Origin of the sequence: Weissella viridescens (genome assembly GCF_003862435.1) — a bacterium.
Lineage (GTDB): Bacteria > Bacillota > Bacilli > Lactobacillales > Lactobacillaceae > Weissella > Weissella viridescens_A.
Window position 1 is genome coordinate 113,184 of the sequence record NZ_RHGY01000002.1, and the last position, 57,671, is coordinate 170,854.

The following is a 57,671-nucleotide window of genomic DNA, read 5'->3' on the forward strand; positions in this document are numbered from 1 at the left end:
AAGCACATTGTATACTTCTTGAAGTAAATCTTGACGCTTAGCTTCAATTTCATTAGCTGAGGCATGCTCGGCAACGAGCGTACGTAGGATGAGGGCATGCTTACGCAATAACTTATTTAAATATTCGTTCAATTGGGTTGAATCTGAGCTACTAGCAGTTTCAGGCATCGCAGATTTTGGAACGATACCATACTTATCAAAGATTGAAACCATCATGTCCCATTGACCACCATCTTGTTGTGGGGTTTGAAGAAGGAATGAAACTTCACGACTCGTACGATCCAAATCTGCAGTGGCCAAAATGTTCTCATAGAAGTAATTGGCCTTTTCATACTTATCCCAGAAGAAAGTATAATTTTGTGAAAGTTCAAAATTTGCCAAGTTGAAATCACTTGAAAGCTTATGACGCATTGTATTTAACGCCGCAAACATCCAACAACGACCTGACTTCTTTTGATTAGCGACCTTACCAGTATTAAGATCAATCGAAAAGGTTGGTGTATTTTCAACAAAAGTACTTTGGTTTTGGGCCGAATTGTTAATACCATTCTTCCAAACACTGCGTTGACCAACGCGTTGGGCCGGGTTAGCTAAGAATGCTTCCCGAAACTTATTTGTTTCTGATTGTGTAATTTCTGACATGTGGTGCCTCCTCTTTCTAATATTTCTCATTTTACGCCGAAAAGGGGGTGATTACAATTGATGATAATAAGTTAAACGTTTAATGAGAAAAAAGTAAATTTATTGATTGACATACATCTGGGAATTGGTTAATCTAATGGTGTTGACGAAGATAAGATGAAGTAGACATTGAAAGATTCTCAGAGAGCTAATGGGTGGTGTGAATTAGTAATTGGCAAATGTTGAAAATGGTCTTTGAGTCATTTGTAGCGGTGAGCCACCAATTATGGTGAGTAAGCCGGTGCCGGAAGTGCCCGTTATCGCACAGCGTATATCCGAACGTTGTTGACTAGTCCAACGGAAGTGGCGTACGTCTGAGCTCAGACCAGTGATGGAATGAGAAAACTAGGTGGTAACACGATCCAGATCGTCCTAGGATGCCCAAGCATGGGTGTCTTAGGGCGTTTTTATTTTGGCCAAATAACTGGTTTCGGGTTAGCTGAACACATTTATCGTGAGGAAAACAACCATGAGTAAACTTTTGAAGCAAATCGCATTAGGTTCAGCCGTATTTGGCGTGACAGCAGTAGTAGGTACGACCGTTTCAAACGCAGATAGTAAAGACAAAGATTTAAAGACAATCAAAGTGGGAATCAACTCACCTTCAAAGACTGATGATGGGGTGTGGCAACGCGTGAAAGCTAACGGGAAAAAGAATGGTATCAACATTAAGTTGGTGACGTTCACTGACTTTAATCAACCTAATCAAGCTTTACAAGATGGACAAATTGATGCAAATGCCTTCCAACACTATGCCTTTCTAAAAGATTGGAACCAGCATCACCATAGTGATTTAAAGGCGGTGGGACAAACTGTTTCAGGGCCTGGACGTCTCTATTCTGATAAACATAAGAGTGTTAAAGCAATCCCTGATGGTGGGACAATTGCGATTGCAAATGATCCAACCAATGAGGCGCGGGCATTATTCTTACTACAATCAGCTGGTTTAATTAAATTAAAGCCAGGCGTTGAAAATCCAACGGCTAAGGATGTCGTATCAAGCCCCAAACATATTAAGATTAGGGAACTCGCAGCTGATCAGACCCTTGCGAGTTTGAAATCAGTCGATGCCGCAGTGATTTCAGCAACTTTCGTTGAAGCTGCCGGTCGTAATCCAGAATCTGCAATATATGTATGGAATGTGGATAATAAGCATACGCATCAATACATTAATATTATTGCCAGTTCAAAGGCAAATCAAAACAAATGGTACACAAAGGCATTAGTGAAGTCATATCAAGCTGATAATGTTGCCAACTATATTAATAAAACCAGTCATGGTACGGAGGTCCCCGCTTGGAAGGGTGCCCCACAACCAAAGCTGAAGACGGCTGAACAAAAATAATTTAGCATAATATGAGAAAAATGCTTTTAATTCTCATTTAACTAGGATATAATCTCAGATACAAACACAACGATAGCGTTTGATGTTCCTTTCCAAATTTTAGTGACGTGAATATACAACCATACAACTTAAAAATACATCTTCATTATCTGCTGTGTTCTGTATAAAAGCCTTTCCGGGGAGACCTGGAAAGGCTTTTTATGTGAATATGGCATTTTTTTAATAAAGTACTTGCAATTATGTTTATTATATTAGAAAATACTAATAATTTAATTTTAAGGATGAGGAGAGCAAATGTATGGTTGGTGATGATTTACTGAATGCAAAAAAAGTGACGGTTTCTTTTTTAATCAACGGTGAATGGCAAACAGGTATTTACGATGTCGATTTAGATATTGCCCATGGAGAGGTGCTCGCATTAGTTGGTGAGTCGGGCTCAGGTAAGAGTACGTTTGCGACATCGGTGATTGGGTTACATAATAAAAAACAAACTCGGGTGACTGGCAGTATCACGTTAGATGGTCAAGAACTCGTTGATCTACCGGATGCGGAAGAAAATGACATTCGTGGTGAAAAGATTGGGATGATTTTTCAGGATCCGTTGGCAGCTTTGAATCCATTAATGAAAATTGGGCAACAAATTCAAGAAACCCTTGATATCCATGATGTGTATCAAAAAGACCAATATCATGATCGTGTCATCCAGTTATTGGATGAAGTCGGTATTGTTAATCCAGAACGGACCGCCAAACAGTATCCACATGAGTTATCGGGTGGGATGCGACAACGTGTCATGATTGCCTTAGCCATTGCCAATGATCCTGATTTAATCATTGCGGATGAGCCGACGACAGCCTTGGATACAACGATTCAAGCGCAGATTTTAGACGTGTTGCTTGAAATTCGTGACCGAAAAGAAACTGGGATTCTATTAATTACCCATGATTTGGGTGTTGTGGCAGAGGTCGCTGACTCTGTCGCAGTGATGTATGCGGGGCAGATTGTTGAAAAAGCATCTGTACAAGAACTATTTGAACATCCCTTACATCCATATACACGTTCATTGTTACGTTCGAATCCCGAAGTTGATCGCGAAGACGATGAACTTTATGTGATTCCGGGTACAGTTCCCGCACTTTCAGAAATGGACCACCATAAAGATTTGTTCTTACAACGCGTTCCTTGGATGCAAAAGGAAGCAGAAGAAGATATTCCGGATGAACTTGTTGAAGCGCGACCCAATCATTTTGTACGTGGAAACGCATGGCGCACATTTGAATTTCCAGATCAAAAAGGATAATAAACATTATGGCAGATGAAATTTTAAAATTAGAAGGTTTAAAGGTACATTATCCCATCCGTTCCGGCTTTTGGAATCGTGTCACTGATAATGTTAAAGCGGTTAATGGAGTTGATTTAACCATTAAGCAAGGTGAGACGTTGGGGCTAGTTGGTGAATCTGGTTCAGGTAAGTCAACATTGGGCAAAGTGATTGTCGGTTTAGAAGATATGACCGAAGGGAACCTGGTCTATGAAAATGAGCATGTGAATACAGCGGCTGAGCGTAAGCGGGTGCAATATAATAAGGACGTCCAAATGATTTTTCAGGACTCACTTTCTTCGTTAAACCCACGCAAAACGATTTATGATATTATTGCCGAACCGATTCGCAACTTTAGTCCGATGGATCCGGTTGCTGAAAACGATCGCATTCGAAAGCTTTTGGATATTGTGGGATTGCCACAACGCACGCTTTTCCAATATCCATTCCAATTCTCTGGAGGTCAACGCCAGCGGATTGGGATTGCACGTGCCTTGGCCACTGACCCTAAATTAATTATTGCTGATGAGCCAGTTTCGGCGTTGGACTTGTCTGTGCAAGCACAGGTATTGAACTTCATGAAGAAAATCCAAAAAGAATTAGGCATTTCATACCTGTTCATTTCCCATGACTTGGGTGTTGTTCGGCATATGACTGATAACATTGCAGTCATGCATCATGGTCGCTTAGTTGAAAAGGGAACACGTGAAGATATTTTCGAAAACCCACAACATATTTATACGCAACGTTTATTAGCGGCAATTCCATCTGTGAACGTGGCAGAACGAGCCGAAAACCGCGCGCACCGTCGGGAAATCGAAAAGAATTTTGATGACCGCTTTAACGAATTTTATGATGATGAGGGGATGCCATTACCACTCGTTCAATTATCAGAAACACATTTTGCGGCATTGCCACAGCAAGACCAGAAGGAGACAGACCATGTGGAAAGTAATAATTAGACGCATTTTAATCATGATTCCACAACTTTTTATTTTAAGTTTGTTGGTATTTCTATTAGCAAAAATGATGCCCGGTGATCCATTCAGTGGGTTGATTGGACCAAATACTGATCCAAAACAGATTGCGGCCTTGCGCCAAGCTGCCGGATTGAATGATCCTTGGTGGCAACAATATATTCACTGGATTGGTAATGCCATGCACGGTGACTTAGGCATGTCATATACCATGAAGCAACCTGTATCAACATTGATTGGTAGTCGTATGGTTAACACATTCTGGCTCTCATTATTGGCGATGATTTTGACTTATGCACTTGCTATTCCAATGGCTATTTCAGCCGCACGCCATGAAGGCTCACTTTGGGATCGCATTCTGTTGATCTATAACTCAGTGACTTTTGGTATTCCAGCTTACGTTGTCTATTTGTTATTCATCTTCATCTTCGGATTTACATTGGGTATTTTCCCAACCGGTGGAACCGTGGATCCCAATGTTTCTGGGTTCTTCCCAACCCTAATTAATAAGATTTATCATATGATTTTGCCAGCGATTACGATGGCTTTGTTGGGAACAACCGCTATCTTTACTTATCTACGTTCAGGTATTTTGGATGAACAAAATCAAGACTACGTTAAAACAGCCCGTGCAAAGGGTGTGAGTGAAGATCGTGTCTTCACCCGTCATATTTTACGAAATGCTTTGCTCCCAATTGCAGCTAATTTTGGGTTTGTCATTACCGGCTTGCTCGGTGGGGCCATCTTCGCTGAAACGATTTTCGGGTATCCTGGATTAGGTAAGTTATTCATTACTGCTATTACAGGACGTGATTACTCAGTGATTACAGCTTTAATTTTGTTGAACGGGTTCTTAGCCCTATTGGGAGCTTTGCTTTCAGATATTATTATGGCGATTGTTGACCCACGAATTCGGATTGAGTAGGAGTAAGAAGATGAGTCGAAAATTAAAAATCAAAGAAAATGCTGGAAACGGCGGACTTCTCAAGCGGACGTTAATCCGTGAGTTTAAAAAGGATGATCTGGCCCGATATTCACTTTATATATTAGTCGCATTACTATTAATTGTTTTCATTGGGGCATTGTTTATCCCTAAGTCACATTACTTAGATGTAAATATTATCGATCAATATTTAGCCCCTATGACAGATGGACATATTCTGGGTACTGACAATGGTGGTCATGACATTATTACCATGTTGATTGTGAGTTCGCGTAATTCCCTTACCATCGCATTAGCCGTGACAATCATCACTTTCGTCTTTGGAACCGTCGTTGGAACAGTTACTGGTTACTATGGCGGAAAGGTCGATATGATTGTCATGCGTATGACTGACTTTATTATGATTTTGCCAGTGTTAATGATTATTATCGTGTTGGTAACCATTGTTCCAAAGTACAATGCAACGACCTTGATTCTATTGATGAGTGCATTCTACTGGATTGGAACGATGCGTCTTGTACGCTCACGTGTTCTGACTGAATCACAACGGGACTACGTTAAGGCTTCAAAAACGTCAGGAACGTCAAATTTCAAGATTATGTTCCGTGAGATCTTACCAAACATTGCTTCACTCTTAATTGCGGAAGCAACACTTAGTTTTGCGGGAAACATTGGATTAGAAACTGGGTTGAGTTTCTTAGGATTTGGATTACCAGCAGGTACGCCTTCATTAGGAACAATGATTAATGAAGCAACGAATCCTGAAACCATGACACAAATGCCATGGACGTGGGTTCCAGCGGCCGTTGTCATCCTCATTGTGGTTTTGACAATTATCTTCATTGGACAGGCCTTACGTCGTGTCGCTGATCAACGTCAAACAAATTAATGGCAATTAAATTAAATATTTATTAGAAAACACTTGCTATGTTAAATAAGTAATGTATAATAACTTTATTAGTTAATTTTAATCAAACAGGAGTAGAGGCTATGAGTAAAGGAAAATGGATTGCAGGTGTGACTGTAGCCGCCGTTGTATTAGGTGGTGGTGGATATTTGTATTATGCCTCACAGCATAATGATAATGCCACTGGTGGTAAAGTTGGTAATTTGAACGTTGAATACAAAAATGATAAGTCTGTAAAAAAGGGTGGCAACTTGAATGTCGCTTATGAATCAGACGTTCCATTTAAAGCTCAGTTCGAAGCTGGATTGATGGATGACGCCACAATGCAACAAATGGCTGCTCCAGCGACTGGTGGAAGCGTCAACGGTGGTGGAGGTATCTTCAACGCAGATAACAACTTCAACATTCAAAAGGGTGGTGCCGCCGACATTTCCTTTGACAAGAGTGCTAAAACAGCCACTGTCACTTTACGAGATAACTTGAAGTGGTCTGATGGTAAGCCTGTTACCGCAAAGGATTATGAATTTGCATACGAAATTGTTGCTAACCCCGCTTATGGATCTTCTCGTTGGACCGATTCATTGGCCAATATCGAAGGCTTGAGTGAATATCATGAAGGTAAAGCTAAGTCGATTTCTGGGATTACTTTCCCAGATGGTGAAGGTGGGAAAACGATTAAGATTCAGTTCAAGGAAAACAAGCCTGGCTTTAAGCACACTGGAAATGGCTACTTCCTAGAAAGTGTTTCACCATATCACTATTTGAAGGATGTTGAACCTAAGAGTCTGGCTTCTGATCCCAAGACGACAACTAAGCCATTGGTCATTGGACCATTTAAGCCTGAAAAGATTGTTTCAGGTGAATCAATTTACTATACCCAAAATAAGTACTATTACGGTAAGAAGCCAAACTTGAAGTCAATTACGTATACAACGGTTGATCCTTCAAAGACAGTTGCTTCGGTTAAGGCTGGAAAGTACGATGTCGTTAAGGAAGCTTCACCAAGTGTCTATCCACAGATTAAGAAGTTGAGTAATGTGGCAGTTACTGGGCAACAACAATTATATATCTCAATGTTGAACTTTAACTTGGGACATTATGATACAAAGAAGTCTGAAAACGTCCAAGATCGAAAGACGCCATTGCAAGATAAGCGTGTGCGTCAAGCCATTGGATATGCACGTAATGTTGACGAGGTCGATAAGAAGTTTGGTAATGGACTACAAACACGTGCCAATACTTTGATTCCACCAATCTTTAAGGATTACTCAGACACAAAGTTAAAGGGTTACCCTGAAGACATCAAGAAGGCGAATAAGCTTTTGGATGAAGCCGGTTGGAAGTGGGATAAGAAGCACGAATACCGTGAGAAGGACGGAAAGCGTTTGAACTTGACTTACATGGCTCGCCAATCTAACGGAAATTCCGAAGCCATTGCCAAAAACTACATCCAACAATGGAAGAAGATTGGGGCTAACGTTACCCTTTATAAGGGTCGCTTAACTGACTTCAACACTTATTTGCAGATTACAACTTCACCTGAATCTGGTGCTTGGGATTTGACTGATGCAGCTTGGTCACTTTCATCTGATCCTTCACAAAATGATTTGTTCAGTAAGGGTGCACAATACAATACTGGTCACTTTACAAGTCCAGAATTGACAAAGAAATTGAACAAGATTGATTCTTCATCAATCAAGAATGATAAGCAACGTGCGAAAGCATTTAAGGATTATCAGAAGTACATGAATGATGAAGCATATGTCATTCCAACATCATTCCAAACGGACTACACACCTGTTAATAAGCGTGTGGCCAACTGGTCAATGGCTTATGGTGACAATAATGCTTGGTCCGATTTGGGAGTTACTTCAAACTCACCATCAAAGAACTAAACTCATTTGAAGAAACAATAATCCAGTTACTGGGTTATTGTTTTTTTCTTACAAAGAAAGGGGGGAATATTATGTATATCAAACCACCACATTTGAAAAAAGGAAATACACTTGCCTTAGTAACGTTATCCAACGGTGCGCTATTTGAGAATGATGTTGCTTTAAAAATAGGCGAGGAGCGCCTGGCAGATTTTGGATTAAATCTCAAAGTAATGCCTCATGCGGCAGATGCACCAGAATATTTATGGGAACACCCAGAAGTACGTGCTGCTGATTTAAAGGCGGCCTTTATGGATGAGGATGTGCAAGGAATTGTCTGTACGATTGGTGGTTGCGACACCTATCGTTTAGCCCCATATTTACTCGATGATCCGGAATTTGTGCAGGCTGTCCAGGAACATTCGAAAGTCTTTATGGGCTTTTCAGACACGACATTAAATCATTTGGTTTTCCACAAACTTGGTTTGAACACATTTTATGGTCCAAGTTTCTTGAATGATTTTGCTGACTTAGGGCCGGAAATGTTACCATTTGCCCGTGATAATTTCGCACGTTTCTTCATTCCTGAGCCATATTACCTTGAATCAAGTCCAGTTTGGTATGATGAACGACAAGATTTTTCCAGTAACAGTGTTGGCGTGCAACGCATGGCGCACAAAGAGCGGTATGGTTATGAAACACTATTTGGTTCAGGGACGCGAACTGGCCAATTACTTGGGGGTTGCATTGAAAGTTTATTTGACTTATTGACCGGTCACAATTTTCCAGATGAATTGGCTGTGGATGCGCAGTATCAACTTTGGCCAGCAGACTGGCAGGGAAAGATGATGTTCTTGGAAACAAGTCAAGAAAACCCAGATCCAAAAAAATTAGCGATTTACTTACATCGGATTGCCCAAACCGGCGTCTTCAATCAAGTTTCAGGTTTATTGGTGGGAAAGTCGCAGAACCAGAAGTATTTTCATGAATATCGAAAACTGTATCAGCAACTAGGTGAACGATATCATTTACCAGTTCTATATAATGTTAATTTTGGTCATGGTTTCCCACGACTTTCGATGCCCTACGGGGTTGAAACGAAAGTTGATTTTGATGCCCAGACCATTAAATTACTAGAATTACCTTGGATATAAATAAATAAAAAGGAGCAGCCTAGAAGTTGCTCCTTTTTTTTGCGCATTTTCAAAAATAACTTTTATCCGTTGTGAATTTTATCTCTTAAACGTTTAAAACACGAACAATATAGATTAGTTTAACTATTTTAAAAGCTAAATGTTTACATTAAACAATAATGGTGGTTAAATGTATGTAAATAAGACGTAAATCAATGTTCGTGGAGGAAGATATGCCAAAAGTAGCTGTCATTATGGGGTCACAATCAGATTGGCCTACCATGCAAGAAACAACCACCATTTTAGATGATCTAAATATTGAATATGAAGTTCATATTGTTTCAGCCCATCGAACACCCGAAAGAATGATTTCATTTGCGCAACATGCACGTGAAAATGGGTTCGGCATTATTATTGCAGGAGCAGGTGGTGCCGCCCACTTGCCTGGCATGGTTGCTGCTTCAACAACATTACCCGTTATTGGCGTACCCATCCAATCAAAGGCATTGAATGGGATGGATTCATTGTTAAGTATCGTTCAAATGCCAAGTGGTGTCCCTGTCGCAACAGTTGCGATTGGAACTGCTGGTGCAAAGAACGCAGCTTACCTAGCAGCACAAATGCTTGGCATTACAGATCCTGACATTGCCGAAGCCGTTACGGATTTTCGTAATCATCAAGCTGATGCCGTCATTGAAAGCGAGGCACATTTAAATGACTAAGCCAATCTTACCCCCCGCAACTATTGGCATTATTGGTGGGGGACAATTAGGACAAATGATGGCCTTGGCTGCTAAGCCAATGGGATATCGCGTGATTGTTTTGGATCCAACGCCAAATGCACCTGCTGGACAGGTTGCCGATGAACAAGTGATTGCTTCATATAATGACGCTGCCGCGTTAACTGATTTGGCACGTCGCGTGGACGTTCTCACTTATGAATTTGAAAATGTTGATTTAGAGACACTCGAAACGTTGGGGGCATTAACACCGTTACCACAAGGAACTGAGTTACTTGCAACGACTAAAAATCGTTTATCTGAAAAAAGATTCTTACAAAGTTTGCATTTACCAGTGACTGAATTTGCTGAAGTCCAAAATGTTGCTGATTTAGATGCAGCCGTGCAACAGGTTAAGTTACCAGCAATTCTGAAGACAGTTGAAGGTGGCTATGATGGTCATGGTCAATGGGATATTCCCGACCGCGAGGCTTTGGCAGAATTGGTTGCCCATTGGGATAATGACGTTCAAGAGACCTTAATCTTGGAACACCGGATTGATTTTGATTATGAAGTCAGTGTCATGGTAACAACAGACGGGAATGATACCACACGGGTTTGGCCAATGACGGTAAATGAACATCACGAACATATCTTACGTAGTTCATTAGCTGATGGTTTACAAACTGAACAATTACAAGCAAATGTAGCTGATATTGCCCAGAAAATTGCTCAGGCTTTTAACTTAAAGGGTATCCTAGGAATTGAGATGTTTGTAAAGGGCGATGAAATTTATATCAACGAGCTAGCACCGCGACCACATAACTCAGGACACTATAGCATTGAGGGCACGCATGTTTCCCAATTCGAAGGACATATTCGCAGTATCACGGGTCTGCCAATTCCAGAGATTACCTTAGAAGCGCCAAGCATGATGTTGAATTTATTGGGTGAAACGCTCGTTAAGGCACGCGAAGCACTTGTTGATCATCCAGATTGGCATTTCCACGACTATGGTAAGACTGATATTAAACCCTTACGAAAGATGGGACACATCACGGTTACTGGAACTGAAGCAATTGAGGCATTAAAAGCATGGGGGATTTCAAATGACGCATACTGAGATTGAACAAGGGAACCTTATTACGACAGGTAAGGCTAAGGCTTTATATGAAACAGACAATCCTGAATATATCTGGGTCCACAATTTAGATCAAGCCACAGCTTTAAATGGTAAACGCAAAGAAGCGGTCGCTGATAAGGCTTACTATACAAATCAAATTAGCCGTTATTTATTTGAATATTTAAACGGTAAAGGGATTCCAACACATTATGTTGAAGCGTTAAATGAAACCGATAGCTTGGTCCATCGTTTGACCATGCTACCAATTGAAGTGGTGACGCGTAATTATGCCTCAGGTCATTTTGTGAGTCGTTTCGATGTTGAACCCATGTTCCCACTTGAACCAACCGTCTTAGAGTTCTATTACAAATCAGATGCTTTAGATGATCCATTCATGAATGAATCGCAAATGTTGGCCCTAAACATTGCCACTTTGGAAGGCATCGCTCGCATTAAGGCGTTAACGTATCAAATCAATCCACTGTTGAACCAACTCTTTGACGAAATTGGTATTACTTTAGTCGACTTCAAACTAGAATTTGGTCGAAATATAGACGATGAAATTGTCTTGGGTGATGAATTATCACCAGATAATATGCGTTTGATTGATCAAGCCACTGGCGATTCACTGGATAAGGATGTTTTCCGTCAGCAAACAGGAGATTTAACCACCGGATACGCGCAAGTCCTTACTCGTTTACAAGCAAAATTAGGAGAATAAGATGACCATGTATTTAGCAAAAATCAAAGTAACTTATAAGCCTTCAGTTTTGGATCCACAAGGTGAGGTCATTAAGTCTGCCTTACACCGTTTAGACTATGAAACAGTAAATCAAGTGATTCAAGGTAAGTACTTTGAAGTTAAGCTTGCTGCTGATTCAATTGAGGCTGCCAATGGTTTAGTAGAATCAATGACGGAAGCGCTATTGATTAATCAAAATACTGAAACTTACAACTACACCGTTGAGGAGGTTGAAGCCTAGTCATGAAATCAGTTGTGGTACGTTTCCCAGGCTCTAATTGTGATGAAGATATGTATTATGCCTTACAAGATCTGGGTCTAAATCCAAGTTTTGTTTCAGCACAAAGTGATGTGTCTTTAGACGAATTTGATGCGATTTTCCTTCCCGGTGGGTTTTCATATGGTGATTATTTACGGACAGGTGCCATTGCACGTTTCTCACCAATTATGCAGGCTGTGCAAGCAGCTGCTAACGATGGCAAATTAGTCGTTGGTATTTGTAACGGTTTCCAGATTTTAACTGAGAGTGGACTGTTGCCGGGTCAGTTGATGATGAACGAAGTGCCTGGATTCATTTGTGATGAGACACTACTACATATCGAACAACCTGAATCAGCCTTCACTAATGCCTATACGACAGATGAGGTACTTATTCCAGTCGCACATGCTGATGGTCGTTACTATGCTGATGCGCAAACATTGGCTGACTTAGAAGCAAATGGGCAAATTATTTTCAAGTACACCTCTAATTTGAACGGTTCTGAGGATATGATTGCCGGTATTACCAATAAGCAAGGTAATGTCTTGGGCATGATGCCGCATCCAGAACGAGCGGTTGATCCATTAATTGGCAATAGAGATGGTCAAAACTTCTTCAAGAGTATTTTAGCAACGTTTGCAACACAAGGAGTGAACTAACATGGTCGAGATGGTTTCTAATCCAATGGCAAATGAGCCAAATCCAACTGATATTCAAAAAACTAAATTGTATGAAGCTTGGGGCTTAACTGAGCATGAATATGATCTGATTGTCGATGAATTAGGACGTTTACCTAACTACACTGAAACAGGTTTATTTTCAGCCATGTGGTCAGAACATTGTTCTTACAAGAAATCAAAGCCAGTTCTACGCACGTTCTGGTCAAAGAATGAACGCGTGCTTCAAGGACCAGGTGAAGGTGCCGGGATTTTAGACATCGGCGATAATCAAGCGGTTGTGTTCAAAGCTGAATCGCACAATCATCCTTCAGCAGTTGAGCCCTACGAGGGTGCTGCTACAGGTGTTGGCGGAATCCTACGTGATATCTTCTCAATGGGTGCCCAACCAATTGCAGTGCTTGATAGTCTTCAATTTGGTGATGTCACATCAAAGCAAACGCAACGTTTAATTGATGGTGTCGTTGCTGGAATTGCGGGATATGGTAATGCCATTGGTATTCCAACCGTTGGTGGGGCAATGAACTTTGATGCCACTTATCAACATAATCCCTTAGTAAATGTAATGGCTGTTGGGTTACTTAATCAAGATTTGCTTCACGTTGGAAAAGCTGAAGGTGCTGGAAACGTTGTCCTATACGTTGGGGCAACAACCGGACGTGACGGTATTCAAGGGGCTACCTTTGCTTCTGCTGAATTTGATTCTTCCGAAGATCAAAATCGTTCAGCCGTTCAAGTTGGTGATCCCTTTATGGAAAAGCTTGTCATGGACGCCACGATTAAAGCCATTCAACAATATGGTGATGTCATTGTGGGGGTTCAAGATATGGGTGCCGCTGGATTAGTATCTTCAACGGCCGAAATGGCTGATAAAGCAGGCATGGGGATGGTCTTAGATCTTGATCAAGTGCCACAACGCGAACAAAATATGACGCCCTATGAGTTAATGCTTTCTGAATCACAAGAACGGATGATTCTCGTCGTTAAAAAAGGACATGAAGATGCCGTAAAGCAAATCTTCACAGATGCTGACTTAAACGCGGTCGTGATTGGTGAAGTGACCGACGATAAAAAGTATCAACTTACATTTGATGGGGCAACGGTAGCCGATGTTCCAGTTGATTTCTTAACTTCAGCCCCAAAGGTTGAATTGCCACAAACTGAACCTGCTCGTTTAGTTACAGCAACAACAGCGCAGTACCAACCCGAAGTTAACGATGCCAACGCCGTTTTGAAGCAATTATTAGCACAACCAACGATTGCCTCAAAGGCAGCCTTATATCGTCACTTTGATTGTAGTGTGCGTGCAGACACCGTCATCAAGCCAGGTGGGGATGCCGCGGTCGTCCGTGTCCGTGGGACAAAAAAGGCGTTGGCAATGACGACAGATATTAACAGTCGTTATACTTACTTAAATCCATTCATCGGTGGCCAATGGGCAATTCTGGAAGCTGCACAAAACATTGTCGCAACTGGGGCAGAGCCAATTGGAATCACGGATTGTTTGAACTTTGGAAACCCTGATGATCCTGAAATTTATTATGAATTGGCGCAATCTGTTGCTGGAATCAATGAAGTTGCTCAGGTCATTAACACACCTGTTATTTCTGGAAATGTCTCACTTTATAACGAAACTGATGGGACGGCGATTTACCCAACGCCAATGGTTGGTATGGTCGGCTTGCACATGTCAACTGATGACATTACGACGATTCAAGCCAAACAAGCTGGCGATATCGTTTATCTTGTTGGTGAATTAAAAGCACAATTCAATGGTAGTGAGATTCAACACATGCAAACTGGTTCAGTCTCAGGCGATTTATTCCCAATCAATGTTGATCATGCACAAGCCGTTCAAGCCAAAGTGCTTGAAGCAGCGCAAAGTCACTATGTTCGAAGCATGCACGACGTTGCCGAAGGTGGTCTTGGAGTCGCCTTAGCAGAAATCTTGTTTGGCACACCATTTGGTGCCGATGTTACGGTAGCCACCGACATGGTAAACATTTTCGCTGAGGCACCAAGCATGATTATCGTGACGGTCGCACCAGAGCAACAAGCCATGTTTGAAGCATTGATGGGGGCTGATGCCACGAAGTTAGGTGAAATTACAGAAGCGCCAATGCTTAAGATTGCCGCACAAAATCAAAAAATGAACTTATCCGTATCTGATGCAGAAAGTGTGTACAAGGACAGCTTATGGCAACAACTACAATAGTAAATGAACGTTCGCTAAATGAAGAATGTGGTATTTTTGGCGTTTGGGATAACCCCGAAGCCGCTGAATTAACCTTTTATGGCTTACATGCACTCCAACATCGTGGCCAAGAAGGTGCCGGAATTGTTTCCAAGAAGGCTGATGGTCGGCTTTGGCAAGAACGTGGTTTAGGTCTACTCAGTGAAGTTTTCGCTGATCCACGTCGCATGATGAATTTGGTCGGTGATTCAGCCATTGGGCATGTCCGTTACGCCACTGCTGGAAGTAACGGAATTGAAAACATTCAACCCTTTATGGTGAATTTTTCAGACATGCAAATCGCTTTAGCCCATAACGGTAATATCACAAATGCCAAGACTTTACGTCAAGAACTAGAAGATGAAGGGGCGATTTTCCAATCTTCATCAGACACCGAAATTCTGTTGCATTTGATTCGTCGTTCCAAGGCCCTGACCTTTGATGAAAAATTACGAGAAGCACTTCTCAAATTACGTGGTGGTTTTGCTTTCTTGCTCTTAACTCCAAATGCCATGTATGCAGCCTTAGATCCACATGGTTTCCGACCGTTTGTCATTGGTCAATTACCTGATGATGGCGCATATGTGGTTGCGAGTGAGACCGCTGCATTGGCTTCTGTGAATGCTGAATTTGTGCAAGACGTGCAGCCGGGTGAATTGATTCGATTTGATAACACTGGTATGCATGTTTCTAAGTATACTGAGCACACGACATTGAACATTGATGCCATGGAGTACATCTATTTTGCCCGACCAGATTCCAATATTTATGGCGTCAATGTGCACAAGGCCCGCAAGCGGATGGGTAAAGCAACCGCTATTGAACATCCAGTTGCTGCTGACATGGTTGTTGGGGTGCCCAATTCATCCTTATCAGCTGCCATGGGATATGCTGAACAAGCTCATTTGCCTAATGAAATGGGCTTGGTGAAGAATCAATATATTGCGCGTAGTTTTATTGAACCCACACAAGAGAAGCGCGAACGTGCTGTGCGCATGAAGTTAAGCGCCGTACCTGCGATTGTTTCAGGTCAACGCGTCATTTTGGTTGATGACTCAATCGTCCGTGGGACGACATCAAAGTACATCATTAAAATGTTGCGTGATGCCGGAGCTAGTGAAGTCCACGTTCGGATTGCGTCACCTGAATTTAAGTACCCATCATTTTATGGTGTGGACATGCAGACAACAGATGAGTTGATGGCTGCGCATCACTCGAAAGCTGAAATGTGTGCCATTATCGGAGCTGATTCATTGGAATTCTTGTCTGTCGATGGCTTAATTGACAGCATTGACTTACCATACTCAGGACCAGGGAACGGATTAACCACCGCTTACTTTGACGGGCACTATCCATCCCCAGTTTATGACTACCAAGCTTCGCTAGCAAAGCTAGCTGAAGCGGGTGTCGTAACTTTTGATCCTGAACCCTAAATCACTTTTAAAGGAGAAGCTGACATGACAGATGAAAGTGCATATGCTGCATCCGGTGTAAGTGTTGAAGCCGGTAAGGAGAGTGTGGCGCAAATGCAGGAGGCCGTCGAAGCAACGTATACCGACCAGGTCCTCTCACCATTGGGGAGTTTTGGTTCCGCATTCGCGCTTGGTCAAGGCCTACAGGATCCAGTTTTAATTAGTGGAACCGATGGTGTTGGAACTAAGCTATTGTTAACGATTGCGGCGCAAAAATATGACACAATCGGACAGGATCTCGTTGCCATGGTCATGAACGATGTGTTAGCGCAAGGCGCAAAACCATTATTCATGCTAGATTACTTAGCCGTCGATAAGATGCGTCCTGAAGTTGTCGCAACTTTGGTTAAAGGCGTTGCTCAAGCAACTAAGACCATCGGCGCATCCCTCATCGGAGGGGAATCAGCCGAGTTGCCTGGTATGTATGCAAAGAATCACTATGATTTAGCTGGATTTGGCGTTGGCATCGTTGAACGTGATGCTTTACTCTCTGCTGAAAATGCGCAAGCTGGTGATGTCTTGATTGGATTACCCTCAAGTGGGCTTCACTCAAATGGATATTCATTAGTACGCCGGGTCTTAGGCATCGAAACTGATGCCGATTTCACGAGTTTACCTGAAGCAATGCAACAAACATTGCTTGAGCCAACCCAGTTGTATCAACCAGCGCTTAATCCCATTTTAGGTATGCCAGGGTTGCATAGTATGGCGCATATTACAGGTGGTGGGATCGTCGAGAACTTACCGCGTGCCTATGATGAAACATTGGCTGCTCATCTTGAATGGGGAAGTTGGCCAATCCTCCCAATTTTTGACATTTTGCAAAAGCAAGGAAATTTGAGCTTAGAGGACATGTTGTTAACCTTCAACAATGGGCTTGGCATGGTCCTCGCTGTTGCACCAGATGCTGTGAACAAGATTATGCAACAGTTTGATATGCAAGACGAAGTCGCCTACATCATTGGAGAACTTAAACCACGGACAACTTCAGCAATTAAATGGAAGGGACAAGCACCATGGCCAATGACGTTAGATTAGCTGTTTTTGCATCCGGTCATGGCACGAACTTTGCTGCGATCCTTGATGCAATTCAGGCACAAGGCCTGTCTTGTCAAATTGTCCGCCTAGTCGTTGATAAAGCAAATGCTGGTGCGTTGGCAATTGCTAATGCCCACCATATTCCTACGTTGGTGGTGAATTATAAAGCAGCTGGAAGTCGCCAAGCAGTTGAACAACAAATTATTGATCAACTAACGGCTGATGGGGCGCAGGGCATTCTGTTAGCAGGTTACATGCGCATTATTACCCCAACGCTCTTACAGGCATTTCCACAAAAAGTGATTAATATTCATCCGGCACTATTACCCAGTTTTCCTGGCACCCATGGGATTGAAGATGCCTTTCATTATGGCGTTAAAATCACGGGTGTTACGGTCCATTTTGTAGATGAAGGGACTGATACAGGTCAAATTATTGATCAGCAAGCAGTCCATATCGCTGATGACGATACACTTGAAAGTTTAGAAGCAAAAATTCATGACGTTGAACATCATTTATATCCCACAGTTTTAGCACAATTATTGAAAGAAGAGGTATTTAACTAATGGCACGAGCATTAATGAGCGTTTCAGATAAGCAAGGTTTAGTTCCTTTTGCACAAGCATTGACTGAATTAGGTTATGAAATTGTATCAACAGGGGGAACATTACGTACCCTCCAAGAGGCTGGTATTGAAGCTATCGCCATTGATGATGTGACGGGATTCCCTGAAATTTTAGACGGTCGTGTTAAGACGTTGCACCCACGTGTACACGCTGGGTTGTTGGCACGTCGCGACTTGCCAGAACACATGGAAACCTTGGCTGAATTGGATATCACACCAATTGATATGGTCGTGGTTAATTTGTATCCATTCAAGCACACGATTCAAAAGCCAGATGTCACCCGTGCCGATGCGATTGAAAACATTGATATTGGTGGACCATCAATGCTTCGTTCAGCTGCCAAAAATGCGCAAGATGTATTACCTATTGTTGATCCTGATGATTACAACGAAGTCATTGAACGTTTGCAAACCGATAATATTGATCAAGTTTATCGTCAAGGGCTTGCTGCGAAGGTATTCCGTCACACTGCTGCTTATGATGCTTTGATTGCTGATTACTTAACTGATGAAGACTTTACCAAGCAAAAGACTGAAACCTACGAACTGGTTGATAACTTGCGCTATGGTGAAAATGCCCACCAAGATGCTGCTGCTTATCGTGATGCCTTGCCAACGGACTACTCAGTTTTGAGTGCGAACATCTTACATGGTAAGAAGCTTTCATATAACAACATCCGCGATGCCGATGCTGCATTACGTATTATTGCTGACTTTGCTGAGCCAACCGTTGTGACAGTCAAGCACATGAACCCAGCTGGGATTGGGCAAGGGGACACCATTGAACAAGCTTGGGATCGTGCGTTCTACGCCGATGACATCTCAATCTTTGGTGGGATTGTTGCCTTGAACCGTGAAGTTGATTTAGCAACCGCCCAAAAGATGCACAAGATTTTCCTTGAAATTATTATTGCGCCAAGTTTCACTGATGATGCTTATGCTGAATTAGCCAAGAAGAAGAACTTGCGCTTATTGACATTACCATTTACAAATGACATTCCACAAGCCGTTGAATTGACATCAATCTTGGGTGGAACAGTTATGCAACACCGTGATCTATTGGAAGAAAAGCGTGAAAACTATAAAGTGGTTTCAAAGGCGCAACCTACCGAAGCACAATTGGCAAAGCTTGAATTCGCTCAAACGGTTGTGAAGCATGTGAAGTCAAACGCGATTGTTGTGGCAACCGATAATCAAACCCTTGGAATTGGTGCAGGACAACCAAATCGTATTGATTCAGTAAAGTTGGCAGTTGATCATGCCTCAAACAAGGAAGGCTTCGACCAAGCAGTGCTTGCATCAGATGCTTACTTCCCAATGGACGACTCTGTTCAATATGCAGCTGACCATGGCATTAAGGCCATTGTTGAGCCTGGTGGTTCAATTAAGGATCAAGCATCTATTGATAAGGCAGATGAACTTGGCATTGTTTTGGTCTTCTCAGGAAACCGTCACTTTAAGCACTAAGATCGGAGTAGGTTGATGGCATCTGTCTTAATTATTGGGTCTGGCGCCCGTGAATTTATCTTTGCAAAAACATTTGCAAATTCTGTTGATCATGTTTTTGTCGCCCCTGGTAATGCCGGGATGCGAGAAGCTGGTTTTGAAACCGTTGATTTAACTGAAATTCCAGATTTAATTACCTTCGCCCAAAGCCAACAAATTGACTTAACTTTTGTCGGGTCTGAGGCATTGTTAACTGAAGGGATTGTCGATGCCTTTCAAGCTGAAGGTTTAGCCATTTTTGGCCCCACGAAAGCCGCTGCACAATTGGAGGGCTCAAAAGCCTTTACGAAATCATTGTTGCACAAATATGATATTCCAACGGCAGCATCCGTCACCGTAACCAGTCATGATGAAGCTGTCCAAATCTTACAGAATCATGCTTACCCAGTTGTCGTTAAACTCGATGGCTTGGCACTAGGTAAGGGCGTCAGCATCTATGAACATCCTGAAACTGCCTTAGCGGGCATTGACATCATTTACCAGCAAGATGAACATGCGCCCTTGGTCATCGAGGAATTCATGCAAGGACCTGAATTTTCAATTTTTTCTTTTGTCGGAAAAGAGCAAGTTGTCCATGCCCCAATTGCTCAAGATCACAAGCGTTTGTTAGATGGTGATCGCGGACCAAATACTGGCGGTATGGGCGCATATAGTCCCGTGCGTTGGATTGGAGACGATGTTGTTCAAACGGCGATTAAGTCACTGGTCGAGCCTGTGTTGACAGCGATGCAAACAGAAGGAACACCCTTTGAAGGGATTTTGTACACTGGGGTGATGTTGACCGCCGCCGGACCTAAAGTCATTGAATATAATGTCCGCTTTGGTGATCCAGAAGCGCAAGTTGTCCTCCCACAATTAACAAGTGATTTATATCAAAATATCATGGCCTTAATTGCAGGAAAGCCAACCAGCATGACGTGGCAGGATGCTGATGCTGATGTTTATCTCGGCGTGACACTAGCAGCGCCAGGGTACCCATTGAATCCTGAAAAAGGTCTGTCATTACCATCATTGCCAAATGATGTTCAAATCGATTATGCTGGTGTTAAGCAGCAAGCAAATCAACTTGTTAGTAATGGGGGCCGCGTGCTAACTGCTGTCATCCATCGTCCAACGATGGTGGCAGCGCAAACTGATTTGTATGCCGCCCTTGATCAGACACACACTGACTTGGTCTACCGTCATGATATCGGACACCAAGCGGTGGCAGCAGAATTAGCAGAGGAGTAATGGCAGATGTTAAGTGATATTGAAATTGCACAGGCCGCAGAAGTTTGGCCAATTGAAAAGATTGCCGATAAGATTGGACTTGAAAAATCCGAATGGCAACCGTATGGCTGGGATAAAGCCAAAATTACGTTGGGGCACGAGCATGATGATGACCCGTTGGGTAAATTAATTTTAGTAACATCAATTAATCCAACCGCCGCTGGTGAAGGAAAATCAACAGTTACGGTGGGATTAGGCGATGCTCTTGCTAAAATTGATGAAAAAACCATGATTGCTTTGCGCGAACCATCTTTGGGCCCTGTCATGGGGATGAAGGGTGGCGCAACTGGTGGTGGTTATTCACAAGTGATTCCAATGGCGGACATTAACCTACACTTCACAGGTGATTTCCATGCGTTAACGAGTGCGCACAACACGTTAGCGGCATTAATTGATAATAGTATTTATCAAGGTAATCCGTTAAATATTGATCCACGTCGTGTGCTGTGGAAGCGCGCCTTAGACGTTAATGACCGGGCGTTACGTCACGCGACAATTGGACTTGGTGGTCCAACAAGTGGTGTGCCTCGTGAAGATGGCTTTGATATTACCGTTGCATCCGAACTCATGGCTATTTTAACGTTATCGACTGACTTGATGGACATGAAGCAACGTATTGAAAAGATTGTCATTGCAGATACGTACGACCGTCAACCGGTCACAGTTGCCGACTTGAGTGTAGCTGGTGCCTTAACGACTTTGTTGAAGGATGCGATTCATCCAAATTTGGTTCAAACATTGGCCCACACGCCAACGTTGATTCACGGTGGACCTTTTGCCAATATTGCGCAAGGAACGAATTCCGTTCAAGCAACCAAGACCGCTCTGCAGTTATCAAACTACGTTGTCACGGAAGCTGGCTTCGGTGCTGACCTTGGTGGTGAGAAGTTCTTAGACTTTAAAGTGCCACTTTTGGGGAAGACACCGGATACCATCGTAATCGTCGCCACAGTGCGAGCTTTGAAGATGCACGGTGGCCTAGCCAAAGATGAACTCAAGCATCCAAACGTGGCTGCGCTGCAAAATGGATTAGCTAATCTGGGACAACACCTATCAAGCATGAAGCGTTATGGGGTGCCTGTTGTGGTCGCCATTAATCAATTTACGGATGACACACCTGAAGAACTTCAAACCATCAAAGATTACGCTGCTGAATTTGATGTACCAGCCTATGTTGCCGATGTCTGGGGACAAGGCGGGGATGGTGCCCAAGAGTTAGCTGCCGGTGTGATTGAAGCAACACAACAGCCATCAGACTTTACGCCACTTTATACGCCTGAAGATGCCGCAATTGATAAGCTAAATAAAATTGCCCAAACGATTTATGGTGCCCAGGGCGTAGAACTTTCTGAAAAGGCACAAAAGCAACTCAAGCGCTTCGCAAAATATGGTTGGGATAAATTGCCAATCATCATGGCCAAAACGCAATACTCACTTTCTGATGATCCTAAGAAATTAGGTGCACCATCAGACTTCACAATTCATGTACGTGAATTTGTTCCAAAACTAGGCGCTGGTTTTTTAGTTGCGATGACTGGTTCAATCTTAACGATGCCAGGCTTGCCTAAGCACCCAGCTGCATATGACATTGATATTGACGAGGACGGTACAATCCGTGGCTTATTCTAGGACCCAATTATTGGATGCGATGGGTATGCCTCCGTAAGGGTGCCCATTGACTCTGTTCTGTTACTGTTGTTTTATTTATATTTAAGGAGCGAATATTTCATGAACACTTCAATCGAAGATGCTGTCCGTTACATGGCCCAAGGTGGGCTGGCCGTTATTGTTGATGATGAGAACCGTGAGAATGAAGGGGATTTGGTTGGCATCGGATCTAAGATGACCCCCGAAAATGTCAACTTTATGGTCACCCATGCCCGCGGTCTCCTTTGTGCCCCAATTACGCAATCAATTGCCGATCGTTTAGGATTGGTACAAATGGTTGAGAACAACACCGAAGTGAACGGAACGCGTTTCACGCTTTCTATCGATGGGAGTCATGCTGCAACTGGTGTCACGACTGGTGTTTCTGCCTTTGATCGTTCAGCAACGTTGCAACATTTAGCTGACCCAAATGCCAAGGCTGAAGATTTTGTTCATCCTGGTCACAGTTTCCCGCTCGTCGGTGAAGATGGTGGGGTGATGGCTCGCGATGGTCATACTGAAGCTGCCATTGATTTAGCACGTTTGGCTGGTGAAACTGAAGTTGGTGCAATTTGTGAGATCTTACTTGAAGATGGTCACATGGCTCGTGAAGCAGATTTACGTCAATTTGCCGAAGACTTTGATTTACCTTTTATTTCAATCGAACAACTAACAGACTATGTTCGTGAACATGGTAACTCCGCCATTGTTTAGTCCTAGAACATAAAGATAATAAAAAAGCTTAACTGATTTGAAATCAGTTAAGCTTTTTTTGATGCTTTAATTAGAGTTCATCATTTTCAATTTTTTCAAGTAAGAGGTGATAACGTTCAGTCACGAAATCATAAGAACCCGTTAGCTTTGATTCTTCTTCGTCCGTTAAGTGTAAATGACCATGGCCTAACACACCATCGCGACCAACAACAGCTGGATATGATAGGGCAACTTCATGGCCATCACGGAACGTTGAAACAGGTAATTCTTCATGGCTATCATTCAAAATCGTTTCTGTCAAACGGAGGGCAGACGCGGCAATCGCATAACTTGTGTAACCCTTACCGTTCAACACACGGTATCCATTATCGCGTGAGATATTAGCAATTTGATTGAGGTCAATGCCTTTTTCTTCGGCAACAGGTTCGATAGATTCATCCAAAATTTTAACAGTTGACCATGCCGTAAATTGTGAATTTCCGTGTTCACCTAAGTTGTACCCTTGAACTGAACGTGGATCAACATCAAAGGTTTCACCAACGGCATTCTTCATACGTGCAGTATCAAGTAGGGTTCCGGTTCCGATTACTTTTTCCTTTGGGAAGCCAGTTAACTTTTGGTAGAGGGTCACAATAACATCATTTGGATTTGTAATAACAACTAGAACACCATTAAACTTAGTTGCCTTCAACTTTTCCGCCACTGACTTCAATTGCTTGGCATTATATTCAGCTTCGATAAAGCGGGCATTGCCACCAGTGGCATTTTTTTGAAGCCCAATGTTACCAAGTGCAGAAATAATGACGTCAGCATCGTCCAGCGCATCCCAATCATTTGAAATAATGTTAGCATGATGCTTCAAATTTGGTTGTGCTTCAATCAAATCTAACACCTCAGAATCTAATTTTTCAGGATTTGAATCAATGAGGACATAGTCATCAGCCAATCCTTGAAAAATAGCGCCTTCAGCGACTGCTCCACCAACGTGCCCAGTTCCAATAATACCAATCTTTCGTGTCATGTGCTTACCTCATTTCGTTGTCTAGTTGCTTGTTTATGGTTGCAATATTAAATCTTTTCTCATTTGTTGTCAATAAATCTCACTAAATTCATAGATAAATGATAAAACATCAATTTATCTGATATTTCCATGTTGTTCTACATACAGGTGAAAGATAGACTTGATTCAACTTATATGCACACAAAATTTTGGCGTTTGCACAATCTTTGTAAGCGCATACATTCGCTTTAGAATGTATGTTAAACTAATTTCAGAAAGTTATATTTCACAAATTTATTTGAGTTGGAGAGAACTTATGGAGTCACTTATTGTATTGTTTTTGGGGATTGCTTTGTTATTGTTCTTAATTATCAAAGTTAAGATGAATACATTCATTGCACTCATTTTCACCTCCGTTGTCGTGGGATTAGGACTGGGTATGAACTTTATCGAAATTCCACTTTCAATCGAGAAGGGGATTGGTAGTTCATTGGGGGAACTAGCCATTGTCTTTGGGTTCGGAGCCATCTTAGGACGCCTCGTTTCTGATGCTGGTGGTGCTTATCGAATTGCCCATACCTTGATCAATATCTTCGGACGCAAGTATGTGCAAATTGCGGTTATGATTGCTTCTTTCATTTTAGGAATTGCGTTGTTTTTCGAAGTTGGTATGGTTATTCTAATTCCAATTGTCTTCGCAATTGCGCTTGAAGTTGGGGTACCATTACTTTACTTAGGAATTCCAATGGCGGCTGCTTTGTCAGTCACTCATGGATTCTTACCGCCACATCCAGCACCAACAGCTATTACCGCTGCGTTGGGTGCTAATCCAGGTCACGTCTTGATGTATGGATTTTTAATTGCTGTCCCTGCAGCATTGATTGCTGGTCCGGTCTTTACAAAAGTTGCACAAAAGTATGCACCAGACGCGTTCAAGATTAAAAAAGAATTGAGTGCCTTTGGTGAAGTAAAGTCATTCTCGCTAGCGGATACTCCTTCATTTGGATTGGCTTTATTGACGAGTTTATTCCCAGTTATCTTGATGGGACTCACAACACTTTACACCGTTGTGATGCATGATGGGGTGGCGCCAAGCAAAGCCAGTGGTATTGATAGTTTTGTGGCAATGATTGGAAATCCGGTTGGAGCCATGATTATTTCTTTGGCGTTCGCACTCTGGTCAATGGGCTGGCATCAACGTAAGTCAGCTAAGCAAATGAATGCCACCATTGAATCAGCCGTGAAGTCTATCGCCATGTTATTGCTTATCATTGGTGGTGGTGCTGCCTTCAAGCAGATTTTGATTGACGGTGGTATTTCAAATGAAATTTCACATCTGTTCATGAACTCAGCCTTATCACCATTATTGCTCGCATGGATTATTACCGTAGTCCTACGAGTGGCCTTGGGTTCAGCAACCGTCGCTGCATTGACAGCAGCAGGGCTAGTACAACCATTGATGGTTTCAGCTTCTGTGAACCCAGCCTTAATGGTCCTATCAATTGGGGCCGGCTCATTGGCAGCTTCCCACGTAAATGATGCTGGTTTCTGGATGTTTAAAGAATACTTTGACCTCAGCGTTAAGCAAACCTTGCAAATCTGGACAGTACTTGAGACTTTAATCTCAGTTGTTGGATTGATTATGGTTTTGTTGCTAAGTCTAGTCGTATAAAACTAAATAAAAAGATGTCTTCGTTACAAGTGAAGATGTCTTTTTTTATAAAAAAAAGGAAGGTAGCGGGGGCTACCTTCCTTTTTAATTTTTAGTACTCATCTAAATGTGCCACAATGTCATGGTACTTATCTGAAACAAATTTGTATGATTCAGCTAACTTTTCTTCTTCAGCATCAGTGAGATCCAAATCAGCTTGTTGCAAAATGCCTTCACGACCAACGACAGCAGGGTATGAGAGATAAACATCATGTCCTGGACGTAAGTTAGAAACGGGCAATTCGCTATGACTATCTGAAAGAATGGCTTCAGTTAGTCGAATTGCTGCACCAGCAATGGCATAATTTGTATATCCCTTGGCTTGGAAGAGAAAATGACCATTATTGCGGGACGTGTCTTCGATGTCTGCCAAATCGACACCTTCACGTTCCGCAATTGGAATAATCGGATGATCCAAGATTTTCACATTAGACCAGGCTGTGAACTGTGAATTACCATGTTCACCTAAGTTATAACCGCTGACAGAACGCGCATCTAAATTAAAGGCTTTACCAACGCCATTTAACATCCGTGCCGTATCAAGTAATGTCCCCGTCCCAATTACCTTATTTTGAGGGTAGCCCGTCAATTTTTGATAGAGAGTAACCATAATATCATTTGGGTTTGTAATCACAATTAAAACCCCATGGAATTTAGTTGCCCGTAAATGCTCAGCAACTGATTTAACCTGTTTGACATTGTGGGGCACCTCAATAAAGCGGGAATTGGTACCTGGGTTCGTTTTTTGCAAAGCAATCTTACCAACAGATGAAATGACAACATCAGCGTCATCAAGTGCAGACCAATCATTGACGGTAATGTTTGCATGGTGCTTCAAATTTGGTTGTGCTTCAGTCAAATCAAGGGCTTCAGCTTCAACGTGGTCGACGTCTGTATCAATCAGGACATAATCATCAGCAACGCCTTGAACGACGGCGCTGTGCGCAATCGCACCACCAACATGTCCGACACCAATAATTCCAATCTTTCTAGTCATAAGCTGAACGACCTTTCTGAGCTATTGCTCTTCCAAAAAACGTGCGATGCGACCAACGGCTTCTTCCAAAGTCGCCTTACTTGATGCGTAACTCATCCGGAAATGACCTTCACCACCTGGGCCAAAAGCCTGACCAGGAACCGTTCCAACCTTGGCTTTAAGGGCCAAGTCAGTAACGAAGGCAGGATCATCATCCCCATATGCTTCAGGAATACGAGGGAAGAGGTAGAAAGCACCTTCCGGATTATCTAACTCGAAACCAAGATCACGTAAGGCATTGACCAGGTAATCACGCCGACCTTCATATTCGTCATTCATTTCCATGGTTGCTTGGTGACCGGCTGGGGTACCAAGTGCCACAGTTGCAGCAGCAGCCATTGGGTTTGGCGTTGTCGTCACGGCCATTTGGTGCACGAGGGCAGGTCCTTGAACTAAGTCGGCGGGTCCGGCGATGAAACCTAGACGGTAGCCGGTCATGGCATGGGACTTAGAAACGCCATTCAAAATCAACGTTTGCTCTGGCAAGAATTCCGCGATTGAATGGTGGTCTTGGTCATAAGTGAGTTCTGAATAAATTTCATCGGCGATGACGACAATATCAGTATCCTTAAGCACATCCGCCAAAGCCTTAAGTTGTTCAACTGAATAAGTACGACCGGTTGGATTTCCAGGATAGTTGAGAATCAAAAGCTTAATTGCATCCCCATATTCATCTAAGGTAGCTTCCAAACGCTCAGGGGTAAGGATGAAATCGTCATCGGCCGTATTAACTAAGAGTGGGTCAGCACCCAAAATCAAAGTATCTGATTCATAAAGGGGGAAGGTTGGGGTTGGGATAAGTACCTTATCACCAGGATTGACGAAAGCAGCGATTGTATCGTAAATCGCCTCAGTTGCGCCAACTGTAACCACGATGTTCTTATCGGCATCGTATGTTAAGTTATAGCGTGACTTCATAAAGTCCGCGATGGCTTCACGCAGTTCTTGCGTACCGAGTGAAGGTCCATAATGTGAGTCATTGTCAGCGATACTGTCAATGGCAGCTTGTTTGCTGACTTCAGGAACATTGAAATCAGGCTCACCCAACGTCAATTTAATAATGTCATCAATTTTTGAGAACTGGTTATCATATTCACGGATAATATTAGGGGTGACACGACTCAGATTTTTGTTAGCTGGTAAAGATTTTGGCATAGGTTTGCTCCTTAGCAAATAGGTTTTAAGTTCATTTTAGGTTACCAAACACAGGTATGTGTTCGTATTGTTGATGCTAATATTAAAGGTTTTCTCATTTTATGTCAAATCGTTTTGAATCCTTGCTGTCATGCAGATGATTGCCCATTTTTTGTTCAAGAAAACTTGTGATGATTGTGGGTAAATTCGTATTTCAAAAAAGAACAATGTATAATAAAGGTATAGTGAATGTTGGCTATGTCTATACGGAGGTATCTCATGATTACGAAGGCACATTTTGGCGAAGTTTCAGGAAAGCCAGTTGAAAAGTATACGATTGAAAACAAGCATCAAACCCGCTTAAGCGTGCTCACTTTTGCTGGCATTGTTCAGGAATTTTCTGTGATTGATGGTGGTGAACGCGTTGACCTCATTTTGTCATCTGATCGCATTGAAGGATTTTCGGAGAATACGTACAACATCAACCGTGTGATTGGTCGGACTGCCGGTCGTATTACCAAGGGAACTTGGACACAAGACGGCGTGACACACCATGTCCCAACGAACGATGGTGAAAACACGTTGCACAGTGGGCCTGAAGGTGTGGGAACCCACTTCTTTGACGTAAAGTCAGTTGATGAAGATAAGAATCAGCTCCAATTAACGTATACGGCCCTTGAATCAGTTGATGGTTTCCCAGGTGATCTTGAAATTACGGTGACATACACTTTGACGGAAGATGATACCGTTGACGTTACCTTTACTGGTCACCAAACCAAACAAGCTGGTGTCTTTAATCCAACCGTCCACATGTACTTTAACTTGGCCAACCCAGGGATTACCGATTTGGCTGATCATGATTTATTCATTAACGCTGACCAACACTTGGCCGTTAATGCTGAAAAGTGCCCAACCGGTGAACTCATTGAAAATGCTGGAACGCCATTCGACTTAAAACATCATCATGATTTGGGTGAAATTTTGCCTGAATTAAAGAAGACGACTGTCGAACAAGGATTTGATGACGTCTTTAAGGTTCCCGTTGATCAAAAAGCGATTTCTGCTCAAATTACTGATCGTGTTTCAGGACGTCATGTCGCCATTCATTCAGACCGTAACGGAATTGTTGCCTTTACCGAAAGCCAAATCGGCAATGACGTGAAGTACTTAAACCTTGGTGAGAGTAAGCCATGGATGGCTGTCGCGCTTGAGGCACAAACGTTACCAGATAGTGAAAACCACCCTGAATTAGGGGATGTTTCAATCGCTGCAGATGAAACTCAGGAATATCACATTCAATACGTTTACGGTAAATAGATTTAAATAAACAAAAAGTCTGCTCTCGGATTAATCCGAAAACAGACTTTTTTATGCCTTCACTGTGTTATTCAATAAAGAGACTGACAACTAGTAGGAGAAGGCCCACAAGCGGGATGGCATTGAAATACTTACCTTCACCAATTTTGAAGTAGCGTAGAACAATCCACAGTAGGACAAGCGCGCAGCCAGAAAATGCGATGATATTTTGAATGGTCATGGGACACCTCATGTGTTTTTTTGTTTGGCACTATCCTAGCATGTTTGTGGGGATGGGGACAAATAGAGAATAGCTTATACTATTCAAAGCTCCTTATTCACAATGTGCGAAATGAATATCTTTTGGCAGAGTGATCATACCTGCAAAATAATATAAAGGGACTCAAGCTACTTTCCACGCCAATACGTTGTCAGTATAATAAGATTTGTATGGGGACTCTAATTCACATTGCTTTATTCCTTCGAAACATGAGGAATATTATGTTTGTAAGGATAATTTAATTTCAACATAGTCCATTAAAATAGTTTTTTGTAATACTCGTTCTTTAATAAGGAGGGTGAAGATGAAAAAGGATAGGTGGGGAACACCATTAATACTCCTAGCTTTTGTGCTAGGCCTAGTCATTCCAATAATACAAACGAAGTAGTTCTTTCATTCACTAATATGGTTGCTTATGTTGACTGGTTTATTGAATACGAGAGTAAATCTACAGAAATTGGATTTGATTTAAAAGGTAACCCCCTTCCGCCGATATATCCGATGGAAGACATTATTGATAGTCTTGCATATCAAGTAGACTAGTTGATGAAAAATACAAACTAAATTATTTTTCATATATGGACCTGAATATGTCCCAAAACGGTTCTTTTTTTATACCATAATTACGTACGGGAGTACCTCCGTTCACTTAAAAGATTGAACGAATGATTGTAACTGGCAACACTTTTAGAAGAAACACAAATAACTGAATCCAAATTATGTTCAAATTTTTCTCATAACAGCAAACAGTCTTAAGACTGTGATCGTATCCAAAAAAATTCATTTATGACATAGTTCCTTAACCAGGCGCTTTTTAATTTATCTTTAACCGAAAATGGACTATAATTAAAAGTTACAAGAACAAGTTCAGATAGCAATTGTAAATTGATAAAAATGTTAGCCCAAAAGTTAGCCTTATGAAACGCAAATACTGTCACATCAAGGGAAGGAGCACCACATGCCCGAACTACCAGAAGTTGAAACTGTCCGCCGAGGTCTTAATCGGCTCGTTAAAGGTCATACAATCCTAGGAACTGAAGTCCGTTGGCCAAAAACGGTCTCAAACATGTCCCCAGAAGAATTCGATGCTGAATTAACGGGGCGTAAAATTGAAACGGTTGATCGGCGTGGTAAGTACCTATTATTCCGACTATCTGGCGACATGACGATGGTGTCCCATCTCCGCATGGAAGGTGCATACTACACAGTTCCTGCTGGTACTGAACCAGGTAAGCATGATTTGGTAACTTTCCACCTTGATGAAAAAGTTGATTTACTCTATCGTGATACCCGTAAGTTTGGTCGCATGACCTTAGTGAAAAATTCAGAACTTGGCCATGTGCCAGGGCTTTCAACACTAGGTCCAGAACCAACGGAAAAGGATTTAACCTTTGCGTATATGAAAGAAATCTTTAATAAGTCGCATGGACGCATCAAACCATTCTTATTGGACCAAAGCCACATTGCAGGTATTGGCAATATTTATGCTGATGAAACACTTTGGCAGAGCAAGATACATCCAAAAACGCACACTGACACGTTGACCGATGATGAAATTAAATTACTTCGTGAAAATATTATTAACGAAATGACCCGTTCAATCGAACATCATGGAACCACCGTTCATAGTTTTACGAATGTCTTCGGTGAAGCAGGAGAATTCCAAAATGAATTGGAAGTTTATGGACGTGCAGGAGAACCCTGTTTACGTTGTGGCACAACCTTGAAAAAGATTAAGGTCGCACAGCGGGGGACAACGTTCTGTCCACATTGCCAAATTGAAAAGGATTAATCATGTTTAGATTAGGTCTAACTGGTGGCATCGCCACAGGAAAATCAACAGTTTCAAAATATCTCAAAGAACGAAAGGGTCTGCCTGTTTTAGATGCGGATGCCATTGCGCACCAAATCATGGGACCAAATCAGCCTATTTTGACAGACATTTCTGATACTTTTGGACCTGAATATATCAATGATGATGGTAGTCTGAATCGTCAAAAACTTGGCGCACTTGTTTTTAATGATGACAACGCTCGACAACAACTAGATGATTTAACGCATCCACGCATTTTTAGTACGTTCGAATCACGGATGCAAGAGCTAGAAAGGGCCGGTACGTCAATCGCTGTGCTGGATATTCCATTACTTTTTGAAAATGAACAACGGTTAACTTATGACGCAATTGCCGTGGTCGTCACGACTGAGCATATCCAGCTCGAACGATTAATGCATCGCAATGGCTTATCTAAGACAGAGGCAAAAGCGCGTATAGCCGCTCAGATGCCACTTGATGAAAAAAAAGCTAATGCAGATTACGTGATTCAAAACAATGGTTCCAAGACAGAGACATACAAACAGGTTGATCAGATGCTTAACCAAATTAAACAAACAATCGTCGAAAGGAGCTAGTCTATGGGAGAATTTTCTTTACAACAACAATATCGCGTCATTAGTGACACTGCATTGACGATACCTGACATTCAGGCGCTCACACAGGTTTATTTGCCAATCATCGGTCATGAAGCATTCACGTTGTACATGACGCTAGCTTGCTATCCACATGATGACCAACGAACCTTTGTCCACACTGAGCTCCTTGATCAAGCCGGTTTAACACATCATTCATTTTTGGATGCACGTGGTCGCCTTGAGGGAATTGGTTTGATGAAGACCTATCAGCAAGACTTAACCATGAAAACACAATGGGTTTATGAAATGCTTGAGCCCATGTCAACTCGGGCATTCTTGTCTGATGACACCCTAGCTAGTTTGTTAGCGCATTACTTAGGCGAGGAAACATTTACCCAATTAGTTGCCGATACCTTACCAGAAAAGAAAGAAGTTCCTGGGAAAAACGTCACAGCTTCTTTCTTTGACCTAATCGGGGCTGACTCGTTTAAGCAAATGAAGTCACCTGTAACGAAACCAGATCGACTTGCGCCTGTTCAAAAAGATATTAAAGCAGCTAATAAGTCACTCAACTTGGACTTAATGTCACAAATGCTTAAATCGTTTAATGTGTCACTTCGCGACTTAAAGACAAATGAAGCGGCACTCCAAGTTGAAAAAGAATTATATGGATTGGATGACGTGGCTCTCGTCCGCCAAATTCAACAAAGTGTCACTGCTGACCATCAAATTGATATGAAACGCTTGCGTAATAACTTGAAACAACAAACTTTGGCAAGCCAACGCCAACCGGTAGCAGATTCTATGCCAACTGCTATCAATGAAACTGATAACACTACAGATAACACTACAGATAACGCTACTGTAACACCTTCAAAAAATCCAGCTCAGGTGTTCCTTGACCAGGTCAAGAACACTGCACCTGTTGCTTATTTAAAAGCATTACGTCAAGCACGAGGTGGTTTCATTACAGATAGCGAATTGAAAGTATTGCAAGATACAGCGCAATTAAATCGTTTACCTAATGAAGTCATTAATGTGATTTTATATGAACTTACTGTCGTTGAAGGACGATCAACCATTAGTCGTAATTTGATGCAAACAATTGTCAACGATTGGAGCCAAGCCGGTATTCAAAATGCAACGGGTGCGATAAAATATCTACAGGACCGTCAAAAGAAACGTGCTGAAGCGCAAACTTCAACTAAGTCACGTTATCGTCAACAACGGCCACTTAAAAATGAGACGCCACCTGATTGGAAAAATCAAAAGGTGGAAGCAGCCACAGCTGAAGAACAAGCCGCTGCTTCACGTCAATTGGCTGCATTACGTGCAAAACGGAAACAGGAGGATAGTAAGTCATGACCGAATCAGATTTAAATCAACCGCTTGATGTCGGCCAAGCCATGCGTAAAAGCATGCAAGAGAATCATTTAAACGCTCGCTATGCTGAAATGCAAAAAAAGGTGTTTGCTGATCCCGATATTAAAGCCTTCTTTACTGCACACTCTAATGAATTAACTCGCGAAATTGTGCAACGTGACTTTGCTAATTTGTATGAATTTTATACACAAAAGCAAAAGACTGACAATGATTCCGTTCACCGTGGCTATGAACCTGTTTTAGATTTTATTGATGGTCAAATTACCGTCTTATATCAGCCAAGTCGGGCAACGATTCAAGCCCAAAAACAGCAAGCCCGTGAGAATCTCGTTCATGCCATTCAAATGCCGAAACTAGTGACACGTGCAACCATGGATGATTTTTCAGATGTCAGCCCTGATCAAAGCAAAGCCGTAACTAAGGTCATCAGTTTCATCACTGAATACCTTGAAAAACCAAATGAATTTCATCGTGGGCTTTATCTCCATGGACCGTACGGGGTTGGTAAAACGCATCTAATGGGCGCTATGGCTAATGAACTAGCCGAATATGACGTGTCGGTGACCCTAGTCCACTTCCCAAGTTTTGCCGTTGAATTCCGAAATGGGATTAGTTCAAACAATAATAATAACCAAAAGCGTCTTGAAATGCTTCAAAAGGCAACTATTTTGGTACTAGATGATATTGGGGCTGAATCCTTAACAGCATGGATTCGTGACGATATTTTGGGTGTGATTTTGGAATACCGCATGCAAAATGAGTTACCAACATTCTTTACTTCTAATTTTTCAATGAATCAACTCGAAAAAGAACATTTAACGTCGACCAAAGATGGAAATGAACCAATCAAGGCCGCGCGAATTATGCAACGCATTCGCTTCTTATCAGAAGAAGTGTTGATGTCGGGTGAGAATAAGCGGGTACAGTAATGCAATTTATAAAATCATATTTGAAAAAAACATGGCACGCTTGGCTAGCACTTTTCGTACTAGTTATTGGCGTGGCATGCTTTTTTTCTTTCAACGGTGCAATATATCATGATCCACTTGTTCGTGTTAGCCAAGTGACCACACATAAAACTGGAGCTGAGTCGGACCAATATGGCAATCATGTCAAAACCTATTCACAAAATATCACTGCTACATTCTTAAATACAAAGCAGGCCCATGAAACAACTCATTTTACGAATACGTATGACACGTCTTATGCCTTAAATGAACCCGTCCGAAAGGGGCAACAGCTCTTCTTAACGCATGATGGTCGGGGACAATGGTCAATCAAGAATGCTCGCCATGATACGCTTTGGATTCCGTTCGCGGTTTTCGTGCTTGGTAGCATGCTCATCCTAACGGGACGCCATGGTCGCTTGATGTTACTCACGTTATTTATGAACGTTGGCTTATTTATCTTCTTTATTTGGCTTAACATTCAAATCCCGCACAGTAATGTCTTTGTCCTATTTATATTCTTTTCAATCCTAACGACCATCCTAACACTTGGCTTGTTAATGGGATTTCGCTCAAAACAAACTTGGGTGATCATCTCAACGGTGCTCGCCACGAGCCTTGTGACCTTGAGTCTGAGTGGGTTCATTTTTTCCATGCTCCACAATCAAGGTGTTTATTATGAGCACATGGAATTTGTAACTGAAAATCCAGAGACGCTTTTCATGGCGATGACCTTAGTTGGAGTCTTAGGGGCAGTGATGGACGAAGCCACGGATATGACTGCTACGCTTTTTTCTTTAAAACGAGAACGACCTGACATTTCAAATTCTGAACTCATTAAAGCTGGACGGAATATGGGGGGTGAAATTTTTGGTGCCCTTAATAACGTCCTTTTCTTAATCTTCATTGCCGAACAATTACCTATGGCCGTTCTTTTCCTAAGAAATGGCAATAATTGGTCGTTCACTTATATCAGTAATTTATCAATTGGGATGATTCAAACCCTCATCAGTGCCATCGGAATTGTTTTGACCGTGCCGATTGGATTACTTTGCTTCAAACTTTTGACACTTAAGCAGGGAGGCCACACACAATGAATGTCACAATCGCGTTAGCATTAATTTTATTTGTCTTGATGATTATCATTGGTGGTGCCAGAGGCTTAGGTGCCTTCGTGAGTTTGTGGATTAATTTTCTAGTCTTAGCTGTTGTCATCACCTTAATCAGCTTTTCCTTTAATCCATTTTGGGTCCTCTTAATCGGAGGGGGCATCATTTTGACCATTACCGTCATTAGTACTGGGATTGATGAAGATGCAACGAGCCTTGCCTTATCCGTCAGCTTCATTGTCATGCTCATTTTATTAGCCTTAATTGTGCCGATTGAGCATTTGGCGCTGTCTGGAGGCTTTTCCGTCGAGAACAGCGAGGAACTGGAAGGCTTGTCACTCGGGATTAGTGTGCCATTTACCACTCTGGGTATCTGTGCAGCGCTATTGGCAACACTTGGGGCCATTGCTGAAGCTGCAGTCGCTATTGCGGCCGGATTAAGTGAATTAAAAGCTGATCAAACGACCATTGATTTACCAACACTTGCAAAAGCGGGTCAAAATTTAGGGCAGGAGATAGTTGGAACGGCGGTAAATACAGTTCTATTTGGCTATTTGGCCGATTTCTTAAGTCTGTCATTATTGTTTACGCGCTTAAATTACAGCTTTGCAGAGATTATCAATACAAAACTATTTACTGCGTCAATGCTATCTTTGCTTTACTCGGTCCTTGGTGTCGTCTTGGTTTTACCGTTTACCATTTTGCTGTTCTATTATCAAAACCGGAAGCATGTCCATTAATTTTTACAAAAAAGCCGAAAACACAGGTTTTCAATAGGAAAAATGAGAAAACTGTGTTACCATTTATTTATATTAAAAATTAGAAATTACTGATCAAAAAAGATCGCCTTTTAAATTAGAAGAAAGATAGGTACGCACATATGAGTAATATCCTTATCGTTGAAGACGAAGAAAATTTGGCACGTTTTGTTGAACTAGAATTGCAGCATGAAGGTTACGAAACCCATGTTGCTGACAATGGTCGCGACGGATTAGACGAAGCCATGAATAACGACTATGACTTAATCCTTTTGGATTTGATGTTGCCTGAATTAAGTGGGCTCGAAGTTGCCCGTCGTTTACGCGAAGTGAAAAACACACCAATTATTATGATGACTGCCCGTGATTCAGTCATTGATCGTGTTTCAGGACTTGATTACGGTGCTGATGACTATGTCGTGAAGCCATTTGCTATTGAAGAATTGCTTGCGCGTGTTCGTTCACTTTTGCGTCGTATTAATATTGAAACTGAAGAACACAGCTCACATCAAAGTGTGGTTCGTTACCGTGATCTTACAGTTGAAAAAGAAAATCGCATCGCACGTCGTGGTAATGAAATTATCAATTTAACGAAGCGTGAGTATGAATTATTGCTTATCTTGATGGAAAACATTAATGTCGTACAATCTCGTGAAGAACTTTTGAAGAAGGTATGGGGTTATGACGCCGATATCGAAACAAACGTTGTTGACGTGTATATTCGTTATCTCCGTAATAAGATTGACCAACCTGATTCACGCGCCTCATACATCCAAACAGTTCGCGGAACTGGGTATGTCATGCGCCAATAGTGGGTTGGGAGAAACAACATGGATAATACATCATCCAAAAATCAAAAAACACCAACCCTAAAGCCCATTTCGTTGAAATGGAAATGGACCATTGGCTCACTTGTCGGTGTTTTTTTGGTGTTTGTTGTCTTTGCCTGGTTTTTAGTTCAGGCATTCTCAAACCGAATGCTCAACACCGAAAGTGAAGATGTTAATCGCTCAATGACAACGGTGGCACGCCGTCTTGAGCGCGAGTCTGATCGTCAATTAAACTCAAGTGATATTGACAATGTGCTTCGTCCAAATCAAGCCGACTTCAACACTGTCGTAAATGATCCGGTGATTCATGAAATTGCCCGTGCGGACTATGATTTAATTATTTATAACAATCATGGTAAGCAAGTCTACCCAGAAAAGCCAACTAAGGTCACTTACAAGCCAGTTAAGAAATCGACCATCTCACTTGAGAAAGTCAGTCATTCAAGACAAATGATTGGTCGACAACCTTTGGTTAATCGCGACGGTCATTCAATTGGTTATTTAGTAGTTGAAAATCAACTGGGATCATACCATAAGACTTTTACGCAAGTCTTTTCAATCATTGTTGTATCTATCATCCTTGGGCTGATGCTTCTTGGACTTTGGACATATTGGTTATCAGGTTATTTCCTTTTGCCAATTCAAGATATGACAAAGGTTGCCGACCGGATTCAAAAGGATCCCAATTTGCCCGAACGTGTTAAGGTTGAGACGCGTCACCCTGATGAACTTTCAGAGTTAGCTGATGTTTTGAATAACATGCTTGACCGCATGCAACGTTTCATCACACAGCAACAACGTTTCGTTGAAGACGTTTCACACGAATTGAGGACGCCTGTGGCAATTGTGAAGGGCCACATGGAACTTCTAAATCGTTGGGGTAAGGATGATCCTAAAATTTTGGACGAGTCAATTCAGGCATCGCTCAAGGAAATGCAACGTATGCAAGGTCTTGTCCAAGAAATGCTTGATTTAACGCGGGCCGACCAAGTTGAATTGACCTTTAAAGAGGGGCATACTGACGCAAAGGAAGTCATTAACAGCGTGTACCACAATTATGAATTGATTTACCCGGATTTCAAATTTGTTTTAGACGATACTTTGAAAAGTGCCACTTGGCTTAACATGAGCCGTGATCACTTTGAACAAATTTTGATTATTCTGACTGATAATAGCGTGAAGTATAGTCAAGATCGCAAAGAAATTCATTTCTCAGCCTCGAAATCTGGATCAAACCTTGAAGTTGCCATCCAAGACTTTGGTGAGGGAATTAGTTCAGAAGATGCACAACACGTTTTCGACCGCTTTTATCGCGTTGATAAGGCGCGTTCCCGTAAGCAAGGTGGGAATGGTTTGGGCTTGAGTATTGCCCAAAAGTTGGTTGAAGGTTATGGCGGAACAATTGCGCTTGAATCCGCCCTGGGTCAAGGAACCATTTTCCGTGTCACTTTACCAATCCAAGAAGATACAGACGAATGAAACATGATGAAGACGATGTTGAAATGATTGGATACCACCATTTCAACATCGTTTTTATATTCACTTAAAGAAAGAAGTACCACCTTATGATTATTAAACATGCGATTTTACACATTTTAGATAAAGATGCCGGAAATTTAATTGCTTCACAAAGTGAAATGGATATCTCTAACATTCAAATCCATGAGTACCTCGAGGGGATTTTAACCAAGTTTGAAAGTGGCGACTACAAGCCTGGCCAATTGAATGATGCCGATTACATTGCAAAAATCATCAGTGATGATAACCCTGATAATTTTGTCGAAAAGACAACTGCTTTAGCTGATAAGCTTTTCAGTATCGTCGCACCAGCAGAAAACGTTCCCGCTGGCGATTTGCTATGTGTTGAGTATGCTAATGGAACAGATGATTATTTTGCGATGTTGAAACTCAATCTCGTTCCACACTACACACATACGATTGACTACGAAGGGGACGACCTCGTGAATAAACTTGTCCTCAACCGCTCAATCTTACCGGATCCTACCCAGACTGCCCAAGAAGGCATTATCATTAATTTGATGAATGGTAGTTTCCAATTAGTTGAGAAACAATACTTAATCGATGGCCATCGTGTGAATTATTTTTCTCAAAACTTCCTTGAGATTGATCCTGAAACCTCAGCCAAAGATAATATCAAGACCATTAAAAATGCGGTGAAACACGTTGCCGACAAATTTGATGTTCCTGAACATGAGGCACTATCAACAACTCAAAATGCCATCTTTAAAAACCTCCAAGAAAATGAAGGAGCCATTAAAGTTTCAGATATTGGTGATGCTGTTTTTGCCGGAAATATGTCAGCACAAACGGCATACCAAGAAATCACCAAAGAACAGTCATTAGATGAATCAATCGACATTCCAAACGCTGCCAAATATGAAAAGAAATATCAAGTGCAACGATTCAAACTAGATTCTGGAATCGAAATCACGATTCCAATTGATATTTATCAAGACAAGTCAAAAGTTGAATTCGTCAATAATCCTGATGGTACCCAAACACTTTTGCTCAAAGATATTGGTGCAATTATGAATAAATTCAATTCCTAAGTTAAGAATAGGTTAGATTATGACAAAAGGATAAACCCTTCATGAAGGGTTTATCCTTTTAATTGTTTCATAAATCAGAACAGTGTAAAATTAACCCCTGTATATTTATGTAATTATATTTGGATTGGAGCAAAAAAATGAATAAAAAGAAGATTGGTTTATCAGCCCTGGTGTTGATGATCTTTTCAACGATTTTTGGTTTTGCTAACGGGCCAGTTGCGTATATGCAAACTGGTTACGCAGCCATTATCTGGTATGTGCTGGGTGCACTATTCTTCTTTCTACCAACCTCAATGATGTATGCTGAATTTGGTTCCGCTTATAAGGATTCCAAGGGTGGTATTTACACATGGATGGAAGGGGCCCTCGGTAAAAAGACTGCGTTTATCGCAACTTTCGTTGGGCTAGCCGCCTGGGTTGTTTGGATGATTTCTGTCGCCCAAAAGGTTTGGATTCCATTTTCAACCATCTTCGCTGGTCATGATATGACACAAAGCTGGTCGATTTTCGGACTTTCAAGTACGAAGACCGTTGGTCTATTAGCCATCGCCTTTGTTGTGGTCGTTGCATTCTTCGTAACACGTGGTGTGCAATCTATCTCAAAGATTTCATCAATCGGTGGAATCTTCGTCATGGCCATGAATGTCATTTTGATTCTTGCATCAATTATTGTCTTGATTGCACATCATGGACAATTTGCTGAACCAATCGTTGCCAAGTCATTCATTGTGCCACAAAATCCAGCCTTTCAATCACCAATGCAATTGATTTCATTTGCCTTGTATGCGGTCTTTGCCTATGCAGGAATGGAACAACTTGGTGGTATGATGGAAGATATCGATGATGCTGAAAAAACATATCCTAAGGCGGTCTTCATTGCAACCATCGTGATTGCTTTCGGGTATGCGTTGTCAATTCTATTCTGGGGTGTCACAACGAACTGGTTGCATTTGTCACACATGTCAAATGCCAATCTTGGAAACGTGACATACATCTTGATGAATAACCTTGGGGTTGAATTTGGTTCATCTATTGGCTTTTCACATACTGCGTCATTGACCCTTGGAGCCTGGTTTGCCCGATTTGCTGGACTTTCAATGTTCATGGCTTATCTTGGTTCATTCTTTGTGCTTACGTACTCACCACTTAAATCATTCATTCTTGGTTCGCCTAAGGAAGTTTGGCCTAAGCCAGTCATTCGTTTGAACAAAGCAGGTGTTCCAACGGTTGCCGTTTGGTTGCAAGCTGGCCTAGTTATCTTATTTATTCTTGGAATCTCATTTGGTGGTAGCAATGCTGCTGAGCTTTACCAAATTTTGACAAACATGGGAAATGTTTCTTCAACTTTGCCATATGTCTTCTTGGTGGCTGCTTTCCCAATTTTCAAGAAATTAACTAATGTTAACCATCCGTTTGTGTTCTTTAAGTCAAAGCGGATGACATGGTTTGCTACAATTATTGTCGAGGTCTTGATCATTACATCAATGGTTATGACCATCATTCCATTGATCACAACTGGTGATTACGCGAATGCGTTCTGGACAATTGTTGGACCAATCTTCTTTGCTTTCTTAGCTTGGCTCCTATATAGTCACGCTGAACGCAAATACGGTAAGCTTTAATTTCAAACAAAAGATCATTGTCCCTCGTACGTAGGGGTGATGGTCTTTTTGCTAGGGGCGTTTTATTTACAAGTAATGTTGGTGTGATATAATAGGTGAGTTAAAATATAAAACTCGTGAGGAAATAGCTTCAAATGAAAATTAAACATTTAACACCAATTCTTGTGATCTTACTTTTAGGATTATTAGTAACTGGTAATATTAATATTTTGCAAGGGCCATTGACGTCCTTTATGGAGTGGGCGCAACATGCCATCGGTGGACCTAATGCGGTTGGTTGGTCAATTGTGATGTTGACTTTGTTTGTGCGACTCATTCTTATGCCATTCATGGTGCAACAACAGCATGCAGCAACTGTACAACAAGAAAAAATGCGCTTGCTTCAACCACAACTAACAAAAATTCAAGAAGCCCAAAAGAATGCCAAGACGCAAGACGAACAAATGCGTGCTTCGCAAGCTATGATGGCCGTTTATCGTGAGAACGGTGTGTCTATGTTTGGCGGCATTAACTTCTCAATCATGTTGATTCAAATGCCTGTTTTCACTGGTCTATATTCAGCGATCCAGCATTCTAAAGACTTGGTTGGCGCTAGTTTCTATGGGATTTCTTTGACAGATAAGAGTCCCTTACTAGCTGTATTTACCGCAGCCTTATACTTCTTACAATCATATCTTTCTACAATTGGTATTCCTGAAGATCAAAAGAAAACCATGCGCTCAATGATGTTCATGATGCCTTTAATGATGTTGTTCACAACTTGGTTTACCAACGGTGGAGTCGCACTTTACTTTAGTGTTGGAGCAATTGTCATGATCTTCCAGCAATTAATCATTACGATGTGGCGTCCACGTATTCGTCGCCATATTGGCCAAACATTCGATGTCAAAGACGTTGCTGATGATGCGTTAGCCGGTAATTTGGCACCTGCACCCGAACCAACAAACCGTTTTGCTAAAGCCCTTCAAAGTGCGCAACAAGCACAACAAGCGCAAGCAGACGCTGAGATTGAATCGGAAACACCGAAGAAAACTGAAGCTGAATTACGTGCTGAAAATCGCGCACGAAATGCTAAAAAGCATGCTAAGCCGAAGGAAGACGACGATGATTCATCTAAATCATAAAATAAAGGAAGCTCCAGCGTTGATGGGGCTTCCTTTTGTTTTACTTATTTTATGTAAGGCTGTATAATGTAGATATTAATTAGATACGGAGGACAAAATTATGGATTTTTACGAACCAAAACAGCATTCGGATGCTGAAATTCGCGAGGCCATTGCTTCAAACAAAGAATTGGTGCTCTTCTTACAAACATCTTGGTGTGGTGATTGTAAAGCCATTAAGCCTTTTGTACAACAGTATAAAGACCTTGTTGAAGAAGCTGGGGCAACTTGGATTGATGCCGATCGCGATGAAAATATTGCGGTTGCCGATGAAAATGGTCTTCGTGGCATCCCTGTCTTTGTACTCTTCAAAGATGGTAAACAAGTGAGTCATTTTGGAAATGGTCAGCGTTTAAATCCTGCTGATGTTGCCAATTGGATTAAAGAAAATGTATAAAAAAAGGCGCTACCCTTAGTCACAAGGTAGCGTCTTTTTTAGCGATTTGCTTCGGTCATTTGTTGTGCTAATTTTGACATTTCAGCAACTGATTCATGCATACCAGTTGCAATCCAACGAATGGCAAGGGCAAGCATCCCAGACGCTGTAAAGTCTGCCACATAATCAATCGATTGCACTGGCTTATTCACAGCCACACGGTCTTGACTATAAAGGGCAACGTAAAGCTCTTGCAAGATATCGCGAAGGGGTGGATAAAATTGTTCACGCAATCCAGCATTCAAAAGGACAGCAATAATCATACCATTTGACTTAATAAATCCAAAAAAGGCTTCGTCAATGGCTTCACTGGTTAGGGGGAGATGTTCAACATCCACTTTAAATTCACTGTTCAATTGATTCACGATTGTATCGATAACTGCTTCCTTTGTACCAAAGTGGCGATAGAAAGCCATCCGTGACACGCCTGCCTCGCGGGTTATTTCGGTCACCGCCAGTTGGTCATAGGATTGGCCTTGCAACAAAGTTAACGTCGCATCAATAATTTGTTCGTCTGTTTGTTGACGAATACTTTCAGTTACTGCATTTCTCATACGCCCATCTTATCGAAATTCAACAAAGAATAGGGGGCCAGCGAACAAACCTCAATAAAATTTACTTTTCGTTGTGATTTCTCAATAATTATTAAAGCTTTTTTATAAAAGATTTTACGAAGTCATTAGATATTAAAAAGCGCTAACCAATTTTGGCTAGCGCTTTTTTTAGCGTTGATCATTATAATTTTTTAGTTCTGGTGACAAAATGTAGGGGACTTGTGCTAAATCCGTCACATTTTTGGCACCGACTAATGCGTACAATTCCGTTAACTGTTTTTGCCAACGGGTAATTTCAGCAATCAAACCATCAACATCAGTCGTTAATAAGGTATGGAGAAAATGCCCCGCAACACCAACTGTTTGCGCACCCATAACCTGTGCTTTTAAAATGTCGAGTGGTGATTGAATCCCGCCAGTGGCAAATATAGTCACGCCATCTTGTGCACGTTGCGCTTCCAAAAGTGATTCCGCGGTCGTTTGACCCCAGTCATATAAAAAGGCATATTGATCCGGCGTTTCACGATTTCGACGATCTTCAATTTGAGCAAAGTTCGTTCCTGAACGACCACCAATATTCACGTATTGCACACCCAGGGCAGAAAGCTCATTAATGCTTTGCGCATCCATCCCAAAGCCGACTTCTTTTACGATTACGGGCACATTCACCTGCTCAACAATGGCTTTAATATTATCTTTCCAGTAAAAAGCATCGTCACCTTCCGGCATTACTGTTTCTTGGGCTGCATTGATGTGGACTTCCAAAGCATCCGCGTGGATTAAGTCAATCGCTTTTTGGGCGTTTTCAGCAGAATGACCTGCACCGATATTCGCCATCAAAAAGCCATCTGGATTCACTTCGCGAGCAATTTGAAAACTTGCAGCTTGAGCTGGCTCTTTAATGGCAATACTCTCTGAACCAACAGCCATCGCAATGCCAGTTGTACGTGCAGCTAGCGCAAGCTGTTGGTTAATTTCGCCTGTTTTTTCACTACCACCAGTCATCGCTTCAATATAGAAGGGATATTGCCAATTGAAATCAGGATTTTGAACCGTTAGATCAACATCTGAAATCCCAATTTCAGGCAAAGGACGATGAATAAGTCGCACATCTTCCAAAGAAGAAGTGGGTGGGGTCCGTCGAAAGTTTGATTCAGCCAGTGCCAAATGTTCATTCTTACGATGGGCTTGTCCTGATTCTGTCATAAAGCCTCCTAAGTTTCTGGGGTCGCAATTTCGAGTTGCAAGGGAATAATGTCACGTGCTTGCCATGCCTTCTTTAATGCCATTTCAGTCGCCTCATTTTGAACAATTGCTAAACCATTATCTCCGTTACCTGCTCCTGAAATCTTAGCTGCAATACCACGGCGATATGCTGAACTTAACAATTCGCGTAGTTTCGGTGTCACATAGTTAATGTGCATAAAATCAGCAAACTTAACCAGTGCTTGTTGGTTTAGACGTAAATTCGTTCGGAAAGAAATGTAATCAGCCTGTTGAATATTTTTTTCTAAGCGCTTGATTAATGGCGTCGTTTTAGACCCCAAACGTTCTTTATAAATCCGGGCTACTTTTGCATTAATCGTCAATAATTGCTGCGTATCAGCTGGTTGTCCCGTCCAGCCAACAACAAGTCGCCAATTTGATGGAAACGCAATATCGTGAATATCTAGTTTTGGCCAGTCGGTCGCAATGAGCGCTGATAGCTGACAGTTTGACTTTGATAATTCAGTTTCAAGCCACTGATTATCAAATCGACTATAAAAAATAAGACTCTCAAAACTTGCGGCCGCAACATCACCCATAGATCCGGCTTTAAAACTGTCTAAGGAGCTCAGCGTAATTGCGCTCAGTTTAAATAATTCAAGCCGTGATAGAGACAGTTGATAGTGGTGGGCGATGCCTTTAATCAAAGCCACGACAGTCGCAGCCGATGAGCCCAAACCAATTTTCTTGCCGTCTTGGTCTAAATCACTTGCTAATTTAATAGATAGACTCGTCAGAGTCTGCTGATGCTCTGCCAGCCACAATGACATCACTTGCAATGTTTTAGTGGTTAGGTTCCAAGTATCATCCAAAGTTTGCTGATCAAGTTGATCTAAGTGAATCAGTTTTTGGCCTAATTTATCACTATCGATTGTTATTACTGGCTTTGTTTCATCAACATCAGCGATGATTACTGTCATATATCGGTTTACAGCAAAAATAATGCTGGCTTGGCCCGGTAGTGTAATGGCATATTCTCCGGCTAAGTATAACTTACCGGGTGCCTTTACCTGCGTGATCATATCTGTTCTCCTTCAACAATCTGTAGGCCAGGTCCAGGTGTCGCCACAACAGTTGTGACATCAGGCATCAACTGTCGCAGACGCGCTTGGATTTGGTCAGTATCCGCAGCTTTTGAAATCAATTTCACATTTGGTCCAGCATCCATCGTGGCATAAACGTCAATACCTTCCTGACGTAACTGCGCCGCCATCTGGATAACGGTCCATGATGCATCCGTTAAATAATTAAATGGCGGACACGCTGTCGTATTCGTTGCATGCATTTGTAAAGCATTCGCCTCAGCCATCTGGCCCAGTTGCGTAAAATCATGGTTTGCAATTGCATTTTCCATTGGCACTGTTAAAGCATTCGTATTATCAACCCATGCTTGGTAAAAAGGCGAGGTTGCCATAGTATGTTGCATTCCACCACGTGAATCAATCTTTTTAGGCTGGTCATTAACCACAACTGTTAACAACTGAATATCCCAGTCAACATCTTCAACTAATGGTGTGGCAAAAGAGGTTTGGTCATCAACACCACGCACCCATTCGACAAACCCACCATAAATTGAACGGGAAGCAGAGCCGGAACCACGACGGGCTAAGCGACTCAATTCCTCAAGAGAAAGTTCGAGTCCGGCCGCACGGCTAGCCGCACCAGCAAGCGCTGCAAATGCAGAAGCAGAAGACGCCAGGCCAGCAGCAGTAGGTACGTGGTTAGTTGATTTCACATAAGCCCGGGTTGAGATATTTGCCATTGATCGCACAATATCTAAAAATTTTGATACCTTTTCACTAGACTTACCTGTTAAGGTTTCTCCATTTAAAATCACTTGATCTTCAGTTAAAGCTGTATCAAATTGCACTGTCGTATCCGTATAAAATTCGTCGAGCGTGAGAGAAATTGAGGTCGTGGTCGGAATAATTTCTTGTGGATTTGCTTTTCCCCAATATTTAAGCAGCGCAATATTTGTATGCGCTCTGGCCGTATATGCTTGCATAAACGCGACTTACCTCCGTGTATAATGTTGCATCCAAACTTCTTGTGCACCAGCTGTTTCGAGTGCCTTAATAACGTTATCAGCATGTTCTTTCGTATCCGTTAATGCGAGCATGGCACCGCCGACGCCACCACCAGTTAACTTGGCCCCGAGTGCACCAGCTTGATTGGCTGCTGTGACTAAACGGTCCAAACTAGGGTGAGAGACACCCAGATCCTGTAAATGCTGCTGTGCATCGTTCATTGCATGTCCAATCGCAGCCGTATCGCCATGTTTTAGGCCATCACGAATATTTTCAGCAATTTTTCCTAAAGCTGAAATATGTGAATTTGTTTGCTTTGGATTTGTTTCAAATTGTTCACGAACGACAGAAACAGCTAAGCCTGTCTGACCGCGAACACCAGTATCGGCAATAATTAAATAACCTTCTAAGGTCATCTCGAGTGTCTGTGTGGTTTCTTTTTTAATGAACCACACTGGCACATCGCTGGCGCAGGTTGCAGCGTCTAATCCAGAAGGTGAACCGTGCGTAACGGCTTCTTCAATATTAGCCCATTGTTGCAATTCAGCTCGTGAAAGAGGGGCATCAAAGTAATTAAAAAATGCACGAATAATTGCAATAGCAGAAGCTGCTGATGAGCCCATCCCTCGTTCTTGAGGGATTGAAGATGTAATTTCTAATAAAAATGGCATATCTGATGCATCAAAATGACGTAACAGACGGGTAAGGAGTTGACGAATCCCTTCATAAACTTCGCCCATTTCATCCATTGGGCCCTGATAATTTGGCGTAATTACCATTTGACCGGCCTGACGACTACTTAACTTAGCGGTCATCGGCAGATCAGGAAGGGGCACAGCGATTGCTGGTTGGCCATATACGACCGAGTGATCTCCAATTAGAATCACTTTGGCGTGACTGGTTCCAGTACTTTGACTTTCCATATTAAAACCACCAATCTACYTAATTTATATTTTATTTCCATAGGTAAAATAATTCATACTTGTAAATTCTAACAAAAATGAATTGAATATGCCATAAATCAACCTTAGCATGTCAAAAGTCAGTTGAGTTTTGACATATCCGCGGGCCGATTCTCAAAATCAAAAGCAAACATGTTATAATAAGGTAAGAAATTAGACAAGGTTGTGATCGAAAGATGCAAAAAAAAGACATATATGCTGTTGTTGATCTAGAGACAACCAAAACATCACAAGATGATGGGCATATCATACAAATTGCGATTGCATTTGTACAAAACAAAACAATTATTAATCAGTTCTCGACGATGATTAACCCAGGAACCAATATTCCGCGTCACATCACGCAACTAACAGGCATTACCAATGGCATGGTTAAACATGCGCCATACTTTGAGGAAGTTGCCCAAACGATTCATGCCATGTTGCAAGGCACTATTTTTGTGGCCCACAATGTAAATTTTGATTTACCGTTTTTGAATGTTGAATTTTCACGATTGGGGATTACGCCACTGAACTCTGATGCCATAGATACAGTGCCTTTGAGCCAGCTTTTATGGCCAACAGCGCCTGGCTATCGGCTTGTTGATATTGCCAAGTATCTAGGCATTTTACATGAACACCCACATCAAGCTGATAGTGATGCGGCCACAACAGCAGAACTCTTCATCAGTATTTTAAATCGTGCGCAAAGTTTGCCGATGGTCACTCTTCAAGCACTGACAAATTTACCTTTAGTTTTACCACGCCAAAGTAAGCAAGTTTTAATTGATGCCTTACGGCTTAATCGAGAAAAGCCACAACCTTTGGCACATAACTTACAAGTCATTGATGGTTTAGCGATTCGCCGTTTTTCTGCACCTGCTCCGTTGGTTGATGATCAAAACGTGTCTTATCCCGCTAAACCAAATCAAAAAAAGCAATTATTTGGAGATTCACTCACTTATCGCGATGAGCAAGCCAAGTTAATGAACTTTGTTGATCACCATTATGACCAAGCTGATCAAGATTTAAGTCAAAGTGAGCCTGGGGAAGATTCGCTCGTCATTGAAGCCCCCACTGGGATGGGGAAAACACTGGGGTACACATTGCCATATGCTTACTTGGCACAAAAAAACCATAAGCAAGTCGTTGTATCAGTTCCAACGATTACTTTGCAAAATCAAGTCGTTCAAGTGATTAATCAACAATTAAATGCGATTTTGCCTTTTGAAGTCCGCGCTGTCAGTTTGAAGGGACAAACACACTATTTAAACCTGCAAAGTTTCAAGCGTTCACTAAATGTGGATGAGGGATCAGCCGCGTTACAATTTATTAAGGCCCAGATTTTAGTCTGGTTAACTGAAACGTTAACGGGTGATTTTGATGAACTTAATTTAATCAACCCACAGACTGAGTTTATGAATAAGTTGTCACAACCAGCCAATAATCCAACTGGTTCTGCTTTTTATGGGCATGAATTTAGCGAGCGTCAACATATTATTGCTCAAGAATCACAATTCTTAGTGGTCAATCATGCTTATCTTGCGAGTTATGCGCATAAGCTTGGGCCTAAAAATGATGCTGCATATTTGGTTATTGATGAACCACAACATCTACCTGATGCCGTCGTACAACAAAGTCGCCGTCAATTGAACTTCAATCGTTGGTTTGAAGATGTGAATGAAGCTGAATTCTTATTTAATCGTTCAACCAACAGTAATATTCAAACCATTTTGACTCGTATCCCTGGTGGTCGTAAATTAAAAAATCGTTTTCTGGAGAGTATTCATCAACTACAAGCAGAAATTCCACAACTTGAGACTAAGCTATATCGTCGTTTTTTGTTAAATCAAAAAGAAGTTCTAGGAACAGGCGTCCACGATTTTCCGATTGATTTACATGAATTAGCACAATTCTGGGTGGAACAAGCTGGACGGGTCCAAAAAATTCACCAAGGAATTACTGACTTACAAACCAGCTTAAATGATTTTCTTGATGAATTCAGTCAGCTAAAGCACGTCTTTTCAATTGATGAACGCCAAACAATTGCTGATTTTCGTCGTTGCTTAAATCTGATTGCAAATTCTGAAAATAGTTTAACGGTCTTCCAACAGGATTTGGTTGAATTCCCAGAAGCGAGCGTCTTTTGGTTAACGCAAAATCTCGATCAAGAAGGGCAACATCTAAAGTTGAGTGGGGGCTTATTACACACGGTTGATTACTTTAAAACCCGGGTCTACCCACACTTTATGCCAGTCACTTTGATTGGTGCGACTTTGTTTACATCAAACAAGTCAAACTATCTTTACGATCGTTTGAATATTAATCGAGCGTCGGCAGAAGTTCACACCTTTAATGATGTCTTTGATTATGCAAAGCAAAGTGAATTTATTTTAGCGAATGACGGGGTCAGTCCAACTGATGCTGCTTATGTCGACTATCTTAGCCGCACAATCGCTGATATTTTAAGTCAGGTACATGAAAATACATTGATTTTATTTAACTCGTTAGAGACGCTCCAACAAGTGTATCAGCAACTTCAGAAAATGAATGTGGCTAGCAAAAACCAACTAACCATTCTGGCTCAGGGTATCACTGGTTCACGTGGTCGAATTCTCAAACGGATGCAAAATGAACAAGGTGTCGTCACCTTAGGGGCTAATAGTTTCTGGGAAGGGATTGATTTACCGGCAGAGCAACTACGCTTGGTCATTATCACCCGGTTACCATTTGATCAACCCAATTCTATTCCACAAAAAGCTGAGGAAGCTTTCTTAAGAGCCCAAGGCCGCCAACCATTCTATCAAAGCACTTTACCAAAGGCAGTCTTGCGACTACGCCAAGGTGTTGGTCGTCTCATTCGAACACCAACGGATTACGGTGCTGTGGTCATGCTGGATGTTCGGATGCTTGAAAAGCCGTATGGAAAGACGCTCCGCAACATGTTACCGAAAACGATGCCACAAATTGAACGGTCAAGCCAATCCATTGGTTCTGAACTTGCTCAATTTTTCAAGCAGCACGACGATCTAACACAACATTCCGACTAAAATTCTCTTGGGAAACACTTTAATCTCGGACCTTTTTTTGATAAAGTAGGATAAGATGAGTCATACCAAATGTATGATCAATAGGAGGGGCTTATTATGGAGATGCGTATGGCACCTCAACGACGACGACGTCAACAACGCCGTCGTCGCTATACAATTATTGCAGTGGTTCTTGTGATTATCATCTTGGTTGTCAGCTACTTTATGGCTGTTAATCATCCAATGGCTGAAGCTAAGTCACAAATCACGCACAAGGCACAAAAAGCCCAAAAAATTGAACATGTCGATCATTTTTATCGTGTTGCCCGTTCACATACGTATTATTCAGTGACTGGTAAAAATAAAGATAATCAGGCGGTCGGTGTTATCAATCGTAAGGGTTCTAATAAATTAACCACTGTTAAAATGGCAGATGGATTAAGTGCTAAAGATATTCAACAAACTGTCAAAAATAATTATCCGGTTAAAAAGATTACATCACTCGGCTTAGCAACCTATGAAGGAGTGCCTGCTTGGGATGTTACCTTTATCGATAAACGTGATAATTTGAATTTTATGACATATCAATTTAAGAACGGTAAGGTTTTGCGTTCCGTTCAAAACTTCTAAAAATACTTTTTACAAGGAGCTACAGTTATGGAAACGATTCGCATTGAGGATGCACCACATTTTGTTGGACAGAAGGTACGTTTAGGCGCTTGGTTGCGTAATAAGCGTGGCTCAAACAAAATGCAATTCTTGCAACTACGTGATGGTACTGGTTTCTTCCAAGGTGTTGTTGCCAAAGAAGCCGTTGGGGAAGATATCTTCGCCAAGGTGAAGGCGCTAACGCAAGAAACGAGCATGTACTTAGTTGGAACAATTCGTCAAGATGACCGTTCTGACTTTGGTTATGAAATGGACGTTGAAGACGTGACAGTTGTTGGGGAATCAGAAGGTTACCCAATCACACCTAAGGAACACGGAACTGATTTCTTGATGGATCACCGTCACCTTTATCTCCGTCACATCCAACCATTTGCTGTGCTTCGTATTCGTAATACGTTGATTGCTGCAACTTATGAATTCTTCAATAAGGAAGGGTTCATTAAGATTGATTCACCATTACTAACAAGTTCAGCGCCTGAGGGAACAACGGAACTTTTCCATACAGAATACTTTGATACTGATGCTTACTTGTCACAAACTGGACAATTATATGCTGAAGCTGGTGCAATGGCCTTCGGTAAGGTATTTACTTTTGGTCCAACTTTCCGAGCTGAAAAGTCTAAGACACGTCGTCACTTGACTGAATTCTGGATGATCGAGCCTGAAATGGCTTGGATGCACCAAGATGAATCACTTGAAGTGCAAGAACGTTACATTGCTTACTTGATTCAAGCTGTCCTTGATCGTAACCAATACGAATTGGATCTCTTAGGTCGTGATAAAGACTTGTTAAAGAGCTACACACAACTACCATACCCACGTATTTCATATGATGATGCCATTACATTGCTTAAGGAAAATGATTTTGACGTTGAATGGGGTGTTGATTTTGGTTCACCTGAAGAAACCTTCTTGGCAAACCACTTCAACAAGCCTGTTTTCATCACTAACTTCCCTAAGGAAATTAAAGCCTTCTACATGAAGCGTGACGAAGAACGTGACGATATCGTTATTTCTGCTGATTTGCTAGCACCAGAAGGTTACGGTGAAATCATTGGTGGTTCAGAGCGTGATACCGATTATGATTATCTTGAAGAACGTATCAAGGATATGGGACTCAATGTTGATGATTATCAATGGTACCTTGATTTACGTAAGTATGGTGCCGTACCACATTCTGGATTCGGTCTTGGTCTAGAACGTATGGTTACTTGGGTAACCGGTGAAGAGCATATTCGTGAGGCAATTCCATTCCCACGTACAATGAATCGCTTGAAGCCATAAACAATTCAACCATTAAAAAAAGCAGATGTGCATAACATCTGCTTTTTAAAACCAAAAATTTGGAGGCGGTTAATTTTGTCGAATAATTCATTTCAAACACGTTTCTTAGCCATGGGAGACGTTTCAGTCAGCACCTATATCTTGACCCACTACCAACAATTAGGGATGAGTAACGACGAATTCTTACTTTATCTCCAATTAAAGAGCCAAATCGAACACGACCATGACATCAACACAAGTAAATTGGCGAAGCAACTAGGGTGGTCGACTGAAAAAATTAATGAGCTCATCGAACACATGCACACTAAAGGTTTTGCTAATCTGGTCTCTCAACATGATGAACAAGGTCGTGTTGCAACCAGTATTGATTTTTCACCATTGTACGATAAAATCATGCAAAGTAATGGTAACTACACTTCCACGACAGCGGGCGAACGGGTCGCGAGTGGTGGTGCCGTTGTTGCGGAAACGGCTAACAATAATGATCAACCAACGCGTAGCGATATTTTTAACATGATTGAACAAGAATTTGGCCGTCCATTGAGTAGTATGGAACTGAGCACGGTTAAAGATTGGTTTGACATTGATCATTTCCGACCTGACTTTATTAAAGCTGCGCTGCAAGAAGCCGTTATGAACCAAGCACTGAGCTTACGCTACATTGAAACCATTTTAGTCGCATGGCAAAAAAAGAACTACCATTCACTTAATGATATCTATGGCGAACGTAAGAATCGCCAACAATATAAGCAGGCTAATACCGATGAAATGCCACAAGTGAATACTGATATTGATATTATGAATATAGATTTAAACAATCTTTAGACACAAATTAAAAAGTCCCAGATATGCATTCGCATATCTGGGACTTTTTATTTTCATTAAGGCGTTGGACTTCCTGCTGCGCTGCTACTTGTAGAGACCGCAGAAGATGAAGTTTGTTGATTCTCATTCCCAGTTACTGGTGGTGTGACCGTTGATTGATCATTCGAAGAATTTACACTTGAACTAGCAGGTGTTGCGCCACCATTAGTAATGGTTTGTTGAGATGAGCTTTCAGTCTCACGACTTGAGCTTGATTCACCACGAAGTGCGTTACGGGTATCAGGGTTCAAAATTGTTGAACTACTTGAGTTACCGACGGTAGATTGCTTACCATCATCTTGAGCTTGTAACTTAGCAAGCCCAGGATCCTTAAATGAGGCTCCACGCACTTCATATTCTTGCTTACCGTACTTATTAACTTCCTTAACACTTGATGGGGCAGTCCAGTCCGAACCGTCTGCATCAATTACGCCAGAAGTCATAATGTAATTCATCAAAGCCTTATAAGACTCCAATGCAAGCATTTGATCTGAACCAGACGCTAAGTAATGACCAGGCGTGTTTGGCTCATCATAACCGGTCCAAGATGAGATTGTGGCAGTCTTTGTATAACCAGTAAACCATGTATCAGATGCGGCACCATCAGGAACCTTAGCATCATCCGCATAACCGGTTGTACCAGTCTTACCAGCTTGTGCATATTCTGGTGTATCCACAATACTTGCATATGAATCAGTCACAACTGACTTCATCATACTTGTTAACATGAAGGCTGTTGAGGTCTTCATGGCACGTTGACCAACTGGCTTCATCTCTTTGACATCACCATTTTGCTCAGAAATACTTGAAACGTAGTAAGGCTTGTAATAAGTTCCACCATTTTCGAAGGCTGAGTATGCAGCTGCTTCTTGTTCAGTTGAAACATCAATTCCAATCGCATTACTTGGTACCAAGTTTTCGGCCTTCGTGTTGATACCTAGCTTAGTCATAAAGTTCGCAGCATCTTTAGCACCAACAGACTCATAGGCACGAATTGCTGGAATGTTTCGAGACTGAGCAATCGCGTTACGCATCGTCATCGGACCATCGAACTTGTGATCGAAGTCATACACCTTCGTGTTGGTACCAGGGTAGGTGTAAGGCGTATCATTCAACGCACGATATGTTGGCCAGTTGAGATGTTCAACTGCTGGCCCGTAATCAACCAATGGCTTGGCAGTTGATCCAGATGATCGTGTGGTTTGTTGCGCACGATTCAATCCGAATGTGGTGTCATTCTTACGTCCACCGATTTGGGCAATCACTTTACCGTTCTTTGGATTAGCAACCGTCATCGCTAATTGCAAATCATCACTTGGCCATTGTACATCTGTATCGCCGTTAGCAATATCATAAGCCTTCTTTTGAACGTCGAGATTCAAGTTCGTGTGAACCTTCAAACCATCCTTAGTTGGATCATAACCCATCTTTTGCAATTCACTCAATGTTGATGAGATATAGGCATCTGATACCTTAGCACTTTCAGCTGATTTTTCAGAATCAGGGTGATCAATTTGCAACCCAGATGAAAGGGGAACCTTTTTGTATTCAGCCAATTGCTTTGCTGAGATGACATTGTTTTCCTTCATCGCCGTTAACACAGTATCACGTCGAATCTTAGCACCCTTAGGGTTAGTGTAGGGATCATATCCTGAAGGTGATTGTGGTAACCCAGCAATCAGAGCAATTTGTGGCGTTGAGAGCTTATCAAGTGGCTTACCATAGTAATACTCAGCCGCCGTCTTCATCCCATAAACACCATTACCCATATACACTTTGTTCATATAAAGGGTTAAGATTTGATCTTTTGAATATTTCTTTTCAAGATTTACGGCTAGGTATGCTTCTTGCGCCTTACGCTTTAACGTTTGATCGGCAGAAGAAGTTGAAAAGACGGTTAACTTAACTAATTGCTGCGTCAAAGTTGACCCACCTTGCAATCCAAGGGAAGAACCTGTGAAGTTAGCAAATGTTGCCCCTAAAATACGACGAGGGTCAACTCCGTGGTGCTTATAGAAACGCTTGTCTTCAATTGAAACAACCGCCTCTTTTAATGAATCAGGAATTTCTGATTCTTTGGCAACTTCACGCGTTTGATTACCTGTTGTGTAAAACACTTTACCTGATGAATCAAGTAATTGGGTTTGGGATGTGCCACGTAATGCACTATCCGTAATCTTTGGGGCACTTGAGGCATAGTATGTAAACATACCTGTACCAACTGTAATCCCTAAAACACCGACGACTGCAACCGTGATAATACCATTACGCCAATAATGTTTTGAATTATTCGTCTTCTTTTGTCTTTGTGAGCGACTATTTGGATTCTTATTTGGATCCTGTCGACTCACACGTGATGATTCATCACTCATGTCAATACTCCTTAAAATTTAACGTTGCGCCAATAACAAATCAATCGCATCTAAGTAGGGGAGTGTTGGGTTTAGCCCAAACGGAATCTTTACCCCGTGCTCGACAATCTCAGAATATGGAATTGATTTACGTTGGGTCTGTTGTTGATCCCAAAATTGAATCAACAAATCAGCCCAAATGGCAAACGTTTCTTGCCGGCTCGTAAACCGTATAATCATAAAAGCGAGTCCAGCTTGCGCTTGGACACGTTTGAGATGTTCCACTTGATGCGCGTGCACATTCTTTAATGGAAAGGATTGTTTGTTTGCCGTCTCTTTAGCATCAAAATCAATATACTTACCATTATACACACCATTGTAGTCTGTTGTAGACGCTTCTCTAAAATATCCTTCAGTAATCTTAGCTGCAGAACGCGCCGGATAATCAACATGCACAATTTGAATTGGTGTAGGTTTCTTATAAATGACGGCACGGTCCGTGGCTAAGTAATACGCATTCGCGTGATTTAACTCTTCTTCAAGCGTCATACCTCGCTTTGCTTGGTTAGTGGGTTGCATCGTTGGTTGATTTGGCTTATCAGGTGCAACAAACTTTTGCCCATTTGGATAGTTAATCGCCATAAAAACTCCTCAATTCCACTAATATCTAATCAATTATAGCAAATATTTTTTTTATTTAGCAATTTTACAGTTATTTTTTTCGAAATTCGTTATAATTTAACCTTATCTAAGGGAAATAGGACTAATATAGACGAAGTTATGGAAAGAAAATGGATTACTGGCTTTACACAATACGAACTTGGCATCTTCAAGGATACCGATCCCCGTGTTGCTGTAATTAAATTTGCCATTCAAAAAAAATTAAAACAGGACTTAGAGAATAGTGACGATACATACTGGGTCATTACTGGGGGACAGTCTGGGATTGAGCAATGGGCCGCTGCTTCAGCACTTGAATTGAAGGCAGAGTATCCACAACTGCAAGTTTCCATCATGACACCATACCAACAGTTTGGTTCCAATTGGAAGCAAGAACGTCAAGATCAACTACAGAATTTAATTCAACAGGTTGATTTTTCAGCATCGGTGTCACCACAATCGTATCAAAATGCTGGACAACTTCAAAATTATCAACAGTTTATGCTGACCCATACGGATAATGCGCTTTTGTTTTATGATGAGCAAGTGGAAGACTCAAAAGTACGCTTTGCACAAAAAGGAATGCACCAATTTCAACAGCATCATCCAGACTATGATGTGTTTCAAATTGATTTTGAAAAACTCCAAGACTTTGCTGAAGAATACGCAGATCAACAATCTGATTGGTCGTAAATCATAATTTAGTTTTGTATTTGTCGTTTAAAACTGGTAAAATTAACAATACGTATAAGAGATAAAGGAGTTTCACTCATGGAAAATGTGCAACATACTCGTGAAGATATTTTAAATAAAGAATTTAAGAATACACGCATTGGTTCAGGTTATGATAAGACTGATGTTGACGCCTATTTAGATGAAATTATGGGTGACTACCAAATCTTCCAAAACAACATTGATGAATTGGAAAGTCAAAATGAAAAGTTAAAGGCACAAGTTGCAGAACTTACAAAGCAAGTAACGGCTGCTCAAGCAGTTTCTGCAAGTAATCCAACGCAAGCTGCACCAACGACAAATGTTTCAAACACTAATATGGATATTTTGAAGCGTTTGTCTAACTTAGAACGTCGTGTCTTTGGAACTGTTTCTGATGGAAATGGCGCTACAAACCCAGCAGAA

At 41.6% G+C, this 57,671-nt stretch carries 50 protein-coding genes, 1 pseudogene and 1 other annotated feature (1 of these 52 only partly in view); of the genes and pseudogenes, 40 read left to right on the forward strand and 11 right to left on the reverse strand.

Annotated elements, in window-relative coordinates; all coding sequences use genetic code 11:
• A protein-coding gene (locus D3P96_RS03185; protein ID WP_124942953.1) for an aminopeptidase C crosses the window boundary here: on the reverse strand, nucleotides 1-642 show its start. Its footprint begins 687 nt before the window's first position; the window shows 642 of its 1,329 coding nt (coding positions 1-642); the start codon lies at nucleotides 640-642; the stop codon falls past the left edge of the window.
• A 139-nt stretch (nucleotides 643-781) separates the two neighbouring features.
• Nucleotides 782-1,059, forward strand: a binding site (T-box leader).
• A gap of 91 nt (nucleotides 1,060-1,150) precedes the next feature.
• Between D3P96_RS03185 and D3P96_RS03190 the strand changes: the two genes are divergently transcribed.
• The 20 genes from D3P96_RS03190 to ribB all read left to right on the forward strand — a co-directional run bounded on the left by D3P96_RS03190 (nucleotide 1,151) and on the right by ribB (nucleotide 23,205).
• On the forward strand, nucleotides 1,151-2,026 hold the full coding sequence (locus D3P96_RS03190; RefSeq protein ID WP_124942954.1) for a MetQ/NlpA family ABC transporter substrate-binding protein: 876 nt from the start codon (nucleotides 1,151-1,153) through the stop codon (nucleotides 2,024-2,026).
• A 298-nt stretch (nucleotides 2,027-2,324) separates the two neighbouring features.
• Nucleotides 2,325-3,326, forward strand: coding sequence for an ABC transporter ATP-binding protein (locus D3P96_RS03195; protein ID WP_124942955.1), 1,002 nt, complete (start codon nucleotides 2,325-2,327; stop codon nucleotides 3,324-3,326).
• Nucleotides 3,327-3,334: 8 nt separating this feature from the next.
• Nucleotides 3,335-4,309 (forward strand): ATP-binding cassette domain-containing protein, encoded by a 975-nt coding sequence (locus tag D3P96_RS03200; protein ID WP_124942956.1) that lies wholly within the window; start codon nucleotides 3,335-3,337, stop codon nucleotides 4,307-4,309.
• A complete protein-coding gene (locus D3P96_RS03205) occupies nucleotides 4,290-5,249 on the forward strand; it encodes an ABC transporter permease (protein ID WP_124942957.1) in 960 nt (319 codons plus the stop codon). The genes D3P96_RS03200 and D3P96_RS03205 overlap by 20 nt, the downstream gene beginning before the upstream one ends.
• 10 nt (nucleotides 5,250-5,259) lie before the next feature.
• Nucleotides 5,260-6,156, forward strand: coding sequence for an ABC transporter permease (locus tag D3P96_RS03210; RefSeq protein ID WP_124942958.1), 897 nt, complete (start codon nucleotides 5,260-5,262; stop codon nucleotides 6,154-6,156).
• 101 nt (nucleotides 6,157-6,257) lie between these two features.
• The gene (locus D3P96_RS03215) at nucleotides 6,258-8,069 is read left to right on the forward strand and encodes an oligopeptide ABC transporter substrate-binding protein (protein WP_124942959.1); all 1,812 of its coding nucleotides are present in this window, start codon (nucleotides 6,258-6,260) and stop codon (nucleotides 8,067-8,069) included.
• Between the two features lie 71 nt (nucleotides 8,070-8,140).
• The gene (locus tag D3P96_RS03220; protein ID WP_124942960.1) at nucleotides 8,141-9,202 is read left to right on the forward strand and encodes a S66 family peptidase; all 1,062 of its coding nucleotides are present in this window, start codon (nucleotides 8,141-8,143) and stop codon (nucleotides 9,200-9,202) included.
• A gap of 212 nt (nucleotides 9,203-9,414) precedes the next feature.
• On the forward strand, nucleotides 9,415-9,903 hold the full coding sequence (purE, locus tag D3P96_RS03225; RefSeq protein WP_124942961.1) for a 5-(carboxyamino)imidazole ribonucleotide mutase: 489 nt from the start codon (nucleotides 9,415-9,417) through the stop codon (nucleotides 9,901-9,903).
• On the forward strand, nucleotides 9,896-11,023 hold the full coding sequence (purK, locus tag D3P96_RS03230; RefSeq protein WP_124942962.1) for a 5-(carboxyamino)imidazole ribonucleotide synthase: 1,128 nt from the start codon (nucleotides 9,896-9,898) through the stop codon (nucleotides 11,021-11,023). The genes purE and purK overlap by 8 nt, the downstream gene beginning before the upstream one ends.
• Entirely contained in the window at nucleotides 11,010-11,744 is a 735-nt protein-coding gene (locus D3P96_RS03235) for a phosphoribosylaminoimidazolesuccinocarboxamide synthase (RefSeq protein ID WP_124942963.1), read from the forward strand. The genes purK and D3P96_RS03235 overlap by 14 nt, the downstream gene beginning before the upstream one ends.
• Nucleotides 11,745-11,751: 7 nt before the next feature.
• Complete coding sequence (purS, locus tag D3P96_RS03240) at nucleotides 11,752-12,006, forward strand: phosphoribosylformylglycinamidine synthase subunit PurS (RefSeq protein ID WP_124943047.1); 255 nt, start codon at nucleotides 11,752-11,754, stop codon at nucleotides 12,004-12,006.
• Nucleotides 12,007-12,008: 2 nt separating this feature from the next.
• Entirely contained in the window at nucleotides 12,009-12,683 is a 675-nt protein-coding gene (purQ, locus tag D3P96_RS03245; RefSeq protein ID WP_124942964.1) for a phosphoribosylformylglycinamidine synthase subunit PurQ, read from the forward strand.
• A 1-nt stretch (nucleotide 12,684) separates the two neighbouring features.
• Complete coding sequence (gene purL, locus D3P96_RS03250) at nucleotides 12,685-14,916, forward strand: phosphoribosylformylglycinamidine synthase subunit PurL (protein WP_124942965.1); 2,232 nt, start codon at nucleotides 12,685-12,687, stop codon at nucleotides 14,914-14,916.
• Nucleotides 14,898-16,367 (forward strand): amidophosphoribosyltransferase, encoded by a 1,470-nt coding sequence (purF, locus tag D3P96_RS03255; protein WP_124942966.1) that lies wholly within the window; start codon nucleotides 14,898-14,900, stop codon nucleotides 16,365-16,367. Before purL ends, purF begins: the two co-directional genes overlap by 19 nt.
• 24 nt (nucleotides 16,368-16,391) lie before the next feature.
• Nucleotides 16,392-17,444 carry a phosphoribosylformylglycinamidine cyclo-ligase gene (gene purM, locus D3P96_RS03260; RefSeq protein ID WP_124942967.1) on the forward strand — a complete coding sequence of 351 codons (1,053 nt, stop codon included), beginning with the start codon at nucleotides 16,392-16,394 and terminating at the stop codon, nucleotides 17,442-17,444.
• A complete protein-coding gene (purN, locus tag D3P96_RS03265; protein WP_124942968.1) occupies nucleotides 17,423-18,010 on the forward strand; it encodes a phosphoribosylglycinamide formyltransferase in 588 nt (195 codons plus the stop codon). The genes purM and purN overlap by 22 nt, the downstream gene beginning before the upstream one ends.
• Complete coding sequence (purH, locus tag D3P96_RS03270) at nucleotides 18,010-19,536, forward strand: bifunctional phosphoribosylaminoimidazolecarboxamide formyltransferase/IMP cyclohydrolase (protein ID WP_124942969.1); 1,527 nt, start codon at nucleotides 18,010-18,012, stop codon at nucleotides 19,534-19,536. Before purN ends, purH begins: the two co-directional genes overlap by 1 nt.
• A gap of 15 nt (nucleotides 19,537-19,551) precedes the next feature.
• The gene (gene purD, locus D3P96_RS03275) at nucleotides 19,552-20,805 is read left to right on the forward strand and encodes a phosphoribosylamine--glycine ligase (protein ID WP_124942970.1); all 1,254 of its coding nucleotides are present in this window, start codon (nucleotides 19,552-19,554) and stop codon (nucleotides 20,803-20,805) included.
• A gap of 6 nt (nucleotides 20,806-20,811) precedes the next feature.
• A complete protein-coding gene (locus tag D3P96_RS03280; protein ID WP_124942971.1) occupies nucleotides 20,812-22,473 on the forward strand; it encodes a formate--tetrahydrofolate ligase in 1,662 nt (553 codons plus the stop codon).
• Nucleotides 22,474-22,572: 99 nt separating this feature from the next.
• Nucleotides 22,573-23,205: a 3,4-dihydroxy-2-butanone-4-phosphate synthase gene (ribB, locus tag D3P96_RS03285; protein WP_124942972.1), complete on the forward strand. Its 633-nt coding sequence runs from the start codon at nucleotides 22,573-22,575 to the stop codon at nucleotides 23,203-23,205.
• A 70-nt stretch (nucleotides 23,206-23,275) separates the two neighbouring features.
• Here the strand turns inward: ribB and D3P96_RS03290 are convergent, their stop codons facing one another.
• Nucleotides 23,276-24,226, reverse strand: coding sequence for an L-lactate dehydrogenase (locus D3P96_RS03290; protein ID WP_124942973.1), 951 nt, complete (start codon nucleotides 24,224-24,226; stop codon nucleotides 23,276-23,278).
• A 295-nt stretch (nucleotides 24,227-24,521) separates the two neighbouring features.
• Between D3P96_RS03290 and D3P96_RS03295 the strand changes: the two genes are divergently transcribed.
• Nucleotides 24,522-25,877: a gluconate:H+ symporter gene (locus tag D3P96_RS03295; RefSeq protein ID WP_124942974.1), complete on the forward strand. Its 1,356-nt coding sequence runs from the start codon at nucleotides 24,522-24,524 to the stop codon at nucleotides 25,875-25,877.
• A 91-nt stretch (nucleotides 25,878-25,968) separates the two neighbouring features.
• Here D3P96_RS03295 and D3P96_RS03300 read toward each other — a convergent pair whose 3' ends face one another.
• Nucleotides 25,969-26,913, reverse strand: a complete 945-nt coding sequence (locus D3P96_RS03300; protein ID WP_124942975.1) for a lactate/malate family dehydrogenase — start codon at nucleotides 26,911-26,913, stop codon at nucleotides 25,969-25,971.
• 21 nt (nucleotides 26,914-26,934) lie between these two features.
• Nucleotides 26,935-28,107: an aminotransferase class I/II-fold pyridoxal phosphate-dependent enzyme gene (locus D3P96_RS03305; RefSeq protein ID WP_124942976.1), complete on the reverse strand. Its 1,173-nt coding sequence runs from the start codon at nucleotides 28,105-28,107 to the stop codon at nucleotides 26,935-26,937.
• A gap of 258 nt (nucleotides 28,108-28,365) precedes the next feature.
• Between D3P96_RS03305 and D3P96_RS03310 the strand changes: the two genes are divergently transcribed.
• From D3P96_RS03310 to D3P96_RS03370, 13 genes are all read left to right on the forward strand, one after another.
• Nucleotides 28,366-29,403 (forward strand): aldose epimerase family protein, encoded by a 1,038-nt coding sequence (locus D3P96_RS03310; protein WP_124942977.1) that lies wholly within the window; start codon nucleotides 28,366-28,368, stop codon nucleotides 29,401-29,403.
• Nucleotides 29,404-30,620: 1,217 nt separating this feature from the next.
• A complete protein-coding gene (gene mutM / locus D3P96_RS03315; RefSeq protein ID WP_124942978.1) occupies nucleotides 30,621-31,454 on the forward strand; it encodes a bifunctional DNA-formamidopyrimidine glycosylase/DNA-(apurinic or apyrimidinic site) lyase in 834 nt (277 codons plus the stop codon).
• Between the two features lie 2 nt (nucleotides 31,455-31,456).
• On the forward strand, nucleotides 31,457-32,071 hold the full coding sequence (coaE, locus tag D3P96_RS03320; RefSeq protein WP_124942979.1) for a dephospho-CoA kinase: 615 nt from the start codon (nucleotides 31,457-31,459) through the stop codon (nucleotides 32,069-32,071).
• Nucleotides 32,072-32,074: 3 nt separating this feature from the next.
• Complete coding sequence (locus tag D3P96_RS03325) at nucleotides 32,075-33,436, forward strand: DnaD domain protein (RefSeq protein WP_124942980.1); 1,362 nt, start codon at nucleotides 32,075-32,077, stop codon at nucleotides 33,434-33,436.
• On the forward strand, nucleotides 33,433-34,383 hold the full coding sequence (gene dnaI, locus D3P96_RS03330) for a primosomal protein DnaI (RefSeq protein ID WP_124942981.1): 951 nt from the start codon (nucleotides 33,433-33,435) through the stop codon (nucleotides 34,381-34,383). The genes D3P96_RS03325 and dnaI overlap by 4 nt, the downstream gene beginning before the upstream one ends.
• Nucleotides 34,383-35,498 carry a YibE/F family protein gene (locus tag D3P96_RS03335; RefSeq protein WP_124942982.1) on the forward strand — a complete coding sequence of 372 codons (1,116 nt, stop codon included), beginning with the start codon at nucleotides 34,383-34,385 and terminating at the stop codon, nucleotides 35,496-35,498. Before dnaI ends, D3P96_RS03335 begins: the two co-directional genes overlap by 1 nt.
• On the forward strand, nucleotides 35,495-36,250 hold the full coding sequence (locus tag D3P96_RS03340; protein ID WP_124942983.1) for a YibE/F family protein: 756 nt from the start codon (nucleotides 35,495-35,497) through the stop codon (nucleotides 36,248-36,250). Before D3P96_RS03335 ends, D3P96_RS03340 begins: the two co-directional genes overlap by 4 nt.
• 140 nt (nucleotides 36,251-36,390) lie before the next feature.
• Complete coding sequence (locus tag D3P96_RS03345) at nucleotides 36,391-37,080, forward strand: response regulator transcription factor (RefSeq protein ID WP_057743563.1); 690 nt, start codon at nucleotides 36,391-36,393, stop codon at nucleotides 37,078-37,080.
• Between the two features lie 18 nt (nucleotides 37,081-37,098).
• On the forward strand, nucleotides 37,099-38,577 hold the full coding sequence (locus D3P96_RS03350) for a HAMP domain-containing sensor histidine kinase (protein ID WP_124942984.1): 1,479 nt from the start codon (nucleotides 37,099-37,101) through the stop codon (nucleotides 38,575-38,577).
• 86 nt (nucleotides 38,578-38,663) lie between these two features.
• Complete coding sequence (locus D3P96_RS03355; protein WP_124942985.1) at nucleotides 38,664-39,668, forward strand: nucleoid-associated protein; 1,005 nt, start codon at nucleotides 38,664-38,666, stop codon at nucleotides 39,666-39,668.
• A gap of 137 nt (nucleotides 39,669-39,805) precedes the next feature.
• Nucleotides 39,806-41,290 (forward strand): glutamate/gamma-aminobutyrate family transporter YjeM, encoded by a 1,485-nt coding sequence (gene yjeM, locus D3P96_RS03360; protein ID WP_124942986.1) that lies wholly within the window; start codon nucleotides 39,806-39,808, stop codon nucleotides 41,288-41,290.
• Between the two features lie 134 nt (nucleotides 41,291-41,424).
• Nucleotides 41,425-42,414, forward strand: a complete 990-nt coding sequence (gene yidC, locus D3P96_RS03365; RefSeq protein ID WP_124942987.1) for a membrane protein insertase YidC — start codon at nucleotides 41,425-41,427, stop codon at nucleotides 42,412-42,414.
• A 100-nt stretch (nucleotides 42,415-42,514) separates the two neighbouring features.
• Nucleotides 42,515-42,850, forward strand: a complete 336-nt coding sequence (locus tag D3P96_RS03370; protein WP_124942988.1) for a thioredoxin family protein — start codon at nucleotides 42,515-42,517, stop codon at nucleotides 42,848-42,850.
• A 38-nt stretch (nucleotides 42,851-42,888) separates the two neighbouring features.
• Here the strand turns inward: D3P96_RS03370 and D3P96_RS03375 are convergent, their stop codons facing one another.
• The 5 genes from D3P96_RS03375 to mvk form a co-directional block, all read right to left on the reverse strand.
• A complete protein-coding gene (locus D3P96_RS03375; RefSeq protein WP_124942989.1) occupies nucleotides 42,889-43,443 on the reverse strand; it encodes a TetR/AcrR family transcriptional regulator in 555 nt (184 codons plus the stop codon).
• A gap of 168 nt (nucleotides 43,444-43,611) precedes the next feature.
• Nucleotides 43,612-44,649, reverse strand: a complete 1,038-nt coding sequence (gene fni / locus D3P96_RS03380; RefSeq protein WP_124942990.1) for a type 2 isopentenyl-diphosphate Delta-isomerase — start codon at nucleotides 44,647-44,649, stop codon at nucleotides 43,612-43,614.
• Between the two features lie 8 nt (nucleotides 44,650-44,657).
• Nucleotides 44,658-45,731 (reverse strand): phosphomevalonate kinase, encoded by a 1,074-nt coding sequence (locus tag D3P96_RS03385; protein WP_124942991.1) that lies wholly within the window; start codon nucleotides 45,729-45,731, stop codon nucleotides 44,658-44,660.
• On the reverse strand, nucleotides 45,728-46,714 hold the full coding sequence (mvaD, locus tag D3P96_RS03390) for a diphosphomevalonate decarboxylase (RefSeq protein WP_124942992.1): 987 nt from the start codon (nucleotides 46,712-46,714) through the stop codon (nucleotides 45,728-45,730). The genes D3P96_RS03385 and mvaD overlap by 4 nt, the downstream gene beginning before the upstream one ends.
• Before the next feature lie 9 nt (nucleotides 46,715-46,723).
• Complete coding sequence (gene mvk, locus D3P96_RS03395; protein WP_124942993.1) at nucleotides 46,724-47,659, reverse strand: mevalonate kinase; 936 nt, start codon at nucleotides 47,657-47,659, stop codon at nucleotides 46,724-46,726.
• A gap of 215 nt (nucleotides 47,660-47,874) precedes the next feature.
• On the opposite strand from mvk, the gene D3P96_RS03400 reads away from it, so the two are divergent.
• From D3P96_RS03400 to D3P96_RS03415, 4 genes are all read left to right on the forward strand, one after another.
• The gene (locus D3P96_RS03400) at nucleotides 47,875-50,727 is read left to right on the forward strand and encodes a helicase C-terminal domain-containing protein (protein ID WP_124942994.1); all 2,853 of its coding nucleotides are present in this window, start codon (nucleotides 47,875-47,877) and stop codon (nucleotides 50,725-50,727) included.
• 96 nt (nucleotides 50,728-50,823) lie between these two features.
• Nucleotides 50,824-51,336, forward strand: coding sequence for a DUF5590 domain-containing protein (locus D3P96_RS03405; RefSeq protein ID WP_124942995.1), 513 nt, complete (start codon nucleotides 50,824-50,826; stop codon nucleotides 51,334-51,336).
• Between the two features lie 27 nt (nucleotides 51,337-51,363).
• Nucleotides 51,364-52,659, forward strand: a complete 1,296-nt coding sequence (gene asnS, locus D3P96_RS03410) for an asparagine--tRNA ligase (protein ID WP_124942996.1) — start codon at nucleotides 51,364-51,366, stop codon at nucleotides 52,657-52,659.
• A gap of 75 nt (nucleotides 52,660-52,734) precedes the next feature.
• Nucleotides 52,735-53,484 carry a DnaD domain protein gene (locus D3P96_RS03415; RefSeq protein WP_244919053.1) on the forward strand — a complete coding sequence of 250 codons (750 nt, stop codon included), beginning with the start codon at nucleotides 52,735-52,737 and terminating at the stop codon, nucleotides 53,482-53,484.
• 56 nt (nucleotides 53,485-53,540) lie between these two features.
• On the opposite strand, the gene D3P96_RS03420 is transcribed toward D3P96_RS03415, so the two are convergent.
• Together D3P96_RS03420 and recU are read right to left on the reverse strand one after the other, a co-directional pair.
• Nucleotides 53,541-55,895: a transglycosylase domain-containing protein gene (locus D3P96_RS03420; protein ID WP_124942997.1), complete on the reverse strand. Its 2,355-nt coding sequence runs from the start codon at nucleotides 55,893-55,895 to the stop codon at nucleotides 53,541-53,543.
• Nucleotides 55,896-55,913: 18 nt separating this feature from the next.
• Nucleotides 55,914-56,516, reverse strand: coding sequence for a Holliday junction resolvase RecU (gene recU / locus D3P96_RS03425; RefSeq protein WP_124942998.1), 603 nt, complete (start codon nucleotides 56,514-56,516; stop codon nucleotides 55,914-55,916).
• Nucleotides 56,517-56,654: 138 nt separating this feature from the next.
• Here recU and D3P96_RS03430 point away from each other — a divergent pair, with 138 nt between their 5' ends.
• Nucleotides 56,655-57,227: an SLOG family protein gene (locus D3P96_RS03430; protein ID WP_124942999.1), complete on the forward strand. Its 573-nt coding sequence runs from the start codon at nucleotides 56,655-56,657 to the stop codon at nucleotides 57,225-57,227.
• 78 nt (nucleotides 57,228-57,305) lie between these two features.
• Nucleotides 57,306-57,650: pseudogene (gpsB, locus tag D3P96_RS03435) on the forward strand (cell division regulator GpsB); the annotation flags it as partial.
• Nucleotides 57,651-57,671 lie beyond the last annotated feature (21 nt).

Coding starts and splice junctions, on each gene's coding strand:
- D3P96_RS03190 (WP_124942954.1), top strand. CDS start 1,151: ATGAGTAAACTTTTGAAGCAAATCGCATTAGGTTCAGCCGTATTTGGC.
- D3P96_RS03195 (WP_124942955.1), top strand. CDS start 2,325: ATGGTTGGTGATGATTTACTGAATGCAAAAAAAGTGACGGTTTCTTTT.
- D3P96_RS03200 (WP_124942956.1), top strand. CDS start 3,335: ATGGCAGATGAAATTTTAAAATTAGAAGGTTTAAAGGTACATTATCCC.
- D3P96_RS03205 (WP_124942957.1), top strand. CDS start 4,290: ATGTGGAAAGTAATAATTAGACGCATTTTAATCATGATTCCACAACTT.
- D3P96_RS03210 (WP_124942958.1), top strand. CDS start 5,260: ATGAGTCGAAAATTAAAAATCAAAGAAAATGCTGGAAACGGCGGACTT.
- D3P96_RS03215 (WP_124942959.1), top strand. CDS start 6,258: ATGAGTAAAGGAAAATGGATTGCAGGTGTGACTGTAGCCGCCGTTGTA.
- D3P96_RS03220 (WP_124942960.1), top strand. CDS start 8,141: ATGTATATCAAACCACCACATTTGAAAAAAGGAAATACACTTGCCTTA.
- purE (WP_124942961.1), top strand. CDS start 9,415: ATGCCAAAAGTAGCTGTCATTATGGGGTCACAATCAGATTGGCCTACC.
- purK (WP_124942962.1), top strand. CDS start 9,896: ATGACTAAGCCAATCTTACCCCCCGCAACTATTGGCATTATTGGTGGG.
- D3P96_RS03235 (WP_124942963.1), top strand. CDS start 11,010: ATGACGCATACTGAGATTGAACAAGGGAACCTTATTACGACAGGTAAG.
- purS (WP_124943047.1), top strand. CDS start 11,752: ATGTATTTAGCAAAAATCAAAGTAACTTATAAGCCTTCAGTTTTGGAT.
- purQ (WP_124942964.1), top strand. CDS start 12,009: ATGAAATCAGTTGTGGTACGTTTCCCAGGCTCTAATTGTGATGAAGAT.
- purL (WP_124942965.1), top strand. CDS start 12,685: ATGGTCGAGATGGTTTCTAATCCAATGGCAAATGAGCCAAATCCAACT.
- purF (WP_124942966.1), top strand. CDS start 14,898: ATGGCAACAACTACAATAGTAAATGAACGTTCGCTAAATGAAGAATGT.
- purM (WP_124942967.1), top strand. CDS start 16,392: ATGACAGATGAAAGTGCATATGCTGCATCCGGTGTAAGTGTTGAAGCC.
- purN (WP_124942968.1), top strand. CDS start 17,423: ATGGCCAATGACGTTAGATTAGCTGTTTTTGCATCCGGTCATGGCACG.
- purH (WP_124942969.1), top strand. CDS start 18,010: ATGGCACGAGCATTAATGAGCGTTTCAGATAAGCAAGGTTTAGTTCCT.
- purD (WP_124942970.1), top strand. CDS start 19,552: ATGGCATCTGTCTTAATTATTGGGTCTGGCGCCCGTGAATTTATCTTT.
- D3P96_RS03280 (WP_124942971.1), top strand. CDS start 20,812: ATGTTAAGTGATATTGAAATTGCACAGGCCGCAGAAGTTTGGCCAATT.
- ribB (WP_124942972.1), top strand. CDS start 22,573: ATGAACACTTCAATCGAAGATGCTGTCCGTTACATGGCCCAAGGTGGG.
- D3P96_RS03290 (WP_124942973.1), bottom strand. CDS start 24,226: ATGACACGAAAGATTGGTATTATTGGAACTGGGCACGTTGGTGGAGCA.
- D3P96_RS03295 (WP_124942974.1), top strand. CDS start 24,522: ATGGAGTCACTTATTGTATTGTTTTTGGGGATTGCTTTGTTATTGTTC.
- D3P96_RS03300 (WP_124942975.1), bottom strand. CDS start 26,913: ATGACTAGAAAGATTGGAATTATTGGTGTCGGACATGTTGGTGGTGCG.
- D3P96_RS03305 (WP_124942976.1), bottom strand. CDS start 28,107: ATGCCAAAATCTTTACCAGCTAACAAAAATCTGAGTCGTGTCACCCCT.
- D3P96_RS03310 (WP_124942977.1), top strand. CDS start 28,366: ATGATTACGAAGGCACATTTTGGCGAAGTTTCAGGAAAGCCAGTTGAA.
- mutM (WP_124942978.1), top strand. CDS start 30,621: ATGCCCGAACTACCAGAAGTTGAAACTGTCCGCCGAGGTCTTAATCGG.
- coaE (WP_124942979.1), top strand. CDS start 31,457: ATGTTTAGATTAGGTCTAACTGGTGGCATCGCCACAGGAAAATCAACA.
- D3P96_RS03325 (WP_124942980.1), top strand. CDS start 32,075: ATGGGAGAATTTTCTTTACAACAACAATATCGCGTCATTAGTGACACT.
- dnaI (WP_124942981.1), top strand. CDS start 33,433: ATGACCGAATCAGATTTAAATCAACCGCTTGATGTCGGCCAAGCCATG.
- D3P96_RS03335 (WP_124942982.1), top strand. CDS start 34,383: ATGCAATTTATAAAATCATATTTGAAAAAAACATGGCACGCTTGGCTA.
- D3P96_RS03340 (WP_124942983.1), top strand. CDS start 35,495: ATGAATGTCACAATCGCGTTAGCATTAATTTTATTTGTCTTGATGATT.
- D3P96_RS03345 (WP_057743563.1), top strand. CDS start 36,391: ATGAGTAATATCCTTATCGTTGAAGACGAAGAAAATTTGGCACGTTTT.
- D3P96_RS03350 (WP_124942984.1), top strand. CDS start 37,099: ATGGATAATACATCATCCAAAAATCAAAAAACACCAACCCTAAAGCCC.
- D3P96_RS03355 (WP_124942985.1), top strand. CDS start 38,664: ATGATTATTAAACATGCGATTTTACACATTTTAGATAAAGATGCCGGA.
- yjeM (WP_124942986.1), top strand. CDS start 39,806: ATGAATAAAAAGAAGATTGGTTTATCAGCCCTGGTGTTGATGATCTTT.
- yidC (WP_124942987.1), top strand. CDS start 41,425: ATGAAAATTAAACATTTAACACCAATTCTTGTGATCTTACTTTTAGGA.
- D3P96_RS03370 (WP_124942988.1), top strand. CDS start 42,515: ATGGATTTTTACGAACCAAAACAGCATTCGGATGCTGAAATTCGCGAG.
- D3P96_RS03375 (WP_124942989.1), bottom strand. CDS start 43,443: ATGAGAAATGCAGTAACTGAAAGTATTCGTCAACAAACAGACGAACAA.
- fni (WP_124942990.1), bottom strand. CDS start 44,649: ATGACAGAATCAGGACAAGCCCATCGTAAGAATGAACATTTGGCACTG.
- D3P96_RS03385 (WP_124942991.1), bottom strand. CDS start 45,731: ATGATCACGCAGGTAAAGGCACCCGGTAAGTTATACTTAGCCGGAGAA.
- mvaD (WP_124942992.1), bottom strand. CDS start 46,714: ATGCAAGCATATACGGCCAGAGCGCATACAAATATTGCGCTGCTTAAA.
- mvk (WP_124942993.1), bottom strand. CDS start 47,659: ATGGAAAGTCAAAGTACTGGAACCAGTCACGCCAAAGTGATTCTAATT.
- D3P96_RS03400 (WP_124942994.1), top strand. CDS start 47,875: ATGCAAAAAAAAGACATATATGCTGTTGTTGATCTAGAGACAACCAAA.
- D3P96_RS03405 (WP_124942995.1), top strand. CDS start 50,824: ATGGAGATGCGTATGGCACCTCAACGACGACGACGTCAACAACGCCGT.
- asnS (WP_124942996.1), top strand. CDS start 51,364: ATGGAAACGATTCGCATTGAGGATGCACCACATTTTGTTGGACAGAAG.
- D3P96_RS03420 (WP_124942997.1), bottom strand. CDS start 55,895: ATGAGTGATGAATCATCACGTGTGAGTCGACAGGATCCAAATAAGAAT.
- recU (WP_124942998.1), bottom strand. CDS start 56,516: ATGGCGATTAACTATCCAAATGGGCAAAAGTTTGTTGCACCTGATAAG.
- D3P96_RS03430 (WP_124942999.1), top strand. CDS start 56,655: ATGGAAAGAAAATGGATTACTGGCTTTACACAATACGAACTTGGCATC.